Source organism: Acinetobacter terrestris (genome assembly GCF_004331155.1).
Classification (GTDB): Bacteria; Pseudomonadota; Gammaproteobacteria; order Pseudomonadales; family Moraxellaceae; genus Acinetobacter; species Acinetobacter terrestris.
The window spans coordinates 1-57,671 of sequence record NZ_SJNZ01000010.1 but is presented as its reverse complement, the minus strand read 5'-3'; the positions used below and the strand labels follow the sequence as shown (position 1 = coordinate 57,671).

55 protein-coding genes and 1 pseudogene (1 of these 56 running past the window's edge) are annotated in these 57,671 nt (G+C 41.7%); 39 read left to right on the top strand and 17 right to left on the bottom strand.

The genetic code is table 11. The features are described 5' to 3' along the window. Window positions 1-180: the 5' portion of a tetratricopeptide repeat protein gene (locus E0H81_RS07390; RefSeq protein ID WP_131317814.1), read on the bottom strand. It extends 627 nt beyond the left edge of the window; the window shows 180 of its 807 coding nt (coding positions 1-180); it begins with the start codon at window positions 178-180; the stop codon falls past the left edge of the window. Between the two features lie 350 nt (window positions 181-530). Here E0H81_RS07390 and E0H81_RS07385 point away from each other — a divergent pair, with 350 nt between their 5' ends. Then, the gene (locus E0H81_RS07385) at window positions 531-782 is read left to right on the top strand and encodes a hypothetical protein (RefSeq protein ID WP_131317812.1); all 252 of its coding nucleotides are present in this window, start codon (window positions 531-533) and stop codon (window positions 780-782) included. A gap of 67 nt (window positions 783-849) precedes the next feature. Here E0H81_RS07385 and ygfZ read toward each other — a convergent pair whose 3' ends face one another. Then, window positions 850-1,575: a CAF17-like 4Fe-4S cluster assembly/insertion protein YgfZ gene (gene ygfZ / locus E0H81_RS07380; protein WP_131317810.1), complete on the bottom strand. Its 726-nt coding sequence runs from the start codon at window positions 1,573-1,575 to the stop codon at window positions 850-852. Between the two features lie 132 nt (window positions 1,576-1,707). After that, window positions 1,708-3,804 (bottom strand): multicopper oxidase family protein, encoded by a 2,097-nt coding sequence (locus E0H81_RS07375; RefSeq protein ID WP_131317808.1) that lies wholly within the window; start codon window positions 3,802-3,804, stop codon window positions 1,708-1,710. Window positions 3,805-4,351: 547 nt separating this feature from the next. Between E0H81_RS07375 and acnD the strand changes: the two genes are divergently transcribed. The 18 genes from acnD (at window position 4,352) to E0H81_RS07285 (ending at window position 21,212) form a co-directional block, all read left to right on the top strand. Then, window positions 4,352-6,958, top strand: a complete 2,607-nt coding sequence (gene acnD, locus E0H81_RS07370) for a Fe/S-dependent 2-methylisocitrate dehydratase AcnD (RefSeq protein ID WP_131317806.1) — start codon at window positions 4,352-4,354, stop codon at window positions 6,956-6,958. A 167-nt stretch (window positions 6,959-7,125) separates the two neighbouring features. After that, window positions 7,126-8,511 carry an ATP-binding protein gene (locus E0H81_RS07365; RefSeq protein ID WP_131317804.1) on the top strand — a complete coding sequence of 462 codons (1,386 nt, stop codon included), beginning with the start codon at window positions 7,126-7,128 and terminating at the stop codon, window positions 8,509-8,511. Window positions 8,512-8,642: 131 nt separating this feature from the next. Continuing rightward, window positions 8,643-8,786: a zinc ribbon-containing protein gene (locus E0H81_RS07360; protein WP_131317802.1), complete on the top strand. Its 144-nt coding sequence runs from the start codon at window positions 8,643-8,645 to the stop codon at window positions 8,784-8,786. A gap of 165 nt (window positions 8,787-8,951) precedes the next feature. Next, window positions 8,952-9,173 (top strand): hypothetical protein, encoded by a 222-nt coding sequence (locus E0H81_RS07355; protein WP_067865056.1) that lies wholly within the window; start codon window positions 8,952-8,954, stop codon window positions 9,171-9,173. A 125-nt stretch (window positions 9,174-9,298) separates the two neighbouring features. Then, window positions 9,299-9,565: a hypothetical protein gene (locus E0H81_RS07350; protein WP_131317800.1), complete on the top strand. Its 267-nt coding sequence runs from the start codon at window positions 9,299-9,301 to the stop codon at window positions 9,563-9,565. Between the two features lie 636 nt (window positions 9,566-10,201). Further along, the gene (locus E0H81_RS07345; RefSeq protein ID WP_131317798.1) at window positions 10,202-10,450 is read left to right on the top strand and encodes a DUF6868 family protein; all 249 of its coding nucleotides are present in this window, start codon (window positions 10,202-10,204) and stop codon (window positions 10,448-10,450) included. 145 nt (window positions 10,451-10,595) lie between these two features. Further along, a complete protein-coding gene (locus E0H81_RS07340) occupies window positions 10,596-11,309 on the top strand; it encodes an SIMPL domain-containing protein (RefSeq protein WP_131317796.1) in 714 nt (237 codons plus the stop codon). A 278-nt stretch (window positions 11,310-11,587) separates the two neighbouring features. Next, window positions 11,588-11,959 (top strand): hypothetical protein, encoded by a 372-nt coding sequence (locus E0H81_RS07335; RefSeq protein ID WP_205677720.1) that lies wholly within the window; start codon window positions 11,588-11,590, stop codon window positions 11,957-11,959. A gap of 87 nt (window positions 11,960-12,046) precedes the next feature. Beyond that, on the top strand, window positions 12,047-12,712 hold the full coding sequence (locus E0H81_RS07330) for a pseudouridine synthase (protein WP_131317794.1): 666 nt from the start codon (window positions 12,047-12,049) through the stop codon (window positions 12,710-12,712). 354 nt (window positions 12,713-13,066) lie between these two features. After that, the gene (locus E0H81_RS07325; RefSeq protein ID WP_165492602.1) at window positions 13,067-13,954 is read left to right on the top strand and encodes an SNIPE associated domain-containing protein; all 888 of its coding nucleotides are present in this window, start codon (window positions 13,067-13,069) and stop codon (window positions 13,952-13,954) included. A gap of 151 nt (window positions 13,955-14,105) precedes the next feature. Continuing rightward, window positions 14,106-14,486 (top strand): ribonuclease E inhibitor RraB, encoded by a 381-nt coding sequence (locus E0H81_RS07320; RefSeq protein ID WP_131317790.1) that lies wholly within the window; start codon window positions 14,106-14,108, stop codon window positions 14,484-14,486. Window positions 14,487-14,735: 249 nt separating this feature from the next. Next, a complete protein-coding gene (locus tag E0H81_RS07315; RefSeq protein ID WP_378235471.1) occupies window positions 14,736-17,174 on the top strand; it encodes an AI-2E family transporter in 2,439 nt (812 codons plus the stop codon). Window positions 17,175-17,445: 271 nt separating this feature from the next. After that, window positions 17,446-18,543: a catalase family protein gene (locus E0H81_RS07310; RefSeq protein ID WP_131317788.1), complete on the top strand. Its 1,098-nt coding sequence runs from the start codon at window positions 17,446-17,448 to the stop codon at window positions 18,541-18,543. Window positions 18,544-18,755: 212 nt separating this feature from the next. Beyond that, a complete protein-coding gene (locus tag E0H81_RS07305) occupies window positions 18,756-19,202 on the top strand; it encodes an SRPBCC family protein (protein ID WP_131317786.1) in 447 nt (148 codons plus the stop codon). An 11-nt stretch (window positions 19,203-19,213) separates the two neighbouring features. After that, on the top strand, window positions 19,214-19,561 hold the full coding sequence (locus E0H81_RS07300; RefSeq protein WP_131317784.1) for a DUF488 domain-containing protein: 348 nt from the start codon (window positions 19,214-19,216) through the stop codon (window positions 19,559-19,561). 95 nt (window positions 19,562-19,656) lie between these two features. After that, a complete protein-coding gene (locus E0H81_RS07295) occupies window positions 19,657-19,998 on the top strand; it encodes a zinc ribbon domain-containing protein YjdM (protein ID WP_131317782.1) in 342 nt (113 codons plus the stop codon). Between the two features lie 271 nt (window positions 19,999-20,269). After that, window positions 20,270-20,629 carry a 5-carboxymethyl-2-hydroxymuconate Delta-isomerase gene (locus E0H81_RS07290; RefSeq protein WP_131317780.1) on the top strand — a complete coding sequence of 120 codons (360 nt, stop codon included), beginning with the start codon at window positions 20,270-20,272 and terminating at the stop codon, window positions 20,627-20,629. Between the two features lie 247 nt (window positions 20,630-20,876). After that, a complete protein-coding gene (locus E0H81_RS07285) occupies window positions 20,877-21,212 on the top strand; it encodes a YegP family protein (protein ID WP_131317778.1) in 336 nt (111 codons plus the stop codon). A gap of 156 nt (window positions 21,213-21,368) precedes the next feature. Here E0H81_RS07285 and E0H81_RS07280 read toward each other — a convergent pair whose 3' ends face one another. Then, window positions 21,369-22,136, bottom strand: coding sequence for a hydroxymethylpyrimidine/phosphomethylpyrimidine kinase (locus tag E0H81_RS07280; RefSeq protein WP_131317776.1), 768 nt, complete (start codon window positions 22,134-22,136; stop codon window positions 21,369-21,371). A gap of 101 nt (window positions 22,137-22,237) precedes the next feature. On the opposite strand from E0H81_RS07280, the gene E0H81_RS07275 reads away from it, so the two are divergent. Further along, a complete protein-coding gene (locus E0H81_RS07275; RefSeq protein ID WP_131317774.1) occupies window positions 22,238-22,885 on the top strand; it encodes an HAD-IA family hydrolase in 648 nt (215 codons plus the stop codon). Window positions 22,886-23,032: 147 nt separating this feature from the next. Here the strand turns inward: E0H81_RS07275 and E0H81_RS07270 are convergent, their stop codons facing one another. Beyond that, window positions 23,033-23,497: an Lrp/AsnC ligand binding domain-containing protein gene (locus E0H81_RS07270; protein WP_131268962.1), complete on the bottom strand. Its 465-nt coding sequence runs from the start codon at window positions 23,495-23,497 to the stop codon at window positions 23,033-23,035. 139 nt (window positions 23,498-23,636) lie between these two features. On the opposite strand from E0H81_RS07270, the gene E0H81_RS07265 reads away from it, so the two are divergent. The 4 genes from E0H81_RS07265 (at window position 23,637) to E0H81_RS07250 (ending at window position 28,040) form a co-directional block, all read left to right on the top strand. Continuing rightward, window positions 23,637-24,896, top strand: a complete 1,260-nt coding sequence (locus tag E0H81_RS07265) for a D-amino acid dehydrogenase (protein ID WP_131317772.1) — start codon at window positions 23,637-23,639, stop codon at window positions 24,894-24,896. A 32-nt stretch (window positions 24,897-24,928) separates the two neighbouring features. Beyond that, a complete protein-coding gene (alr, locus tag E0H81_RS07260) occupies window positions 24,929-26,032 on the top strand; it encodes an alanine racemase (RefSeq protein ID WP_131317770.1) in 1,104 nt (367 codons plus the stop codon). A gap of 52 nt (window positions 26,033-26,084) precedes the next feature. Next, window positions 26,085-26,444 (top strand): RidA family protein, encoded by a 360-nt coding sequence (locus E0H81_RS07255; protein ID WP_165492601.1) that lies wholly within the window; start codon window positions 26,085-26,087, stop codon window positions 26,442-26,444. 162 nt (window positions 26,445-26,606) lie between these two features. Then, complete coding sequence (locus E0H81_RS07250; protein WP_131317768.1) at window positions 26,607-28,040, top strand: amino acid permease; 1,434 nt, start codon at window positions 26,607-26,609, stop codon at window positions 28,038-28,040. Between the two features lie 143 nt (window positions 28,041-28,183). Here E0H81_RS07250 and E0H81_RS07245 read toward each other — a convergent pair whose 3' ends face one another. Then, window positions 28,184-28,636 carry a CopD family protein gene (locus tag E0H81_RS07245; RefSeq protein ID WP_131268958.1) on the bottom strand — a complete coding sequence of 151 codons (453 nt, stop codon included), beginning with the start codon at window positions 28,634-28,636 and terminating at the stop codon, window positions 28,184-28,186. Between the two features lie 67 nt (window positions 28,637-28,703). Beyond that, the gene (locus E0H81_RS07240) at window positions 28,704-29,933 is read right to left on the bottom strand and encodes a beta-ketoacyl-ACP synthase II (protein WP_131317766.1); all 1,230 of its coding nucleotides are present in this window, start codon (window positions 29,931-29,933) and stop codon (window positions 28,704-28,706) included. A gap of 279 nt (window positions 29,934-30,212) precedes the next feature. Here E0H81_RS07240 and E0H81_RS07235 point away from each other — a divergent pair, with 279 nt between their 5' ends. From E0H81_RS07235 to rimI, 7 genes are all read left to right on the top strand, one after another. Beyond that, window positions 30,213-31,664 carry an EcsC family protein gene (locus E0H81_RS07235; RefSeq protein ID WP_131317764.1) on the top strand — a complete coding sequence of 484 codons (1,452 nt, stop codon included), beginning with the start codon at window positions 30,213-30,215 and terminating at the stop codon, window positions 31,662-31,664. Between the two features lie 168 nt (window positions 31,665-31,832). Beyond that, entirely contained in the window at window positions 31,833-32,207 is a 375-nt protein-coding gene (gene rpsL / locus E0H81_RS07230; RefSeq protein WP_002050319.1) for a 30S ribosomal protein S12, read from the top strand. Window positions 32,208-32,384: 177 nt separating this feature from the next. Then, window positions 32,385-32,855 carry a 30S ribosomal protein S7 gene (gene rpsG, locus E0H81_RS07225; protein ID WP_131268955.1) on the top strand — a complete coding sequence of 157 codons (471 nt, stop codon included), beginning with the start codon at window positions 32,385-32,387 and terminating at the stop codon, window positions 32,853-32,855. 126 nt (window positions 32,856-32,981) lie between these two features. Continuing rightward, window positions 32,982-35,120 (top strand): elongation factor G, encoded by a 2,139-nt coding sequence (fusA, locus tag E0H81_RS07220; protein WP_131317762.1) that lies wholly within the window; start codon window positions 32,982-32,984, stop codon window positions 35,118-35,120. A 93-nt stretch (window positions 35,121-35,213) separates the two neighbouring features. Further along, the gene (gene tuf, locus E0H81_RS07215; RefSeq protein ID WP_131268953.1) at window positions 35,214-36,404 is read left to right on the top strand and encodes an elongation factor Tu; all 1,191 of its coding nucleotides are present in this window, start codon (window positions 35,214-35,216) and stop codon (window positions 36,402-36,404) included. Window positions 36,405-36,721: 317 nt separating this feature from the next. After that, entirely contained in the window at window positions 36,722-37,603 is an 882-nt protein-coding gene (locus E0H81_RS07210; protein ID WP_131317760.1) for a metal-dependent hydrolase, read from the top strand. 105 nt (window positions 37,604-37,708) lie between these two features. Continuing rightward, the gene (gene rimI / locus E0H81_RS07205) at window positions 37,709-38,170 is read left to right on the top strand and encodes a ribosomal protein S18-alanine N-acetyltransferase (protein ID WP_131268951.1); all 462 of its coding nucleotides are present in this window, start codon (window positions 37,709-37,711) and stop codon (window positions 38,168-38,170) included. 23 nt (window positions 38,171-38,193) lie between these two features. On the opposite strand, the gene E0H81_RS07200 is transcribed toward rimI, so the two are convergent. The 3 genes from E0H81_RS07200 to trxB form a co-directional block, all read right to left on the bottom strand. After that, window positions 38,194-39,009 carry an arginyltransferase gene (locus tag E0H81_RS07200; protein ID WP_131317758.1) on the bottom strand — a complete coding sequence of 272 codons (816 nt, stop codon included), beginning with the start codon at window positions 39,007-39,009 and terminating at the stop codon, window positions 38,194-38,196. A 19-nt stretch (window positions 39,010-39,028) separates the two neighbouring features. Beyond that, window positions 39,029-39,760: a leucyl/phenylalanyl-tRNA--protein transferase gene (gene aat, locus E0H81_RS07195; protein WP_131268949.1), complete on the bottom strand. Its 732-nt coding sequence runs from the start codon at window positions 39,758-39,760 to the stop codon at window positions 39,029-39,031. A gap of 118 nt (window positions 39,761-39,878) precedes the next feature. Further along, a complete protein-coding gene (trxB, locus tag E0H81_RS07190; RefSeq protein WP_131317756.1) occupies window positions 39,879-40,835 on the bottom strand; it encodes a thioredoxin-disulfide reductase in 957 nt (318 codons plus the stop codon). Between the two features lie 287 nt (window positions 40,836-41,122). Between trxB and E0H81_RS07185 the strand changes: the two genes are divergently transcribed. Continuing rightward, window positions 41,123-44,173, top strand: a complete 3,051-nt coding sequence (locus E0H81_RS07185; protein WP_131317754.1) for a DNA translocase FtsK — start codon at window positions 41,123-41,125, stop codon at window positions 44,171-44,173. A gap of 114 nt (window positions 44,174-44,287) precedes the next feature. Next, on the top strand, window positions 44,288-45,190 hold the full coding sequence (locus E0H81_RS07180) for an AEC family transporter (protein WP_131317752.1): 903 nt from the start codon (window positions 44,288-44,290) through the stop codon (window positions 45,188-45,190). A gap of 77 nt (window positions 45,191-45,267) precedes the next feature. Here E0H81_RS07180 and E0H81_RS07175 read toward each other — a convergent pair whose 3' ends face one another. The 6 genes from E0H81_RS07175 to E0H81_RS07150 all read right to left on the bottom strand — a co-directional run bounded on the left by E0H81_RS07175 (window position 45,268) and on the right by E0H81_RS07150 (window position 49,766). Further along, the gene (locus tag E0H81_RS07175) at window positions 45,268-45,555 is read right to left on the bottom strand and encodes a PA4642 family protein (RefSeq protein WP_131215144.1); all 288 of its coding nucleotides are present in this window, start codon (window positions 45,553-45,555) and stop codon (window positions 45,268-45,270) included. Window positions 45,556-45,759: 204 nt separating this feature from the next. Continuing rightward, on the bottom strand, window positions 45,760-46,032 hold the full coding sequence (gene minE / locus E0H81_RS07170) for a cell division topological specificity factor MinE (RefSeq protein ID WP_004648029.1): 273 nt from the start codon (window positions 46,030-46,032) through the stop codon (window positions 45,760-45,762). A gap of 3 nt (window positions 46,033-46,035) precedes the next feature. Next, window positions 46,036-46,848: a septum site-determining protein MinD gene (minD, locus tag E0H81_RS07165; protein ID WP_067862937.1), complete on the bottom strand. Its 813-nt coding sequence runs from the start codon at window positions 46,846-46,848 to the stop codon at window positions 46,036-46,038. A gap of 66 nt (window positions 46,849-46,914) precedes the next feature. Beyond that, the gene (gene minC, locus E0H81_RS07160; RefSeq protein WP_131317750.1) at window positions 46,915-47,649 is read right to left on the bottom strand and encodes a septum site-determining protein MinC; all 735 of its coding nucleotides are present in this window, start codon (window positions 47,647-47,649) and stop codon (window positions 46,915-46,917) included. A 121-nt stretch (window positions 47,650-47,770) separates the two neighbouring features. Continuing rightward, window positions 47,771-48,823: a preprotein translocase subunit SecA gene (locus E0H81_RS07155; protein ID WP_131317748.1), complete on the bottom strand. Its 1,053-nt coding sequence runs from the start codon at window positions 48,821-48,823 to the stop codon at window positions 47,771-47,773. Window positions 48,824-48,842: 19 nt separating this feature from the next. Next, complete coding sequence (locus E0H81_RS07150; RefSeq protein ID WP_131317746.1) at window positions 48,843-49,766, bottom strand: 1-acylglycerol-3-phosphate O-acyltransferase, YihG family; 924 nt, start codon at window positions 49,764-49,766, stop codon at window positions 48,843-48,845. 249 nt (window positions 49,767-50,015) lie between these two features. On the opposite strand from E0H81_RS07150, the gene E0H81_RS07145 reads away from it, so the two are divergent. The 6 genes from E0H81_RS07145 (at window position 50,016) to E0H81_RS07120 (ending at window position 57,140) form a co-directional block, all read left to right on the top strand. After that, window positions 50,016-50,648 carry a YiaD family glycine zipper/OmpA-like lipoprotein gene (locus E0H81_RS07145; protein WP_131268942.1) on the top strand — a complete coding sequence of 211 codons (633 nt, stop codon included), beginning with the start codon at window positions 50,016-50,018 and terminating at the stop codon, window positions 50,646-50,648. Between the two features lie 126 nt (window positions 50,649-50,774). Further along, complete coding sequence (gene rep, locus E0H81_RS07140) at window positions 50,775-52,814, top strand: DNA helicase Rep (RefSeq protein ID WP_131317744.1); 2,040 nt, start codon at window positions 50,775-50,777, stop codon at window positions 52,812-52,814. Window positions 52,815-52,849: 35 nt separating this feature from the next. Continuing rightward, window positions 52,850-53,302, top strand: a complete 453-nt coding sequence (gene dut, locus E0H81_RS07135; RefSeq protein WP_131268940.1) for a dUTP diphosphatase — start codon at window positions 52,850-52,852, stop codon at window positions 53,300-53,302. Between the two features lie 446 nt (window positions 53,303-53,748). Further along, window positions 53,749-55,173 carry a phosphomannomutase/phosphoglucomutase gene (locus tag E0H81_RS07130; RefSeq protein WP_131317742.1) on the top strand — a complete coding sequence of 475 codons (1,425 nt, stop codon included), beginning with the start codon at window positions 53,749-53,751 and terminating at the stop codon, window positions 55,171-55,173. Window positions 55,174-55,183: 10 nt separating this feature from the next. Next, entirely contained in the window at window positions 55,184-56,083 is a 900-nt protein-coding gene (argB, locus tag E0H81_RS07125) for an acetylglutamate kinase (RefSeq protein WP_131317740.1), read from the top strand. 208 nt (window positions 56,084-56,291) lie between these two features. Further along, a complete protein-coding gene (locus E0H81_RS07120; protein WP_131317739.1) occupies window positions 56,292-57,140 on the top strand; it encodes a class II glutamine amidotransferase in 849 nt (282 codons plus the stop codon). A 303-nt stretch (window positions 57,141-57,443) separates the two neighbouring features. Here E0H81_RS07120 and E0H81_RS07115 read toward each other — a convergent pair. Further along, window positions 57,444-57,671, bottom strand: a pseudogene (locus E0H81_RS07115) (IS982 family transposase); the annotation flags it as partial.

Here is a 57,671-nt window from a genome sequence, read left to right as displayed (position 1 = left end):
GGCTTGAGGGTTACCCGCTTTGGCCAATTTTTCCAATTCCTGGTATGCACCCTTCATATCGTTGGCTTTGACCAATGCTTCAATTTTGGCAAATGCAGGATCAACCGAATTTGTTGCCATTTCTGCCATTGCAAGATGTGAAGATAAGGTAATGATGCTGGCAAGTATAATTTTTTTCATAGTTTTATAACCTTTTTATAAACAATCACATAATTCCATTTATGTGTTTAAGAATGTATGTGGAAGACTCAATACAACATCATAAGTTTAATTATGTGAATGTAAATACATGATTTGTGTATTGCAATAAAATTTTGTTGATATCTGTCTCATCAGTGCTTCGATAAATCATGAGTCGCTTAAACCGGCTTTAAGCACTTTCCGTTTTAACATGAATTGTTTTTCTATAGTTAAAATTTTACTTCAAGTGAAATTTTGTGCCATAAAAAGGGCTTGGAGGAGGCAACTTCACTTTGCTTTTTTCTCAATGTTTGTTTAAATCGCAACTGAATAAAATTGTGAGTATATGAATGTTCATCAAAGCGATTAAACGGGCATATGATCAGATTAATCTGGATGAAAGCATTCCGGATGAAGACAAATTTGACGCATTGCTGATGAGATTAGGCAAAAACTTTTTGGTGAGCAAAGAAGACCGCGTTTATATCTTTGAATATGAGGGTAAGACTGCACGTATTGATGCAAAACATGCGCGTGCATTTCATTTTAAAGAGTATGTGATTAAAGACATGAACAAACTTTTTCACGATTTTAATTTGTGATTGAAAAAGCCTCCGATTTTGGAGGCTTTTTAATGATGTTTTAAAAATGATATTTTAAACTTGAAGATTATTGCGGACGTGCTACATCGCCATTTAAAGCTTCCGGTAGGTCTAAAACGTGTAATCCAAGCTCAGCAATCGCCGCAGGTTTTGCAACAACCAGTGCTTTATACCCCCCCTCAATAGCAATGCTATTCACCACTTCTACATCATTACTCAATTTGCTTGCAGCAGCAGGAGTTTCACCTGTGCCTTGAACCAGATGCAGCCAGTGTTTGGGTTTGGCTTTAAACCAGAGACGCGCAATAATTTCCTGACCCAAATAACAGCCTTTGTCGTAATGCACACCTTCACGCTGATGCAGGCGAAGTTCTTGCGGCTGGAATTCTTGTGAAGTGTTAGCATCAATCCAGGCTTGGCCTGCTTCAATCGCTTGAAGCTGCCATGCTGCAATATCGGTTTCAGTTGCAGCAAAGTCGGTAGTATCCCCATTGAGCGTAGGGAAAACTGGACCAACTTGTTCCAGTTTTATTTTTGAAAATGCACCAAATTTTTTAATGTGTTTGGAAAATTCTTCAGCCTGATCTTGAGTCGTCACAATTTCAAAACTTTCCGGATTGATTTTTTTGAGCCATAAACCAAACTGAATACGACCTTTTAAACTACAGATTGCTGTATAGCGAGTCAGGTTTTCTGCTAAGGCTTCGGTATTTAAAGTCACTTGACCTTGAAGGAATTTTTGCGCATCTACACCATTTAAAGTGAAGGATGTAAAAGCAGTAGACGTTGTCATGCTTGGCCTCAGTTTCAATACAACAAATCAATCAAGCTATTGTGCAGCAAGCACTAAATAGAGGCAAATAAAAAAGCCAACAATATAAATTGCTGGCCGTTCGTTGTGAAGCAGGAATGAAGCAGAAATGAATTAGTGATGAGAAGCCGGTAAAGACGAATCACAACGATATTTGTCCCCGCAGATTCGCACCGTTTGCATCATGCCTTGATCTTCATGGTCCAGAATATGACAGTGCTGGACAAAATCACCTTCAAACTTTTTGTACTTGCTTCTGGCAATGATGCGATAGCCCTGTTTCACAAAGATCGTATCTTTGAACAGTCCTTTTAAACCACGGTATTGCGAATCAACAGCGCCTTCCGGACCATCTTTCACGTCGTTATCTGCCACACTGACATCATTGCCTCTAGGATCTAAAATTTTGACAATCTGGAAAGGGTTGACATGAATATGGAAAGGATGGGTTGCATTGTCACTGGTAATTTCCCATTCATCGGTTTGCCCCAGTGCTAACTGACGGACATATTGACCCTCAATGGCTCCCGGTCCTTCAAACAGGTCTGCATAACTGATGATTGTTCTATCGCTTTCATCATGGCGCATACCGAATTTACCTGTCGCAAAGTTGATCGAAAAGGCATTGAACTGTTTGGGTTTTGCAGCAACAGCCTGATCTATTTCTGGCGTCATCAGTGACTCATGATCTGTAAATGCAGAAAGATTAAGTTGCGACAATTGAGTCTGAATTTCTTTGCTTAAACCTATTTTTTTCGCCTGATCTTTCAAGTACTCAGCAGCTGTTTTTAGCGGCAATTTGCTGGCATTTACATTGACCCATCCAATCAGCTGGGCATTTAAAGGATTAGTTGGCGCGATTTGTGGTTGTGGGTTGGGCAATGGTGCATTAATTTGATCATCCACATTTAACCGCATGTCATAAATACAGTATTTATTGGTGGTCGGGAAGGCGATCATTGCATCGTGACGATAACCGGGCTGGAATACAGAAAGCGTTCTGCTTTGTACGTGATTCATGGTTAAACCATCTTGAGCAATGGTATTCACGGTTAAACTTTTTAGCTGGTCAAACTGTGCCTTTTTATCAGCGGCTTGATATTCTGAACAGGCCTTAATGGTTTGTGCAGCAGTATACTTTTTAGAATTCGGCAGTTCTTTAATCATCAAGCCAATGGTATCCCGTATACCGCCATGAATCATGCGCCAGCGATTAAATTGGTTCTGATCTACCTTCATCTCACCTAAAATTTTGCCATTGATGGAGGTGTAGTAATTGTTGTCTCCCCAGGATGTGAATGCTCCCAGACCAGAATAATCTTCCAGAAGGCCGACACAATTTTTGGGATCTTTAGAAGAACTGTCAGGATTGGTGCATTGGTATTGAATTTGCTGGAACAGCAGGATATTTTCATTCTGATCGCTATTTTTGGCTTTATCTTTCCAAAGAATGTCTATATCGCCGGTTTCAGTGATTTTGCCATTTTTAATTTTCGGCACTCTGGAGCCTTCAACAATAAGTGGACCGGCCATACCACTGGACACCTGAATGGCAGTTGAGCCATGCAGATGTGCATGATACCAATAGGTTCCTGCCGGATGGTTTTTTTCAATCTTGAACTGATAATCAAATTTTTCTTGAGGTGCAAATTTCAGGAAAACATTATCACTGTTGCCTTGGGGACTTACCCACAAGCCATGCGTATGAAGATTGGTGGCATTAAAACAATGTGGTTCATTAACATTTTCCACATGATGTGGACAGGTATCTGCCGATTCGACAGGGAGCTGGTTATTGAGGTTGATTGCAAGCGTTTCACCTTGTTTTACACGAATTTGCGGACCCACCAGCAGGTCATTGACATAATCACCGGCTTTCTTTTTATCAAACAGACTGGGTTTGGTTAAATAACCACGCAGCAGCACCTGATCCCATAATCCGGTATTGGGGTTGTATAACTTGTTAGATTTATAGGCCACAATCAGTTCATATTTACCCTTGGTATTTTTTTGTAATAAGGGCGGGTTGCTAATCAGGGTATCCGATGCGGTTGGAAGCGGATGCGCCGGATGTGAAGGGTTGGATGGATTGGAAGGGTTAGATGGATGTGAAGGATTAGATGGATTAGATGGATTATTGCCACCTTTCCAACTCTGTACCAATAGTGCTAATACAGCAGCGATGACTCCAATAATGGCTATTTTTAACATTTGATCTCACCTTTATCTTTTTTTTGTACTTGGAATATTTCTTAAAGAGCAAATTTTTAATTGTTTAATGCTTCTTAACTATATTGAGAACCAGTTCACTAAAAAAGAGAAGGTTTAAAAGATACGACGAGTGACAAATAGGCCGAAAATGAAGTTCTAAAGGCTGGATCAAAATAATTTTATCAATATCATTCGATATTTTATAAAAACAAGTTTAGAAATACTAAACTATGCATATAAATAAGAAAATTTTAAGTAACATAATAAAGGGACGGCTTCAGGTTGTTTTTTATCCTAAAAAACGTATCTAATACTAAAGAATGAGGCTGATTTCCTGCTGTTTTTCCCAAAAATGCATATTTAGAGCAAATATTCCAAGGGTTGTGTAACCAAATATTTCTAAAAGTGGTGTTTTTTAGATTAAGTCAATGAAATATATAAGATTTGGGAAATGGCTTTTTCACAGCGTACAATGCCATCGAAGCGATTGTGACCGTCAACAACAATTACGTAGTAAAGAAAAAATGATTCAAGAGGCAGGTAAGCTATGAACAACAACTACCGTAAACCGCTGCAAGGCACCCAGCTCGAATATTTTGACGTGCGTCAAGCCGTAGAAGATATTCAGCCAGGCGCATATGTCAAACTTCCTTATACCTCCAAAGTACTTGCAGAACAGTTGGTGCGCCGTTGTGATCCAGCCATTTTAGAGCAGTCATTAAAACAACTGATTGAACGTAAACAAGATCACGATTTTCCTTGGTATCCGGCACGTGTAGTCTGCCATGACATTTTGGGCCAGACCGCGCTTGTAGACTTGGCAGGCTTACGTGATGCGATTGCCGACCAGGGTGGCGACCCGTCAAAAGTGAATCCGGTTGTGCCAACACAGCTCATCGTCGACCATTCATTGGCCGTGGAGTTCGGTGGTTCCGATCCTGAGGCTTTTGATAAAAACCGTGCCATTGAAGACCGTCGTAATGAAGACCGTTTCCACTTTATTGAATGGACCAAAACAGCCTTTGAAAATGTCGATGTGATCCCAGCCGGTAACGGCATCATGCACCAGATCAACCTGGAGAAAATGTCTCCGGTGATTCAAAACCGTGGTGGCGTGGCATATCCAGATACCTGTGTGGGTACAGACTCGCATACACCACATACCGATTCACTCGGGGTAATCTCGATTGGGGTAGGTGGCTTGGAAGCTGAGAATGTCATGCTCGGCCGTGCATCGTGGATGCGTCTACCGGATATTATTGGTGTAGAGCTGGTCGGACAGCGTCAAGCCGGCATTACTGCAACCGATATCGTGTTGGCACTAACTGAATTCTTGCGTAAAGAACGTGTCGTGGGTGCATATTTAGAATTCTTCGGTGAAGGTGCGGACAGCATGTCGGTGGGGGATCGTGCCACGATTTCCAACATGACCCCTGAATATGGCGCAACTGCAGCGATGTTCTACATCGACCAGAACACAATTGATTATCTGACTTTAACCGGCCGTGAAGCAGATCAGGTGAAACTGGTTGAGCAATATGCCAAAGAAATTGGTCTGTGGGCATCAGAGATGAAGCAGGCGGAATATCCGCGTGTACTGCGTTTTGACTTGTCGACTGTGACCCGTAACATTGCAGGGCCGTCAAATCCGCATGCGCGTGTATCAACGGCTGACCTGAAAGAAAAAGGCATTGCCGGTGTGGTTGAACAGCGTACCGATGGTTTAATGCCAGATGGTGCGGTGATTATCGCGGCCATTACCTCTTGTACCAATACTTCAAACCCGCGTAATACCGTTGCAGCCGGTTTGCTTGCACGTAAGGCCAATGAACTGGGCTTAACCCGTAAGCCTTGGGTGAAATCATCTTTTGCACCGGGTTCTAAAACCGCAGCACTTTACCTTGAAGAAGCAGGTGTATTGCAGGATTTGGAAAAACTTGGCTTTGGCATCGTGGCTTATGCCTGCACCACCTGTAACGGGATGTCTGGCGCACTAGATCCAAAAATTCAGCAAGAAATTATTAACCGTGACTTGTACGCGACTGCAGTACTGTCAGGGAATCGTAACTTCGATGGCCGTATCCATCCTTATGCAAAACAGGCATTCTTGGCATCTCCGCCATTAGTGGTTGCTTATGCGATTGCCGGTACAATTCGTTTTGACATCGAAAAAGATTCACTTGGCAACGATAAAGACGGTAATCCAATTTACCTGAAAGACATCTGGCCATCAGATGCTGAAATTGATGCATTGGTGAAAGAGTCAGTAAAACCTGAACAGTTCCGTAAAATCTACATTCCAATGTTTGATTTGGGCGAGCGAGTAAAATCGGTAAGTCCGCTATATGACTGGCGTCCGCAAAGTACCTATATCCGCCGTCCGCCATATTGGGAAGGCGCACTTGCTGCACCGCGTACTTTAAGCAATATGCGTCCGCTCGCTATTTTGGGTGACAACATCACCACCGATCATTTATCTCCATCGAATGCGATTGTATTAGACAGCGCGTCTGGTGAGTATTTGGCGAAAATGGGCGTGCCTGAGGAAGACTTTAACTCTTACGCAACCCACCGTGGTGACCACTTGACTGCACAGCGTGCAACTTTGGCAAACCCGAAACTGTTTAATGAAATGGTGGTCCGTTCAGACGGCACAATTAAGCAAGGTTCGAAAGCGCGTGTAGAGCCGGAAGGCGAAGTGATGCGCATGTGGGAAGCGATTGAAACCTACATGAACCGTAAACAGCCTTTGATTGTGATTGCAGGTAAGGATTATGGTCAGGGTTCAAGCCGTGACTGGGCTGCGAAAGGCGTTCGTCTTGCAGGTGTAGAAGCGATTGTAGCTGAAGGTTTCGAGCGTATTCACCGTACCAACTTAGTCGGTATGGGCGTATTACCGCTTGAGTTTAAAGCAGGTACAGACCGTAAAACCTTAGGTTTGGATGGCACTGAGTTGTATAGCGTGATTGGCAACATTGCCCCACGTTCGACTTTGACTTTGGTGGTTGAGCGTGCAACGGTTGATGGTAAGAGCGAAACGATTGAAGTGCCAGTCACTTGTCGTTTAGATACGGAAGAAGAAGTGCATGTGTATGAAGCGGGTGGTGTATTACAACGCTTTGCACAGGATTTCTTGGAAGGGAATGTGGCTTAACTTTATTTTTTAGAAAAATAAAATCTCCCCTAGCCCCTCTTTGAGAAAGAGGGGAACTCCCTCCTTAGGAAAAGGAGGGTTGGGGAGGATTATATTCGAAAGTTATTGATATTGTTGTAAAAAGACCCTACTGTTAAGTGGGGTTTTTATTTTGATTGAGCATAATGATGTTTGAAGTACGACCATTAGATGATTTAGATTTGCAAAAACTATTAATAACAAATGAAGACCATTTTTTTGATTTAAAAAGTAGAAATATAAAGCCCGCTAAGTTGCAAGAGTCATTTGTTGCATTTGCTAACGCTGATGGGGGAGAGCTATATATAGGTCTTGAAGATCTCAAATATAATGGTAATAGAATTAACCCTTTCAGTAATCCTGAAGAGGCTAATGCAATAGTTAATGTACTTTTAGAAGAGACCACCCCTACAGTAGAAGGTGTTGGTATTGAATTTTTAGCAATAGAAACAGGATTTATTTTATATATATCTGTACCTAAAAGTCCCAAAGTGCATTATACATCGAGTGGAGATTGTTATATTCGACTTAATGCTAATAAAAATAAGATAAAAGGCGATCGTATAACTTCACTTGCATATTCAAAAGGTATTATGGCCTATGAGCGTCAGGCTGTAGCTAATGCCAGTGTAGAAGATATAATAGATTCAAAAGTTTTAGCTGAATATATGCAAAGAATATCAACAACTCAAGAACCAGAAAGATTTTTAAAAAAACAACGTCTCATTTCTAATATGTCCGATAATTCCTATGCGCCAAATGTTGGATGTGTCATTTTGTTTGATGAAGATCCACAGGCAACTTTGGATACACGATGCGCAATTAAAGTTTATCGACTGTTAACAACAGAATCTAATTATAAAAGAGAACATTTATTAGAAATGCCAGCTACCATTAATGGTTCTTTAGAAGTACTAATTAATGGTGCAATCCAAAAAATAAAAGATTATTTAGACGGTGCTAAGCTATATGATGGTAGTCGAATGAAATATCCAGCAGAAGCAATTAAAGAAATCTTGGTCAATGCGGTTATACATCGTGACTATAGTTTAAATGATGACATACATATTAAAATATATGATGATCGTATTGAAGTGATAAGCCCTGGTAAACTACCAGGATATATGACAGTAAATAACTTATACGAAGAACGATTTTCTAGAAATCCTAATTTGGTTAGGATGTTGCATAATTTGCCGGAGCCATTAAATCATGATATTGGTGAAGGCTTAGATACAGTTAAAAATGAGTTGAGAAAAGCAGGTTTAGTTGAACCTAATTTTGAGGAAAAAGAAAATTCTTTTATGGTTACAATGAAACATAAAAGATTAGCTTCTATTGAGACCGTAATTATAGAATATTTAACTCAGAATCCGAATAAATATATTACAAACCTACTTGTGCGGCAATTAACTGGTGAAAATGATGTTAATAAAATTAAAGGCGTATTAAAGAAACTGCGGAATCAAAAGAAAATTGATGTAGTGGGTAACCCTTCAAGTGCATTTGAATATGAGTATAAGTTATTGGAATGATTTTAGATTGCCTCTCATCAGTCGATTTTCTTCGCCCAAACGCCACTATCAATTGGCGAAATGGACAATAGACAATCATCACAGTAGGGTTATACTAACTTTACCATTTCTAAAACACATGGAGAGCAAAGATGGTTACTGCTGGCGAAAAACCCGGAATAGGTTTCTATTTTTGTGTCCAATGCGGACATCGCGTTTACTTAGAAATTGGTACAGACCGTTTACCCCCGTGTACCAAATGCCTTGGCAATATATTTAACAACAAAATTGCCTAAGCAGCACACATAAAACAGTTATCCTCTGTTTTAAACAAAAGCCCTATACTCAATAGGGCTTTTTTATGACTTGAACATCGCCGTTTACACCCGATGTTTGTTTGAAAATTAATCAAATTATCCCCATATAAAAACAAGAAATTCATCGTTTTCAGGACTGCTCACTTGGAACATTATCTTGATCTCAATCACGACTCTGGTGTTGCCAACTATGAAATTGGCAATGAATTTATTCGGGTTCAATTCAAGAAAAAATCAAAAATTTATACCTACAGTTATGCCAGTGCCGGCTATCAACATGTCGAGAACATGAAACAACTGGCACAGTATGGCGACGGCTTAAATGCCTATATCAATAAAAACGTGTATCACCTGTATGTGAAATAGTAGAACAAACATTTCATGGCTTAAATATTGCTAGATCAATATTCACAAGTTGTGGGCATCTATTTTAGGATTAGTGCTCATAGCAAAGGGCGAGATATATTTAAAAAAGCACAAGGAAAATTAAAATGGAACACACCAGCGAAATAATGGAAACTGAAAAAACACCGAAATATGTGCATTTAATTGCAGGCTGGCCTTTTGTCCTAGTGCTATTTGGCGGCTTGATTGGCGGTGGATTGGGCGGACTGGCTTATCTGATTAATTTGAAAATTTATCATTCCCAGCTCAGCAAAATCAATAAAATACTGGCCAATATCATGTGTGGCATGGTCGCCATCAGCGCATGGTGGTGGATTGCCGGTGCAGTGCAAAACACCTTCTTTAAGGTTTAATGGTTATTTTCGTGCATATGGGAACATTCAGATTCTCATGTGCATCTATTACTAGACATAGCAATAAAGCGTAGGACGCAGCCAAATGCTTAGCATCAAAAAGGCAAAGCGAGAAAGTAAAAATTATCTAAAAAGATCAATAAAACGCAATAAAAAGCGGTAAATTATGCGCTTTTGATTAAATATTCCGTAAATATTAACTTTAAAGAAAATAATTTCCAAAAAATATTTAAATTGGCTTTTCTTAGGGAAATAATCCCGAGCCTAACTTGGTAAATTATATCTCAAGGGTGTGACGGGGATCGAAAAGAGTAGATTGCTACCAGTTGCGTATAACGTGAGTGTAGTACTTACCCAGAAGGTCTCGATTCGGCTTAGGACGCTATAGATCACGAGTTTATAGGCATAAGGTTATCGCTTACAAAGCTATAATTGTTGAAGTTAAACATTATGTTTTCCCTAACACCCTCAAAAATTCTCTACCGAATAAAAAATAATAAAAACATCAAAATGAATTAAAAATCATATTCTTAAAATAAAATTTCAACCACAAAATGTAGATACAAATCAGCCACTCGTTTCAGCATATCAAATCTGTTATTTTAGAAATCACAAGCTACCGCGTAGAGAATCAATATGAATCTCGATTTTTGGTGCCGTTTTTTACTTTCCTCCGTACTCATCAATTACATCATATTAATGATTTGGTTTTTGGCCATTATTTTTGCCCGTGACTGGATTAAACAAGTCCACGGAAAATGGTTCAATCTGTCAGATGAGACCTTTGATGCAATTCATTATGGCGGAATGGCGATCTATAAAATTGGTATTTTACTGTTTAATCTGGTGCCTTTAATTGCTATATATTTCATGGGTAAAAGTTGAAACTGACCCAAGCATTTTAAAAATCTTAAATGCAAAATAACCGTGCGGATGTCACATCAATTTAATCAATATTTTCATGCTGTTGTCTTAGACATAAAAACTGTAAAGTCTAAATTAGAATAATATTTAAAAGGAGTTTAGTCCGATGAATCAGCTCAAACCCGCACTTATTTTAGGCGTTTTCATTTGCTTGGGGATGATTGTTGCAGGATGGATTTTAGGCAGCAGCGCGCTGAAAATTAAACAATATGAACGTATTGTTTCAGTCAAGGGTTTGTCCGAACGCGAAGTCAAAGCCGATGTTGCAGTATGGCCGATTCGCTTTAGCGCTGCCAGCCAAGACCTGACCCAGTTGTACGACACCATGGAAATAAATACCCAACAAATTCAGGCATTTTTAAAAGGTGAAGGTTTTACTGCCGAGGAAATTACCACCGCTTCGCCAAGTACAACAGATAAATACGCCCAGCAATATGGCGGCAATGAAAATGTCGCGCTCCGCTATACCGCACATCAAACCATCACCGTATATACCCACAAAATAGATGCAGTACGTGCTGCACAAAGTCGTTTGGTGGCTTTAGGTAAAAAAGGTATTGCCTTTGGCGGAGATGATTCGGGACAGAGAACCGAATATATATTTACCAAACTCAATGACATCAAACCTGCCATGATTGAACAAGCTACTGAAAATGCACGCAGTGTGGCAGAAAAATTTGCTGCCGATTCTAAAAGCAGTTTGGGGAAAATCAAGTCGGCAAATCAGGGTCTGTTTAGTATAGAAGACCGGGACAGTAATACCCCGTATTTGAAAAAAGTACGCGTGGTTTCAACGGTTGATTATTATCTTGCAGATTAATGTCATGGAGGATGTGAACTAGAGTGTTAAAGATAAGCCTTAAAGATAAGGGTGGATAAATATTTCAATATTGATGCTTTTTGCGCGCTAAAAAAAGTTTATTTCATTCTTTAAAATTTGAAAATAAAAATATGCTTAAATCCTGTGTGTTTAGCTGCTAAAATATTTGATAAGTCATTGCATTGTAATAAAATTATATGAGTTATTTAGATACGCTTATTCAGCAGTGCTTTATGGCAAAAACCGCTCTGCCTGTTTAGGAATATATATTTTCAACCTTGGATGATTTACCCAAAATCTCTAAAGCAATTTATATTATTGAACAAGTGGAGGGTGACATTAACCAGACTTTTAATCATTTTCGTGCTTTTAAACAACAGGGAACCCATGCCTGTGCAAAATTAAATGCACCTTGCAGAGTCATGTATGTGGGTTCCTCTACCTCAGGAATCAGGAACCGGCTGAAACAGCATTTGGGGCTAGGTCATAAAGCGACTTATGCATTGCATTTAAATCAATGGTTTCAAGGCCAGTTTAAAATTACCATTAAGCACTATGAGGTAGAAAATCCGGTGCTGCAGTTGATTGAAGATGATCTTTCCGATCAGCTTAAACCTGCATTTGGAAAATTAGGTGCAAACAATAAATAATTCAATCTCATTGCTGTGTTTAGGATGCATTGACAGCATTATCTCGCCTTGTTATTTTTCGCCCATTCTCCGAAATGCTGTATGCACATGCCGATCGACAACAACTTTGTTTATATGCCACCCCAAGAACCGCTTGCTATCGTCTATGAAGATGATGATCTGGTGGTCATAGAAAAGCCTGCAGGCTTGTTGTCCGTACCGGGGCGTTTACCCGAGCATCATGACAGTGCCTATTTGCGTATTTTGGAAAAATATCCGCATGCCAAAATCACCCATCGTTTAGATATGGCAACTTCGGGCATCCTCATGTTTGCCAAACACCGCGATGTAGAAGTCGCGGTGAGTAAAATGTTTCAGGCACGCACAGTAAAGAAAAACTATATTGCGTTAATACAAGGCAAGCTTGAAGGTGAGGGATGTGTCGAGGTTCCTCTCATTACCGATTGGGAAAATCGTCCGCGTCAAATGGTGCATTTTGAATTGGGCAAAGCTGCCAAAACCGTGTATCAGGCTTTGGATTATTCGCAAGCTGAAGATATTAGTCGGGTACTGCTCACGCCTGTTACCGGACGTTCACATCAACTGAGGGTGCATATGCAATATATCGGACATCCGATTACTGGCGATAAGCTGTATCATCCAGAACCCTATCAAAGTCCATTAAAACGCATGGCTTTACACGCAAGTTATTTGGCATTTAAGCAGCCGTTAACGGGAACAGATGTTGAAATTAAAGGCCATGTGCCTTTCTGATTCAGGAATTAAAATTCAACTCGGTATTACAGGAATTGTATAGCAGGTCTAGGGTGCACCGGTTGGAGTGATAATTGTCAGTAAAAGCTGGAATTGAGGGTAATGAACAAGATCATTACAAATATTTTTAAATCATTAATAATTTGAAAAATATAGTTTTTTTATAATAGTTTAATAGTTGTGTACGATATAAATAGAAATAATATCCCTAGTTTTGGTGATTGAAAATTGATCAAAAAATAGCTAGTGTAAAGTGGGGTTTTTGAGATAATAACAATGATTTACCTATCCATCATAACAACGATTACAACAATAAGTATTTTAGCGCTCCTCCTTTATCGCGCAACAAAACGAGTGAAAAGTAAACAGGCTAATCTGGAGTCATTGCAAGCCAATCTGGATCGAACACGGGCAAATTTGGCTGCACATGAACAAAAGAATGATGAGCTGCATCATGAATTAAACATGTTTCGTGCAGAGACGGGAACTTTAAAAAATAAGCTTGAAAAACTCAGTCAGTATCAAGCTATTCTGGACATTGAACAATATGTAGCCGAGCGAAAAAATCAAGTTGAGAACTTTGTAGAAGTGACCAAAACTGAAGCAGAGTCACTGCTACAGAACATGAAGGCTTATATTGAAAAAGTGCGGCATTATCTGGACAGTTATGAAAAAAACAGCAAGCAGAAACTTGAAATAGAGGCCAGAGAAAAATTGCATGGTTTTTACAATCAGGCCACGCAACAGCAAAATTTAACGGACATTTCACGAGCTCTGGAAAATAAAATTAATGGTTATGGCACTGGGTATTTATTGCCGGCGCATACACTTCTGGATGAGTTGATCGATGGATATAAGCACATAGATGCCGCAATTCATTTAAAAGAAGTCCGGCACAAAATCAAAAATGCCATTGAATATAATTGTGTGGGCGATTGTGATTATGTGGAAGAAAAGCGCTGGCTTTCAGCCATTGCTCTGGTGACCCATGTTTTTAACAGCAAGGCTGACCTGTATTTATCACGCTTGCGTCATGACAATATGGGCGAGCTGATCCAGTCGCTACAGGATGACTTTATTCTGATCAATCATTACGGTGCAGCATTTAGTTATGCACGCATTCATGCGTCATTTTTAAGCTTGCGTCTGGAAGAGTTGAAGTTTGCAGCCTTGGTTCTAGCGTTCAAGGAAAAACAGCGAGAACAGCAAGCTCAAATGCAGCAACGGATGGTGGAAGGGTGATGGCGTGCAGACCATTTTGCACGGATAAAACAGAAAACAACTTGAATGGATCAGCAATAGAAAGAATCTTTTGAAGCGCTAAAATGAAACAAACTTGAGCTAATCTGGGTACAATGTTATAGATTTAAATGATTAAGATAAGGAAACGCCCATGACACGCGATTTTGAACAATTCCCAGATGACGAAAACGGTAACGTACTTTGGCAAATGGCTGAAGATGGTGACGATCTGACTGAAGCACATGAAATTGAATTTTCGATTGCTTTTCATACCCAAGAACAAGCCGAAAAATGTGCGCTTTATTTGCTGAAAGAAGAACAAAAAATCAGCCTGTTTGAAGATGAAGAAGCCGATACGCTAGAGTGGATTATCACTATTTATATGTATATGGAACCTGACTATTCAGACATTGTCGATATTGAAGAATGGTTCACTAAAATTGCTGAACAACACGGCGGCGAATATGATGGCTGGGGTTGCATGGCCTATGTCTATGATGACGAAGACATGGAAGATGAACTTAAAAGTTAATTCAAGTAATTGAATAATATTTAAAAATAGTGTCTGTTATTCATCAATGGCTTATTAAGAATTGCTCTTTTTGAATGAGATACCACAAAACCCTGGCAGTGCAAACGGTTAGGGTTTTTTAATGCCTAAATATTTGGCCAAGAATAAAAAATAAGGGGCTTGAACTGAAAGGGGAATCAGCAGAATAGGTATTACTTACAGTAACCCTCTAGAATTTCAGCACATAAAATTTTAAATATAGAAACAATCATCAAAAATAATAAGGATATTAACGTGAATAGGGAAAAAACGCTAAATTCACAATCTCCATTACCTCCTGTAAATGATGAAACTCAGACCCGGCATATTTTACGTGTGATGGCGGGGTTTGTGATTGCTGCGCTGATTATTTTAGCCCTGTATTTTGGAAAAGATATTCTGATTCCTTTGGCACTGTCGGTGTTATTGGCATTTTTACTTGAACCTTTAGTTTCACGCTTGAAAAAATGGGGTTTGCCGCAACTTCCATCGATTGCACTTGTGGTGCTGTTTGCTTTAAGTGTCATAGGGGGGGCTGCAACTTATCTCGGTTATCAACTGGGGAATTTAAGTCAGGAGTTGCCGCAATATCAGGACACGATTAAACAAAAACTCGATTCGGTGAAAAGCTATACTTCTGGGCCAAGTGTATGGGACGGTGCCATCAAGACCATTGACACGGTGGAAAGCTCGATACAGGACGTCACGCCAGTTGAACAAACCCAGGGGGTGCAGCAGGTGCAGGTGGTGGGGCAGCAAGCCAGTACCACTGAAACGGCAATGCAGTGGGGCGCGAGAATCTTTCATCCCTTGGCCACTGTCGGTATTGTTTTTCTGTTTGTGGTACTGATTTTACTCAGTCGCAAAGACTTGCATGACCGTTTGCTGAAATTGCTGGGTGGCAATTTAAACGTCGGTACAGATGCACTGGATGATGCAGCAGACCGGATTGGAACCTATTTGCGGATGCAGCTGTTGGTAAATGTCACTTTCGGCATTCCCATGGCCGTGGGCTTATGGCTGATTGGTGTGCCTGCTGCCATTATGTGGGGAATTGTCGCGATCGGAATGCGCTTTTTACCCTATGTCGGGCCCATGATCTCGGCCTTATTTCCCATTACCCTGGCATTTGCGGTTGATCCGGGCTGGAATATGGTGCTCTGGACTATTGGGCTGATTCTGTTACTCGAGCTGATTAGTAACAATGTGATTGAACCGTGGTTGTATGGTGAAAGTACCGGTCTTTCCACTTTGGCGATTATTCTTGCGGCGACATTCTGGACTACGCTATGGGGGCCTGCTGGACTGATTCTCTCGACGCCATTGACGGCGTGTTTATTGGTATTGGCTCACTATATTCCGGCATTGGGATTTATCAAAACCCTGATTGGTAGCGAACCGGTACTGACGCCACCGGAACGCTTTTACCAGCGCCTGGTTGCCGATGAAGTAGAGGATGCCCTTGAAGTTGCCCAGGATTATATTCAACAGAAATTGCCGAAAAAGCCCAGTGAGGAAGTCGTCGTTCGTAAGGTCAATGCCTTTTATGACGATGTTGCCATTCCCGCCATTCGTTTATTTTCACAAGGACATAGTACCGAAGCAAGTGCCGAGCACCGTTTAAGAATGCATCAGGGCTTGAAGCTGTTTAATCATGATTTCCAGCAAAAGTACCCGGCTCCAAATACCGCTGGTCCTGCGCAAGTGGTCTGCCTGGGGGCGCGTTGGGAAATTGATGTATGGGCATCTTCCATGTTGGCCCATGGTTTAAACTTAAGAAAAATTGCAGCGCAAAGCCATAATGAAGTACTGATTCAATCAAAAATGGATGTGCTTGAATCCTTGCCAGAAAATACCCAGATGCTTTGCATTTCCATGTTTCATCGGCAGCCTTTGGCACAAATTCGCTTGTTGAATCATCGCATCCGTAAACGCCTGCCGAATATTAAAATTATTTTTGCCACCTGGGGCAATGTCAGCGATGAATTGCGGGACGAGATTCAAAACCGTTTTCAACCGGATGCCGTAGTATCCACGGTCAATGAATTGATGCTGAGTATTGATGCGCTGATGCTACAACAGGGTAAAAATCCTGCACGTGAATTGCTTGCGGAAAATGAACCGGAACGTTTGGCGGCTTTGCATGAACTGCAATTGCTTCAACCTGAAACTTTACTGATTTATCAGCAGTATATTGAAGAAGCCTGCCAGGCATTTAATGTGAAATATGCGCAAATTTCCCTGGTCGATGAAAAATGGGTGAATACCCCAGCCAGTCCGCTGGCAGATGAAAATCAAAATCCGATAGAGGCACGCATTCCCCGGGAAGAATCTATTTGTACCCATCTGGTTCATCAGAATGAAGCACTGATCATTGAAGATATAGACCGAGATCCGCGGTTTACCCATAACCCGGAGTTAAACAGAAATAAGATCAAGTTTTATGCCGGTGTACCTTTACGTACTAAGCAAGGTGTGGTGTTAGGCAGCTTTTGTGTTCTGGATAAGCAGGTTCGGCAGATGAGTGAAGATGATCTGCTGTTATTAAACCAGCTTGCAGACGACTTAATTCAGACACTGACCAGTGACAAGGCACAAACCCAAAAGCTAGAGGAAATCGCCAAGTTGCAACAAGCCAAGGGCGACTCTCTTCAAGATGTTTTAAGCTAAAAGCTAAAACAAAACTCATCATTTTTGGAAAATGATTTGGACCTCTGAGCAAAGCATAAGCACGAAACTTGGAAAGTTAAATCACTTTTCAATTTTTTGACGTGCTCTATTTTTCACCTCATCGGTCTTTGACTCGGTCTGAATGTCGTATTTACCAAAGACCCTCAAAGCATTAACCAATGAATTAACTTGTAAAGCGAACTCCTTGTTAGATTAATACAAAAAATTCAGTGCAGTTGATCCATATTCAAAAAATCAGAAGGAAGCAAGTATGAGTGCGAATTACGTGAGCTATCGTCCCGAAGTCGAGCAAATACAGGAAAATGAAGAAGAGGATATTCTGCATATTACAGAACAGATGGCGCAGACCAATAACCAGGTTTTTGACCGGCACCGTCACGCGGTTCGTGATGCACATGCAAAATCCCATGGTTTCCTGAAAGGCATTTTGACTGTTCCTGAAAATTTGCCGGCTCATTTGGCTCAAGGGATTTTTGCTCATCCGGGCTATTATGACGTGATGGTACGTCTATCGGCTGCGCCGGGTGATCTGCATAGCGATAAAACTCCGGCTCCTCATGGTTTTGCCCTTAAAATTTTAAACGTGCCGGGGCAGCGCTTATTGCCGAATGATCCGAGTGATGGTCATCACCAGGATTTTCTGATGGTCAATATTCCGGTGCTGACTTTTGGGACAGTGCGTAAGTATAAGCAAATGCTGCCTTTTATTACGGAGGCAGAACAGGCGCCTGAACCGGTTATGCGCAGCTTGCGTCAGGTGATGCGTGGCGTAGATTATCTGGTAAATCGTGCAGGGTTTCCCGCACCTGCAAGCTTAAAAGGTCTGGCACGTAGCCAGCATCATGTGTTGGGCGAAACTTATCATAGTATGGCAGCGCTTCGTTATGGTGACTATATTGCCAAAATCAGTGTCGCACCCGAATCTGACTCCGTGAAGAAACTCACCGGCATCCAGATGCAAATCAATGATGATTCCGCTATTCGTGACATCGTCCGGGATTTCTTTCAGAAGAATGCAGCAGATTATGTGATTCGTGCACAGCTATGTACCGATCTGAGGACTATGCCTGTCGAGGATGCGGCTGTGCTGTGGAAAGAGCAGGAATCACCGCATCAGGTCATTGGCCATTTGCACTTTCCCCAGCAGGATACTTTTAGTCCGGCACGTCGGGTTTATTCCGATGATGTGCTGTCTTTTAACCCTTGGCATGGCGTGAAAGAACATCAGCCATTGGGTTCCATTATGAGGGTGCGTATGCAGGCATATGAACGTTCATCGTCTTTTAGGCATCACATGAATAGCCAGCCGCGTACAGAACCCCATCAGATTGATGACATGCCGGATTAAGCTATTTATGTTTGGAAGCTAGAATTAAATTAAACCTATCTGCTTGAGCAGGGCTGTTGTAAATGTAGAAATATTCTGGAAGCGGTTGAGCATTTTTCAGTAGAGGAAAATGCAGTAAAAATCTGCTCTGAATGTCATACCAAAGCCATACATAGCCAGGAATCAACCGCAGTAGACTAAACACACAAAACAACAAAAAGTGAGAAAAAACAATGCCCAGTACTGTCAAACTTCACCGTGTATTCACCGCACCGCCAGAACGGGTGTTTAGAGCCTTTATCGATCCTGATGCCTTGGTTAAATGGATGGCGCCGCATGGTTTTACCGCCAAAGTCCATCATCTTGATGCGAAAGTGGGAGGCAGCTATAAAATGTCTTTTAGCAATTTTACCACCGGTACCAGCCAGTCTTTTGGTGGAACCTATCATGAAATTATGCCTAACCAGTTGTTGCGTTATACCGACCAGTTCGATGACCCAAACTTACCCGGTCAAATTGAAGTCACGATTCAGTTCCACCCAGTTTCTGTGGGCACGGAAGTTCATATTACCCAATCGGGTATTCCAGATGTAATTCCGGCAGAAGCCTGTTATCTGGGATGGCAGGAATCCTTGCAATTGCTGACTTTATTGGTGAATGCCGAAATTCCGGATCAATAAATAGATGACCCATGCAAATTCAAATCAAGCGTGCCTATGCCGAAGTTTTAGCGTCAGATGGTAAACGGATTTTGGTCGATCGACTTTGGCCCAGAGGCATCAAAAAGCAGGATGCTCAAATTGATATGTGGCCCAAGGAAATCACGCCCTCGACTGAACTGCGCAAATGGTACGCGCACGATCCTGAATATTGGGAGATCTTTCAACAGCGCTATACAGCGGAACTTGTTCAACAGGCAAAGACATTGCAGCAAATTCGGAAGATTGCTGAGCAGGAACAAGTCACTTTAATTACCGCAGCCAAGAGTAAAGATTATAACCATGTGATTGTACTGAAACAGCTTTTGGAACAAGGCTGATCTTTATCTTGCCTGCTTTTATTCCATGAAATAAGTAGGGTTTTAAGCAAGAGACTGACTTATAAAATGCTATAGTAGAGTTTTTGAGGTTTTTTATGTCTTTGCCAAATTGCCCCAAATGTAATTCAGAATATGCGTATGAAGATGGCGATTTACTGATTTGCCCGGAATGTTCTCATGAATGGAAAGAGGGTGAAAGCAGCGCTGAACAGGCGACGGTTATTAAAGACTCAAATGGCAATATCCTTGCCGATGGCGATACAGTTACCGTAATCAAGGACTTGAAAATTAAAGGTTCTTCATCGGTCATTAAAGTCGGAACCAAAGCGAAAAACATTCGTTTATTACCCGACTCAAGCGATGGTCATGACATTGATTGTAAAGTTGATGGGGTGGGTGCAATGAAATTGAAATCTGAATTTGTGAAAAAAGCTTAATTCACCCAGATTGAAATGTAAAAGCTCTAGCAGGGATGTTGGGGCTTTTTTTTATGAGGCCGTTTGATCAGGCAGCAATCATGCACTTGAGAATTTATGATCTGTCCAAAAAATTTGAAAGACTGGAAGGATCAGCTTTCCAAAAGGATATACACAGGTTGTGAATGTTTGATCTATAAAACAGCACTGGGCTTAAATATGGCTTGATTGCGCTTATGATTGGGCAAATGAAATGGTATAACAACAGCAAACCTTTAAAGAATATTTTGTTATGCCCCATATCCATGTTGAATATTCAGACAATATTGAAAACCTTGATCCAAAACCACTCTTACTTGCCTTAAACCAAGCCATGCTTGATGGTGCATATGTTAAGGCTGCCAATGAAGTGAAAAGCCGTGCCATTTGCCAGCAAGATTATGTCATTGGCTTGGGAGACGCTTCGCAAGCATATTTACATGCCAAAGTTTCTTTATTAACCGGACGCAGTGTGGAATTACAACAGGAAATTTCCCAAGCATTATTAACTACAATCGAACAGCATTTACCACCGCAGAGCCAAGTCAACGTACAGATTTGCGTGGAAATTTTAGAAATGCAGAAAGCCACTTATTCCAAGAAAATTGTCTAGGCTTGAATGATGATCAAGAGGCTAGATTTGCTTTTATTCTCTTGATCTTTATTTTTTTATTGAATCAATTTAAGTCAAATTTAACCGGCTAAAATGCACTTTTATAAAACCAAGGCTCAGATATTTTTGATTACAAAATAACCACATTTAAAAACCGAAAATTATTTATATTCTATAAAACAGCATGTTTTGAACAATAAAAAATAATCAAATTCTTATAAATTTTAAAATAATAAAGGGGATTGAAATGGCTGGATGGTATGAAATCAGTCAAGTCGACGATGGACAATATCGTTTTGTGTTAAAAGCTGGAAATGGAGAAGTCATCTTAACCAGTGAACTCTATAAGGCAAAGGCCTCTGTACAGGTGGGCATTGAATCAGTTCAGAGAAATAGCATAGATAATAGTCGTTATGAACGTCTAGACGGGAAAAATGGTAAGCCTTATTTTAACCTGAAAGCGGTGAATCATCAGATTATTGGTCGTAGCCACTTCTATTCAAGTGAGCAATCACGTGAGAAAGGCATAGAATCAGTCAAAAACAATGGATCAACCACCAAGATTAAAGAACTCATTGCCTAGCTTTAGTTGATGGATATGATAAGGCATGTATTTATACATGCCTTATTTTTTGAGTGGTGCAATAAAATTCAGATTTGAGCGACTAAAAATCAGTATAAAAAATCTGATCTCAAACAACATAAAGCTATTGATGATCAGCTTGATCCATCCTGTTTTTTAGAAACGCTTAGGAATTTTCTGGCCATTGGGTACCGGAGTTTCCGCTTTTTTAAGCACGCCAAATAACCAGGTTTCAGCATGATTTACCGCTTGTTTTAAATCATCCCCTTGTGCTAAACGGCCGGCAATGAAGCTTGCCAATGAGCAACCTGAACCATGATATTCGCCCTCAAGACGAGGGCATCGAGTTTCAGAAACCAGCTCGCCATTGATATATAACGCATTGCGAATATAGTCCGGCGTATCTTCATGGCCGCCTTTGACCAGCACGGCTTGGGCTCCCATTGCAAAGAGTTTTGTCGTGGCTTGGTCGATATCTTCAATCCCGGTTAATGCCCGAAGCTCTACCGTATTCGGCGTTAGCACTGTAGCCAGTGGAATTAGTTCTGCAAACGCCTTTACCAGTGTTTCCTGATTGCCCAGTGAACCACCGCTATTGGCAACCAGGACAGGATCAAGCACATATAGGTATTCAGGATGCTCACGTAAAAATTCGGCCAGCGCTGCAATATTGTCCGTGGTGCCTAACATGCCGGATTTAACACATTTAATCGGTAGATCACCTACCACTGCATGTGCTTGAGCGAGCAGTAATTCTTTCGATGTTGCTTCAAAGCCAAAGACTTGTTGGGAATTTTGGATGGTCAGGGCAGTACAGGCAATTGCCGCATGGGCACCACTTTGGCCAATTGCTTCAATATCTGCCTGCAAGCCAGCGCCACCCGAGGGATCTAAACCAGAAAAGCAAAGTACAGTAGGGCGCACAATGATGTCCTTCTTCACAAAATTTGCGTTAGTATAGGCAACTTTGAGCCAAGTCTCGATAGTATTTGTGAAGTAAAAATTTAAGATGAAAGGGTCAGTCTGTGATTAAAAATATTTTGATTGATTTGGATGGAACATTAACTGATCCAAAAGTGGGAATTACCACCAGCGCACGTTATGGCTTGAATAAAATTGGCCATCCTATTGCAGATGACGTCAATATTGACTGGATTATTGGTCCGCCCTTACAGGCTTCGCTGGCAAAAATTTTAAATGTGGCAACAGATGATATTTTGGCTGAACAGGCGTTAATGGGCTACCGCGAACGATTTGTGGTCACCGGCTTATATGAAAACCATGTTTTCCCTGAAGTGTCTGAAACTTTAAAAACATTGCAAGCACAAGGCTACCGTTTGTTTTTGGCCACGGCGAAACCTGAAATTTATGCCAAGCAAATTCTAGAGCATTTTGATTTATTGCAATATTTTGTATATGCCTATGGCAGTGAACTCAACGGCGAGCGCACCAATAAAGCTGATTTGATTGCTTATATCATTGAAAAAGAGCAGTTAAACCCTGCCGAATGTTTGATGGTGGGTGATCGTGAGCATGACATTTTCGGGGCGCGCCGTAATGGAATTGAAACCATTGCGGTGGAATATGGCTATGGTGCAGATGAAGAGTTAACCGCAGCGAATCCTAAAGCCAGAATCGAGAGTTTTGCCGAGTTATTGGATCATTTAAATTAGTATTTAAATGAGCATTTAAATGAGTGCGTGCGCTAAAGTAAAACCTGTTTTCAAATGCATAAAAAGGATCGGGTGATCCTTTTTTAATGTCTAGTGTTTAAAGCCAGCCCAAAACACATCTGCGCTAATGAAAACAATACACGCCCCTTAACCCAGGTCTAAATAGAAACTTTCTTTGACTTCTTCCATAACGATATAACTGTGTGAGGAAGCAGAAGAGGGCAGTTTTTTTAACAGATCCCCTAATAATCGTCTATAGGCGCTCATTTCTTTCAGGCGCGCTTTTACCAGATAATCAAACTCGCCTGAAATGAGATGGCATTCTAAAACTTCCGGAATTTCGACCAGGTCACGGGCCACTTGGTCAAAGACATCTCCCGATTTGGCAGACAGTTTGATTTCTAAAAATACCAGTAAATTCCGATCGACCAGTTCCGGGTTTAAACGTGCGTAATAGCCCATGATAATGCCGTCGCGTTCCAAGCGTTTTACCCGTTCTGAACAGGGTGTAGTTGATAAATTTACCCGAGCCGCCAGTTCGCTAATCGCAATCCGTCCATCCTTTTGCAAGATGTCTAAAATCTGATGATCGATACGGTCTAATTTACGCATCAGTTTTTCCCTTTTTTTAGATTTTTTTCACGATAAATCCATCGAATTACCTGGATTATAGTCAATAAAACAGTGAAAAAAACTATCAAAGCAAAAATATACTAGGTAAATAAACTAGATGTTGCTCGAGGGATTGAAAATGCGCGTAATTGTATTGGGTAGTGGTGTTATTGGTGTTGCAAGTGCGTATTACCTCGCGCAGCAAGGCGCAAGCGTGACTGTATTAGACCGTCAGGCAGGCCCGGCGGAAGAAACCAGTTTCGGTAATGCAGGTCAAATCTCTCCCGGTTATTCAACCCCATGGGCAGCACCTGGTATACCGTTTAAAGCAGTGAAATGGATGTTTCAACATCATGCACCGCTGGCGATCAATATGGATGGCAGCATGTGGCAATTACAGTGGATGGCACAAATGCTGAAAAACTGTAATCCACAAAGTTATGCCATTAACAAGGAACGCATGACCCGCGTGGCCGAATATAGCCGCGACTGCTTAAGAGATTTGCGTAAAGCCACCGGTATTCACTACGAAAACCGTTCAAAGGGCACCTTGCAGGTGTTTCGTAATGAAGCGCAGCTTGAAGCGGTACAGCGTGATATTCAAGTCCTGAAAGAATGCGGCGTGGATTATGAATTATTGCTTAAACAAGACCTGGCGAAAGTTGAGCCGGCCTTAGCCTTTACCCAAGATAAGCTGGTCGGTGGCTTGCATTTGCCGAATGATGAAACAGGGGATTGTTATCTGTTTACCAATGCCTTAGCCAATCTTGCCAAAGACATGGGCGTCGATTTCAAATTTAACCAGAGCGTTGAAAAACTGGTGGTTGAAGGCAATGAAATCAAAGGTGTGGTGGTGGATGGAAAAGTGCTTACCGCAGACCGTTATGTGCTGGCTTTTGGCAGTTATTCACGTGATTTCCTCAAACCGCTGAATCTGGATTTACCTGTTTATCCGGTCAAGGGCTACTCGCTCACCATTCCCATTGTAGATCCTGCTTTTGCCCCGCAATCTACGGTACTGGATGAAACCTATAAAATTGCAATTACCCGTTTTGACGAGCGTATTCGTGTCGGCGGTATGGCGGAACTGAGTGGCTTCAATCATGGCTTGAATGAAAATCGCCGTGCCACCTTGCAAATGGTGACTCAGGATTTATTTCCGGGTGGCGACATGCAACAGGCGACATTCTGGACCGGCCTGCGTCCAATGACACCGGACAGCACGCCAATTATTGGTGCGACCCGTTTCAGTAACCTGTTTTTAAATACCGGTCATGGCACCTTGGGTTGGACCATGGCCTGTGGTTCAGGCAAATTGATCAGCGATTTGGTACTCAATCATAAAACCGACATTAATACTGAAGGTTTATCGATTCAGCGTTATCCCAACGCGGCTTAATTTACCCTAAATCACTATTCAAGGATGAATATATGTCACGTCCCATTAAGGCTGTGATCCATCAGGCGGCTTTAGGCAATAATTTGGCGGTTGCACGTGGCATGATGCCTGACAGCCAGGTTTTTGCCGTGGTCAAAGCCAATGCCTATGGTCACGGCATTGAACGTGTCTATGAGGCTCTTCAACAGGCCGATGGTTTTGCCTTGCTCGATATTGCGGAAGCGAAACTTGTTCGCGCACTCGGTTGGCCGGGTCAAATTCTGCTTCTTGAAGGTTTGTTCGAGGTTCATGATTTACAGGATTGTGTTGAATTGGATCTTAGTTTTACTGTCCACAGCCAGTACCAACTTGAGTGGCTGCAGCAGTTTGAAGGTTCTGCGCAATTCGACGTGTTTTTAAAAATGAACAGCGGGATGAATCGTTTAGGCTTTAGTCCAGACGCATACCGAACTGCCTGGCACAGTTTGAAACAACTCGGATGTGTGAAATCGATTGTTCATATGACGCATTTTTCCGATGCGGATGGTGAACGCCTGGGGAAGCCCGGCATTGGCTATCAACAACAAATCTTTGAAGAAACCATCAAAGATTTACCGGGAAAATGCTCGATCAGTAATAGTGCCGCTATCCTGCGTTATCCCCAACAACTACATTCTGATTATATCCGTAGCGGCATTATGCTCTACGGCAGTTCTCCAGATTATCCAGCGCATAACATTCAGGACTGGCAGCTGCAACCGACCATGTCACTGCGCAGTAAGATCATTGCTGTGCAAGAAGTCAAAGCCAGTGAAAGTATTGGTTATGGTTCACATTTTATTGCCTCCGAACCTTTAAAGGTTGGCATTGTTGCCTGTGGTTATGCCGATGGTTATCAGCGCATATCGAAAACCGGCACGCCTGTGCTGGTCAATTCAGTTCGCACTCAAATCCTGGGTCGGGTCAGTATGGATATGCTGGCCGTTGATCTGACCCATATTCCCGATGCTGAAATTGGCAGTGAAGTGGTGCTTTGGGGCACATCATCAACAGGTACGGTTTTAGCTATCGATGATGTGGCAGCAAGTTCGGGAACGGTCGGCTACGAGCTTATGTGCGCAGTCACGGCTCGGGTGCAATTTGAAATTGAACAGTAGAATTTAACGTTTATTTACTCCAGATCCAGTTATCCAGAATAGGGAAATTAATATGTCACATGTAGATATCCAGAACATCAACACCACAGAAGTCATGAGTGCAGTCACTATTTTTAATCAGGTGGTGTATTTGTCAGGTCAGGTGCCCAAAACCACAGCACAGGATGTTGAACTGCAAACTCGCGACATTCTTGCCACCATCGACAGTTTATTGGCGCAGGCCAATAGCGATAAGTCACGACTATTATCGGCACAGCTGTATATCAAAAATCTTGAAGATTTTAAAACAATGAATGCAATTTGGGTCGATTGGTTACAAGGCTGCGTTGCACCATCACGCGCCACTATTCAGGCGAATCTGGTGAACCCGGATTGGTTGATTGAAATTGCTGTGACGGCAGCACAAAAGTAATTTTTAGCTTTTATTTTTTTAAATACTCTCCCGCAACTAGATAAGGAATAGTGCAACTGTCTTGATTAAAGCAGAAATTTTCAAGAGGCACGATTGAGCGATCAGGAAGCTTTGGCTCAATTCAAATGTCTGGTTTATACAGTGCTATAAGGATGTTGAAATATGACAACGAATCAATTGGATGATTCATCTTCTCCGCATGAATTACAAAGGAAACTCTCCAACCGTCATTTACAGCTGATTGCAATTGGCGGCGCCATTGGTACGGGTTTGTTTATGGGTTCAGGGAAAACCATTTCCCTGGCTGGGCCATCCATCCTAATTATTTACATGATTATTGGTGCGATGTTCTTTTTCCTGATGCGTGCATTAGGTGAAATCTTGCTTTCCAATCTGCATTACAAATCTTTTATCGATATGGCGCATGATCTGATTGGCCCGGCTGCGGGCTATTATATCGGCTGGTCGTATTGGTTGGGCTGGGTGTTGGTCGGTATTGCAGATTTGGCTGCTATTATCAATTATCTCGGTTTTTGGCTGCCGGCTGGAGAAGCTTTTACCCCTATGGGGCAGGCCGCCATCAGTGCAGGCTGTGTACTGTTGGTGTTAGGTATTAATCTGCTTACTGTAAAACTGTTTGGTGAAATTGAATTCTGGTTTGCGCTGATTAAAATTTTAGCCATTTTGGGTTTGATTGGTATTGGCGGATATATGGTGTTTATGCAGTTCCAGCCGCCGCAAGGTGCTGTGGCAAGCTTTAGTCATGTCTGGTCACATGGCGGCATGTTCCCGAAAGGTGCAAGCGGGTTTTTGGCCGGCTTCCAGATTGCACTGTTTGCCTTTGTTGGGGTAGAGCTGATTGGAACCATGGCAGCTGAAACCAAAGATCCTGAGAAAAATCTGCCCAAAGCCATCAATGCAATTCCGACGCGAATTATTCTATTTTATGTGCTGTCTCTCTTTGTGGTGATGTCAGTTACGCCATGGAACCAGATCCCGGGAGATCAGAGTCCATTTGTGACTTTATTCCTGCATGCCGGAATTCCAACCTCTGCCATTATTATGAATCTGGTGGTTTTATCTTCAGTGATGTCCTCCATGAATAGTGGCGTCTTCTCTACCAGCCGGATGTTGTTTGGTTTGGCTAAAGATGGTCAGGCACCGCAAACCCTAAGCCAGTTGTCCAAACGTGCAGTTCCGGCCAAAGGACTTATTTTTTCTTGCTGCTTTATTATGGCGGGCGCAGCATTGCAGTATTTCGTGCCGAATACCATTGAAGCGTTTACTTTGGCCAGTTCATTGTGCGTCATCCTGTTCCTTAGTATCTGGAGCCTGATTATGGTTTGCTACATTCGCTACAGAAAACGTAGTCCTGAATTGCATGCCAAATCGACCTTTAAAATGCCAGGTGGGGTATGGATGTCCTATGTCATTCTAGCTTTCATGCTGTTTGCTTTAATTATTTTGAGTTTGGAACCGGATACTTTAAAAGCCCTGATGATTAGTCCGCTTTGGCTGGTGATTCTGGGAGTGACGTATCGTATCTTGTACTTGCCACGGATGAAAAAGCGTATTCAGTCTTTGGAATTAAAGTAATCATTGATTCAGACAATTAAAAAGAGAGTGGTTCAAGCCACTCTCTTTTTTATCCGGATTATTTTCAGGAAAGATTGAAGATTTAGTCCTTAAGCAAACATATAAAAAAAGCCTCTATTAAGAGGCTTTTTAAATCTTCTGGATTAAAACTGCGGTTTAACCACCACTAAAATCACCACTGCAAATAGAATCAGTGTGGGCATTTCATTGAAGAAGCGCCAAAACTTGTGTGACTTGTAATGTGCATCGACCAGCAGTTTTTTGCGGTAATAACCACAGACCAAATGATAGATCACCAATAAACCGACCAAGCCAACTTTCAGGTAAAACCAGAGCGCTTCATGGTAATGCCGCGTTGCATCACCCCAATCAACTAGAAAGTGCGCCGTGATGAGGGTGGCAAGCATTGCCGGCCACATGATGCCGCGGTACAACTTGCGTTCCATAATCTGGAAACGCTGATGACTCGTGGCATCCTCACTCATCGCATGATAAACATATAAACGTGGCAAGTAGAACAAAGCTGCAAACCAGCAAACCACAGCAATAATATGTAATGCTTTTACCCACAAGAAAGCATCAGAAGGAGCATCCATCTATTCACCCTTTTAAGGGCAGTGTAGACGTTGATCACCCATTGCCGGATGATCAACAATTCTTAGCTTAGCCTTCCCATTTTTTGAAAACAAGACAGGCATTTACACCGCCAAAACCGAAACTGTTACTCATCACAGTATTCAGTTTTGCGTCACGTTTTTCAAGTACGATATCAAATGGTTTTGCGCCTTCATCCAGTTCCGTCACGTTGATGTTTGGCGCAATGAAGTCATTTTGCATCATCAGAACCGAATAAATCGCTTCTTGTACGCCGGCAGCACCCAAGCTGTGACCGGTCATGGACTTGGTTGAGCTTAGTGGAGGAACCTGACCTTCACCAAATGCACGTTCCATGGCTTTAAGTTCTGTGATGTCACCCGCTGGAGTAGAAGTACCGTGGGTATTCACATAGTCAATTTTATCTACGCCGTGCTGTTTGGCTTCTTCTAAAGCCATAAGCACACAACGCGTTGCACCTTCACCGCTTGGCGCAACCATGTCTGCACCATCACTGTTTGCAGCGTAGCCGACCACTTCAGCAAGAATTTTTGCACCACGCGCTTGTGCATGTTCAAGTGATTCAAGCACCACGAAACCGCCACCACCGGCAATCACAAAACCGTCACGGTCAGCAGAGTATGGACGGGAAGCTTTTTCTGGCGTGTCATTGTATTTAGAGCAAAGCGCGCCCATTGCATCAAACAACAAGCTTTGTGACCAATGATCTTCTTCACCGCCACCCGCAAGCATTAAATCCTGTTTGCCCAATTGAATCAGGTTATAAGCATAACCAATGGCATCAGCAGAAGTCGCACATGCGCTGGTAATGGTATGCGCCACACCTTGTAATTTGAATGCCACGCCCACGTTTGCGGTAATGGTGTTGGTCATGTTACGCGGAACAAAGAAAGGGCCAACTTTACGCGCACCTTTGGTTTGCAATAATTCGTTCATTTCAATGACAGATGCAGTTGAACCACCACCTGAACCACCGGTAATACCATAACGCGGGTTACCTGCCAATTCTTCAACCTGTAAACCGGAATGTTCGACTGCAGCAAGGGCAGAGTTGTAGGCATACATCGAACAAACGCCCATAAAGCGTTTTAGTTTACGGTCGATATTGTCAAAGTTTTGTTCTGCTGCTGCACTCACGTGGCTTTTAAAATTGAGTTCAGCATAAGTCGGGTTAAAACGTGTTCCAGAAATCCCGTTTTGCAAAGAATTTGTTACTTCTTCTAAAGAATTACCGATACATGAGTTGATCCCCATGCCAGTGATTACAACACGTTTCATCTACAGATCCCTTATATGGTAGTAATGTGAGCAAATGCAGCTGAATGAATCTTTTGCCTCAGGCAAAACCCAGCGCGTTACTCATGTATTTCAATTACATTTATAATAGCAGAAAGATTTTTGAATTCTTATGGCAAATATTATGCCTATTTCCCTGTGTGTCTATTTGTGAAAATTACCCGGTTTAATTAACCAAAAGATACACATTAAAATTGAGATAAACTTAGACTATACCTAGTATTTATCAATAATTGTAATAAGTGAAAACGAGGATAAAGAATGACTGATATCAATAATAAACATTCACATGGATTCCTATCAAATGCCTTTGGAGTGGCTAAAAAGATCAGTGCAGCTGGAATGGGTGTACTGAATCATGCCGCTCCGAGTGCAGTGACCAAGGTCCTGCAACCATCAAAAAATGGTCAGGTGATTGATGGAAGTGCCCGTCAAACGAATGCCTTTGAAGTCCAAAAATATGATAATCCTCAACAAATGCTGCGCGAGTATTTACCCAATGTATCGAGACAATTGCTCGGTCGTCAGTATGGAAAGGTAACGCGCGTCGCCAATTTTGTTTCCCCACAATTTTCAGATAAATTATCGGATTATTTTTTTGAACAGCTCAATCAGTTTACTTCAAATCTCAGTTCAGTCGATGCCGTGCTTGATCAGGCTGGAGCAAAAGATTTACAGGAACTGACCCAAGATGTAGACCGTTCAAAGCGAATTAGCCAAGCCTTGGCAGAGCAGAATAAATGGATTGCCTCTATGCAAGGCGCCGTGACCGGAGCCACAGGTGTGGTCGGTTCAGCAGTTGATGTGCCGTTGTCTTTAATCATGTCTTTGCGCATGATTTATCAGGTTGGACGTGCCTATGGTTTTGAGCTGAATAAAGAAACAGAACAGGACATTGTTCAGTTCGTGTTTAAACAAATTGATTTAGGCCAGATTGCGGAAAAGCAAAGTGTATTGATGGCGCTAAAAGCTATATCAGGGATGTTGAGAACCCATGATGTTTCTCAATTCCAGCAAATGTTGGGCTCAAGCAATGATGCGGCAGCACTGAAAAAATGGTTAAGCAATGAAAATGGTGAAATGAAATGGGAGTGGTTGAATCATATTCCCAAAATTTCAATCATCAGCAAATTGACACCGGTCGCAGGAGCGGGCATTGGTGCAGCGTATAGCTGGAAGCTGGTTGAAGACGTAAACCAGAAAGCACAACAAATCTTTTCTCACGCCCGAAGTTACTTGCAACAACATCAAGGGGTAGAGATCTCGCCAATTGCGGCTTATGAAAAATCTTTGGCCTTGTTGGCTCAGGCAACACCCAAATTATTGGAGCATTTACCTGAAGTTAATGTGAAGCCAAGTGAACTTAAATTGGATCAGGATATTCAAATACCTGACAATAATGCCATTTCGAATGTCACCATCAAAAAGAAAACAGAAGTTGTTAAAGCCGATGAAGACCACCAGGATGAACAGGTTGAGCAGGGTCTGGAATCTTTAGCGGAGCAAATGGTTGAACCGCACGAACAGGTTGAACCGCAGAAACCTGCCGTTCCTGTAGAAGAGCCTGAATCGGATGAGGCTAAACAGAACTATGATTCAGAAGATCAGGGAGAAGAAAGTGCAGAGAAATCAGCGCAATCTTCTAGCGAAACATCTGAACAAAAGGATGAAACTGCTCCAGCAAAGAGTAAAGTTACAAAAAAGAAATCTTAAAAGCTAAGCCCAAGCCTAGTAAATCCTTTCAAACGCCCTAATTATAAGGAAATGGTTGATATTTGATATGGCCTCGAATATTGACCATTTTTCTATCTTCGCTTACAATTGTCTGCCCTCGAAAAGTAGTATTTTTTTGAGGCTTTTTATTAACGGGAGAATTGCCAAATGGCAACAACAAATCAGTTGATCCGTAAGGGTCGTACTACTTTGGTTGAAAAATCAAAAGTTCCTGCGTTGAAGGCTTGTCCACAACGTCGTGGTGTTTGTACACGTGTTTACACTACTACACCTAAAAAACCTAACTCAGCAATGCGTAAAGTTTGCCGTGTTCGCTTAACTTCAGGTTTTGAAGTATCAAGCTACATCGGTGGTGAAGGCCATAACCTACAAGAGCACAGTGTTGTTCTTATCCGTGGTGGTCGTGTTAAAGACTTACCAGGTGTACGTTACCATACCGTTCGTGGTTCTTTAGACTGCGCTGGTGTTAAAGATCGTAACCAGTCTCGTTCTAAATACGGTACTAAACGTCCTAAGAAATAATCTTTCGAGATTCGTTTCTTAAGAACGTAGAACCGCAATCCTTTATCGTCTCGCTTGTCTGATTTCTGCATTTAATTTTGTGAAATTCAAGCGACGTGTAGTAAGGCCAGCGAACAGTACATGACACTTTGTACTCATGCTGGATAAACCTGAAGTGTCATATTTATAGGTGTTAAAATGCCAAGACGTCGCGTAGTTGCTGCCCGTGAAATCCTTCCGGATCCTAAGTTCGGCAGCCAAACAATCGCTAAATTCATGAACCACGTAATGCAAGATGGTAAAAAATCTATTGCTGAAAGTATCGTTTACGGTGCTTTAGACCGCGTTCAAGAAAAATCTAAAGTAGACCCAGTTGAATTTTTCGAGACTACTCTTGAAAAAGTTCGTCCTATGGTCGAAGTAAAAGCACGCCGTGTTGGTGGTGCTACTTATCAAGTGCCTATGGAAGTACGCCCATCCCGTCGTACTGCCTTAGCTATGCGCTGGTTAGTAGAAGCTGCTGCTAAGCGTTCTGAAAAAACTATGGCTTTACGTCTTGCTGGTGAGTTGCTTGATGCAGCTGAAGGTAAGGGTTCAGCAGTTAAGAAACGTGAAGACGTGCATCGTATGGCTGAAGCCAACAAAGCATTCTCTCACTACCGTTTCTAATAGGTTTAAAGACCTTAATCAGGATGAGGATAGTTCAGTTTTACTGAACTGTTATCAAAACGCTTTAAGTTGCTAGCAACTTAAAGCGTCCTGTTTTAAACAACAAATTTAGGAATGCAAGAAATCATGGCTCGTCAAACCCCAATTTCTCGTTACCGTAACATTGGTATTTCTGCTCATATTGATGCTGGTAAAACCACTACTTCAGAACGTATTTTGTTCTACACAGGTGTATCTCACAAAATTGGTGAAGTACATGATGGTGCAGCAACAATGGACTGGATGGAACAAGAGCAAGAACGTGGTATTACAATCACTTCAGCTGCTACAACTTGTTTCTGGTCTGGTATGGCTAAGCAATACCCAGAACACCGTATCAACGTAATTGACACCCCGGGACACGTTGACTTCACAATTGAAGTTGAGCGTTCTATGCGTGTTCTTGACGGTGCATGTATGGTTTACTGTGCTGTAGGTGGTGTACAACCTCAGTCAGAAACTGTATGGCGTCAAGCAAACAAATATAAAGTGCCTCGTTTAGCATTCGTGAACAAGATGGACCGTACTGGTGCAAACTTCTTCCGTGTTGTTGAACAAATGAAAACACGTCTTGGTGCACATCCTGTACCAGTTGTAATCCCTGTTGGCGCTGAAGAAAACTTCAAAGGCGTTATCGACTTGATCGAAATGAAACAGATCATTTGGGATGAAGCTTCACAAGGTATGCAATTCGAGTACGGTGAAATCCCTGCTGAACTTCTAGCTTCTGCTGAAGAATGGCGTACAAACATGGTTGAAGCTGCGGCTGAAGCTTCTGAAGAATTGATGGATGAATACCTAAACAATGGCGACTTGTCGAAAGAACAAATCGTTGCTGGTATTCGTGCTCAAACTTTGGCTTGTGAAATCCAACCAATGCTTTGTGGTACAGCATTCAAAAACAAAGGTGTTCAACGTATGTTGGATGCTGTTATTGATTTCTTACCATCACCGACTGAAGTTAAGCCTATCGAAGGTATTCTTGACGACAAAGCTGAAACTAAAGCGATTCGTGAAGCATCTGACGAAGCACCGTTCTCTGCGCTTGCATTCAAAATCATGAATGATAAGTTCGTAGGTAACTTAACTTTCGTACGTGTTTATTCTGGTGTGCTTAAACAAGGCGACCCAGTATACAACCCAGTTAAATCTAAACGTGAACGTATTGGTCGTATCGTGCAAATGCACGCGAACGAACGTCAAGACGTTGAAGAAATCCGCGCTGGTGATATCGCTGCATGTGTAGGTCTTAAAGACGTTACCACTGGTGATACACTTTGTGATGAGAAACACGTCATTACACTTGAGCGTATGGAATTCCCTGAGCCAGTAATTTCTTTAGCTGTAGAGCCTAAGACAAAAGCTGACCAAGAGAAAATGTCTATTGCGCTTGGTCGTTTGGCGAAAGAAGATCCATCGTTCCGTGTTCGCACTGACGAAGAATCTGGTCAAACCATCATCGCAGGTATGGGTGAGCTTCACCTTGACATTCTTGTCGACCGTATGAAACGTGAATTTAACGTTGAAGCGAACATTGGTAAACCAATGGTTGCTTACCGCGAAACAATCAAAAAGACTGTTGAGCAAGAAGGTAAATTCGTACGTCAAACAGGTGGTAAAGGTAAATTCGGTCATGTATATGTTCGTTTAGAACCTATGAATGTCGAAGAAGCTGGTAAAGAATACGTGTTCGCTGAAGAAGTTGTCGGCGGTACTGTACCTAAAGAATTCTTTGGTGCGGTCGACAAAGGTATTCAAGAACGTATGAAGAATGGTGTATTGGCTGGTTATCCTGTTGTGGGTATCAAAGCGACATTATTTGATGGTTCTTACCATGATGTCGATTCTGATGAATTATCGTTCAAAATGGCAGGTTCTTACGCGTTCCGTGATGGTTTCATGAAAGCAGATCCTATCCTTCTTGAACCGATCATGAAAGTTGAAGTAGAAACTCCAGAAGACTACATGGGCGATATCATGGGTGACTTAAACCGTCGTCGTGGTATGGTTCAGGGTATGGAAGATTTACCTGGTGGTACTAAAGCAATTAAAGCTGAAGTTCCATTGGCTGAGATGTTTGGTTACGCAACTTCTATGCGTTCTATGTCTCAAGGTCGTGCGACTTATTCTATGGAATTTGCTAAATATGCTGAAACTCCACGTAACGTGGCTGAAGGCATCATTACTAAGTTCCAATCTGGCGGTAAAAAAGGTGACGACGAGTAATCTTTCGATTACTATAAGCCCAAACTAATTCATAGTTAAAAACCAAGTGCTCATGCAGTAACCCTGCATGAGTAGTTATAAAAGGAAGCTCTCATGGCTAAGGCTAAGTTTGAACGTAATAAGCCACACGTAAACGTGGGTACAATTGGTCACGTCGACCATGGTAAAACAACTTTAACTGCTGCAATTGCAACAATCTGTGCAAAAACTTACGGCGGTGAAGCGAAAGATTACGCAGCAATTGACTCTGCACCAGAAGAAAAAGCACGTGGTATTACCATTAATACTTCACACGTAGAATACGATTCTCCGATTCGTCACTACGCACACGTAGACTGTCCAGGTCACGCCGATTATGTTAAAAACATGATCACTGGTGCTGCTCAAATGGACGGCGCGATCCTTGTATGTGCTGCGACTGATGGCCCTATGCCACAGACTCGTGAACACATCCTTCTTTCTCGTCAGGTTGGTGTACCTTACATTCTTGTATTCCTTAACAAGTGTGACCTTGTTGATGACGAAGAATTGCTTGAATTGGTAGAAATGGAAGTTCGTGAACTTCTTTCTACTTATGACTTCCCAGGTGATGATACTCCAATCATTCGTGGTTCAGCGCTTCAAGCATTGAATGGTAATGATGGTCCATATGGCGAATCTGCTGTAATCGAATTGGTTGCTGCGCTTGATTCTTACATTCCTGAACCAGAACGCGCAATCGACAAAGCATTCTTGATGCCAATCGAAGACGTATTCTCAATTTCAGGTCGTGGTACTGTAGTCACAGGCCGTGTTGAATCTGGTATCGTTAAAGTTGGCGAATCAGTTGAAATCGTTGGTATTAAAGATACAGTTGTAACGACTGTAACTGGCGTGGAAATGTTCCGTAAATTGCTTGACGAAGGTCGTGCTGGCGAGAACTGTGGTGTTCTTCTACGTGGTACTAAACGTGAAGACGTGCAACGTGGTCAAGTACTTGCTAAACCAGGTACAATCAAACCGCATACTAAATTCGACGCAGAAGTATACGTACTTTCTAAAGAAGAGGGTGGTCGTCATACACCATTCCTTAACGGTTACCGTCCACAATTCTATTTCCGTACAACTGACGTAACTGGCGCAATCCAATTACAAGAAGGCGTGGAAATGGTAATGCCGGGTGACAACGTTGAAATGTCAGTAGAATTGATCCACCCAATCGCAATGGACCCAGGTCTACGTTTTGCGATCCGTGAAGGTGGTCGTACAGTTGGTGCTGGTGTAGTTGCTAAAGTAACTCTATAATCAGTATTGATTGTATAAAAAAGCGCTCCTTTGGGGCGCTTTTTTTATGCATGATGATTTCTTATTGAGAGTGTCTTGTGTCGTAATGATTTTAATCCTTCTTCTTTTCCCTTGCATCGAAATGAAGCAGCGCTTTATTCCCTTGCGTCGAAAAAATAATTTCATTTATCATTATTTTCTCTCCTCATGTCCTTAACTGATATTTTCCTGACCTTATCTGCACTTATCGCAATTTTTTAAATACGTAATATAAGAATGAAGAAAAACAAACATAAGTGTATTAAGCAAAATCATTTTGCTAGATAGGAGTAAGCGTCATGAATGCAAAAGTCAATATTACTAACCGTGCGGGTGCAAGCTTTCCTGTACGACGTATGAATTTTGATTTTGATAAGGTGCCTGAATATTGGATGAATGGTTCTGCAGGTCTGACTCATTTTATGACTGCATTATCTGCCTTGTTCCCAGCCGGTGAGAAATTCTTTATTGATAGCGTACGTGCAGTGCGTCAACATCCAGCCATTAAAGACAATGAAACTTTGCAAAAAGAAATCTCTGCATTTATTGGTCAAGAAGCCATGCATACGCATGAGCATGTTGGTTTTAATGCTTCCGCACAAAAATTTGGGCATGATGTCGATACACTCGATCGTTATACCGATAAAGTCATTCAAACCACACGTAAGTTTATGGCAAAAGTAGGAAAGCCCGTCGGTATTACCCAAGAAATGGTCGATTTGACTGCAACAACTGCACTTGAGCATTTTACTGCGACCATCGCTTCAGAATTACTACGTAATCCGCATATTCAAGCGCTAATGACTGACCAGACGATGGCAACCATGTGGGCATGGCATGCGATTGAAGAAAATGAACATAAAGCCGTGGCTTATGATGTTTTTGAAGGTGTATTTGGCCGGGGTTATAAAGCCTATGCTTTGCGAACTGGTTCTCTAACCATTGCAATGGTGATCCTGTTTATTACCCAATCTTATTTTCTTGCACGTTTGCTCAAAGAGGACAAACAGTTAAATCTAAAATCTTTAAAAGAAATTTATGCTTATGCCTATAGTCCATCGAAAGGCATTATTACGGGTATGGGTAAGGAAATGTTGGCTTATTTTAAACCAGGTTTTCATCCGAATGATTTGGATACTGTGGGTTTATTGACGACTTGGAAAGCTAAATTAGGTTTTTAAGAGCTGTTAATACTTGGGGCAATTGATATTGCCCTTTTTTTTACTCGATTTTTTATCCAAAGTTCCTATAATGCCAAGCTTCTGTTATTTAAAAGATGAACGAAGATGATTCGTTTAATGCAAAAAGCGGATGTCAGCCGCATTACGCAAATTGAGCAATTGGTACAAAGCCATCCGTGGACCGCAAAACAGTTTGAAGAATCAATGGATTCTTATATTTGTACCGTGATTGAACAGCAGGGGCAGGTGGTCGGTTTTTGTATCTTGCAACCGGTGCTGGATGAAGCCAATCTGTTACTGATGGCTATTCATCCGAGTCAGCAAGGCAAAGGGCTAGGCTTTCAATTACTTGAAGCTTCAATTGCACAGTTGAAAAATAATCCGCTGCAAATTTTCTTGGAAGTGCGGGAAAGTAATTTAGCTGCGATTGCGCTGTATGAAAAAGCCGGTTTTCATCAAATTGATTTACGTAAAAACTATTATCCAAAACCAGACGGCTCTCGCGAGCATGCCATTATTATGGTGAAATCATGCAGTGATGATTTTTCACAACTTTTTAAATCGTAAATTTTTTTAAATCATCAATAATATTATTTAATAATTGGGTTATTCCATCCAGAGGGCAAGGTGGTCATCAGGGAGTTTCCCAATTGTTGAATTTCTTCTTGATTGAGCAAACGGTTTAATCGGCGCCATTGTCCATCAATCAGTAGCTCCAAAGGTACATATTGAGATTTGTAATTCATTTTATTGGAATGCGGCACCCAATAGCCCAAATAAACATAAGGCAAAGCTAAAGCTTTGGCATGTTCAATCTGTTTAAGCACTGCAAATACACCCAGTGAACGTCGATTTTCATCAGGATCAAAAAACGTATAGACCGCAGAAACCCCGTCATCCAAGGGATCACAACTCGAAACACTAATCAGCTTGTCGTCTTTCCAGAATTCCAGGAAAAAACTGTCCGTGCAGCTATGCACTAGAAATTTTTCGAATTGATCTAAGCTAGGTGGGAACATATCGCCATCGGCATGACGCTCATTAATATAGCGTTCATATAAAGCATAATGAATTTCAGAGGCATCCGCAGTGCGCGTGATTTTAACCGTCAGGTCTTGATTGCGTTTCCATGCCTTTTTCTGGGTACTGTTCATGTGAAATTCAGTGACAGGGACACGACTGGACAGGCATTGGCGGCATAAGTGACATTCTGGACGATAGACAAAATCGCCACTGCGACGAAATCCCAAACGGGAAAGTTCAGATAAACTGACCACATCAATTCGATGTGCAGGATCTAAAAAGACCATCCGCGCTGATTTATTTTCCAGGTAGCTGCAGCTATGCGGTGGCGTAATATAATACTGTAAATCATTCAATAGGGATTTTGGGTGATACGAATTCATGGCAATCCCTCTGTTATTTTCATTCAATTAATCGCGCGTGTTGCGCTATTGTTTTACTTGAAAATACACCCTCTTGATATTTTTTCCAATCTATAGATGGCTGTTTAACAACATCTTGTAACGAATTAAGATACGCTTGGCGAGAAATTGTACAAGCACCCAGGCTTAAAAGATGATCATTGACCAGTTGACAGTCAATCCAGGGCAGATGATTTTCCTGACCCAGCAGCATTAATGTATAAAAAGCCATTTTTGAAACATCGGTTTGGGTGCTAAACATCGACTCACCAAAACAGCCATGCCCAATGGTCACACCATATAAACCACCGACAATTTTGCCTTCATCCCAAACTTCAATGCTATAGCCATAACCGGCATCAAATAACTGGCAATATCCATCAATAATATCTTCAGAAATCCAGGTATCTTCTGCATAACTACGAGGTAAGGAGCAGGAACGAATCACCTGTTCAAAAGCATGATTAATCGTAATTTTATAATCAAACTTTTTCATGTTGCGGACTAAAGATTTACTCGGGTGGTAATCGTTGGGGCGAATAATGCAACGCGGTTCAGGGCTCCACCAACAAATTGGTTCACCCTCGCTAAACCAGGGAAACAGACCATGGGTATAAGCTTCAAAAAGCGTAGCAGGGGAGAGGTCGGCACCTATGCAAATAAGTCCTTGATCATCGGGATCGGCTTCGATGGGATCGGGGAAAATGAATTCTGAGGGTGCTAATGGATGCATGGGATTTGGCCTGAACGAGAACAGTAACGTGCAATAAGCATTTATGGTTTTTATCATACAAAAAAAACCGCCCAAAGAAGGACGGTTTTTTTTGTTTAGTGGAATTAATTTACTTGAATCATTCACCTAAAGCATCAAGATATTTTTCAGCATCCAGGGCTGCCATACAGCCTGAACCTGCTGAGGTAATCGCTTGACGGTAAACGCTGTCTGCAATATCGCCCGCAGCAAATACACCCGGAACAGATGCAGCAGTTGCATTGCCGGCAGTGCCACTTTGAACCTGAATATAGCCATCACGCAGGTTCAACTGACCTTCAAACATGCTGCTATTCGGTTTGTGGCCAATGGCAACAAATAGGCCGGTCACTTCTACATCTTGTTTAGAGCCATCTTGGGTTGATTGCAGACGAACTGCAGTAACACCTGACTTGCTGTCACCGAGGACTTCATCCACTTGATGATTCCAGATGATGCTAATTTTGCCTTCTTTCTGTTTTTCAAAAAGATGATCTTGAAGAATTTTTTCTGAACGCAAAGAGTCACGGCGGTGAACCAGAGTCACGTGTGAAGCAATGTTGGAAAGATAAAGCGCTTCTTCAACCGCAGTATTACCACCACCCACAACCATCACTTTTTGGTTTTTGTAGAAGAAACCGTCACAGGTTGCACAGGCACTTACACCTTGACCCATAAATGCAGCTTCAGATTCAAGGCCTAAATATTGCGCTGTAGCACCCGTTGCAATAATCAGGGCATCACAAGTGAACTCTTCCGTATCGCCTTTTAAAACGAATGGACGAACGCTTAAATCAACTTCATTGATATGGTCATAGACAATGTCCGTACCAAAGCGTTCAGCATGCGCTTGCATACGTTCCATGAGTGCAGGACCTGTTAGACCTTCAGGGTCACCCGGCCAGTTGTCGACTTCAGTGGTGGTGGTCAATTGACCGCCCAATTGTAAGCCTGCAATCAGCGTTGGCTTCAAGTTGGCACGTGCAGCATATACAGCTGCGCTATAACCAGCAGGGCCTGAACCTAGAATAATCAAACGTGAGTGACGAGCGCTCATTCGCGGCATCCTTTTTTTATTTAGAAATTTGTGAAATTATACGTGAAACTCGATAACAGTTGTGTGCGTTCGATGTCGATATTATTGATCATTGAAATCGATTTGAGCTATATACAACATGAGCGCTGTGCTAGATACTTAATTCATAGGATTTGTATCAACAGCCTCTACATAATATTGCATCTTTTTCCTTGGAACAGGTGCATAATATCGAGTTTAATTGCGAAACTATTTTGTCTTAGTTTCTTACAAAAAACATGAATGAAAAATTGGTTACAGGACAGTATATGACTGCGGTGTCGAGTGCTTATGCACAGCGCTTAATAATGACATTATTTTTGGTCTCTTTTGGAATTTATTTATTCCTTGCAACAGTGACTTATACGCCTTTTGATCCAGGCTGGATGCATATTTCCAGTGATACACAGCAGGTGTCGAATGCCAGCGGTGTGGCAGGTGCTTGGATCGCAGATTTACTGTTCGGTTTCTTGGGCTGGGCAAGTTTACTGATTCCGATCTTTTTATTCGTCGAGGCGATTCAGGTCTGGTGGCCGTATAGCTTTTTGAATAAACCTTTTCGATATTCTGCACAGTTCTTTATTTTACTGGCGACAGCAAGTTTATTGTATTTGTATTGGCAAGTACCTGCCGACACTTTAGACAATTCATCCGGCGGGATCATCGGTTATGAGCTGGGTGAAAGCCTGTCGCAAATTTTAACCATATATGGTGCAACCATTTTTCTTGTGGTGTTTTGGGTGGTTTTATTTACCCTGTCATTTGGCGTGAAATGGAATAAAACCTGGGTCACGCTCAAAGCCACACCTGCTTATTTACAAGATCTATTTTATAAAAATGTTCCGGAAACCGAGTCTGCATTTGACCGCACCACGCCTGAAATCAAAAAATCGGTGGCGATTGCCAAGCAGAAAACTGCAGTAGAGAGTGTAACGCCTGCTCCAGAACATCGTGAAGTTCAAGAAACATCCCCTATGGTGCGTGATCAGGCTGCAGAGCGCCTGTTCAATGACATGGTGGAAAAAGAACACTATGCACAGCAACAGCTGATCGATGCCGAGGATGAAGCTGAACTTGAACAAGTCCTGGAAAAAGCCCATCGTCTGGAAGAAAATACGCGACGAGTCGTTGCGACGGGCGAAGTTTGGCGTGCATTAAACTCAGATGAAAACCAAAAACATAAACAAGATATTGACGCTTTATTAAAAGCAGCTGAAGAATCTGAACTGCATACTCCGCATGAACATTTTAAAGCCTTTGTTGATGAGCAACCTGTAGCAACGACACCCCAGACCTCTAAACAAAATCTGGATTGGGATGACGATGAAATCTTTGATGAACTGCTTGCCGCAGTTCCACATGGCAAAACAGCGACAGATGTGCATACACCATTTAATCATGTAGAAACTGAACAAGCGCCATCAGCTGTTGAAGAAAAGATTGTGATCACCTCATCTCCAGTGACAGTTTCACCCTCGATCCATACAACACCTAAGAATTCGGCTTTAGATGACGAGTTTGATGGACTTGATGATTTGCTGGTGGATGACTTGTTAATTGATGATATTGAAGAGCCTGCTCCCGTGCGTACAACCAGCAGCTATGCACAATCATCCGCATTTGTCAGCAGCGCAATAAAAACCCAGATTCAGCAACCCATTATTTCAGAAGATGAAAAAGCTTTAATTTCATCAAATAAAGATGTGTTCCGCGAAGTTTGGCAGGAAACTGCAGGCAAACCTGTCGAGGAAGACGAATTTGATTTTGATGCACCGTTAACCGATGCCTCAGGTCGTCCGATGTCCCTTGCAATGCAGGTAGCGGCACGTCGAAAAGATTTGCCCCCACTACCGGGACTGGATTTACTGGATAAAGTCGATCCGAATAAAAAAGTCAATTTTACTGCGGAACAGTTAGCGCGTTTATCTGAGTTACTTGAAATTAAACTACAAGAGTTTAATGTCAAAGCCAAAGTGGTTGAAGCACAACCGGGGCCGGTAGTGACGCGTTTTGAGCTAGATCTGGCACCGGGTGTGAAAGCTTCTAAAGTGACCAATATTTCACGTGACTTGGCGCGTTCAATGTCAATGGCATCGGTGCGTGTGGTCGAAGTGATTCCGGGTAAACCGTATATCGGAATTGAAGTACCGAATAGCACACGTGAAATGGTACGCCTGATCGAGTTGTTGACCATCCCTGCCTTTACCGATCCAAACAGCATTCTTTCGGTGGCGATGGGTAAAGATATTTCGGGTAATCCGGTCATTGCTGACTTGGGTAAAGCGCCGCATATGCTGGTCGCAGGTACAACCGGTTCTGGTAAGTCAGTGGCAGTAAACTCGATGATTTTATCGATGCTGTTGAAATATACACCGGATCAATTGCGTTTAATCTTGATTGACCCGAAACAGCTGGAACTTGCCAACTATAACGATATTCCACATCTGCTTACGCCAGTTGTGACTGACATGAAAGATGCAGTCAATGCATTGAACTGGTGTGTTAATGAAATGGAACGTCGCTATAAGCTGATGTCTTATTTAAAAATCCGTAAATTAAGCGACTATAACCGCAAGGTTGATGAAGCGATTGCCAATGGTGAAGACCTGATTGATCCAACGTGGAAAGCGAGTGACTCGGTTGTAGGAGAGCGTGCGCCACGTTTAACGCCATTGCCATCCATTGTGATTGTTGCCGACGAATTTGCCGACATGATTATGCAGGTGGGTAAAAAAGCTGAAGAAATGATTACCCGTTTGGCACAAAAATCACGTGCTGCGGGTATTCATTTACTGCTTGCGACACAACGTCCATCGGTCGACGTGATTACCGGTTTGATCAAGGCCAATATTCCAACCCGCGTGGCTTTACGTGTAAACAGTAAAATTGACTCGCGTACCATTTTGGATGCCAGTGGTGCAGAAGACCTGTTGGGTCATGGTGACATGCTGTTCTTGGGGCCTGGTAAAATTGAGCCGGAACGTGTGCATGGTGCGTTTATTTCCGATGATGAAGTGAACAATATTTGTGATGCATGGCGTGAACGTGCGGCTCCGAATTATGTCGATGAAATTCTAACGCCTTATGATGAAGAACCCACTTCGCGTGGTTTTGAAGATGGTGATGGTGGTTCGGATCGTGATGCCCTGTATGACCAATGTGTGTCCTTTGTTCTGGAAACACGTAAGGCTTCAACTTCATCGTTACAGCGTAAGTTTAGTCTCGGTTATAACCGTGCGGCACGTATCATCGACCAGATGGAAGAAAACGGGATTGTCAGTGGCATGGGTGCCAACGGTAAACGTGACATTTTGGTCTAAATTTTCATACTGAGTTCAAGGCCTGCATAAGCAGGCCTTTTTCTGGACATTAAAAATGATCAAGGTTATTCACGTCATAGAGCGGAAATATAATTTAGGGACGAAGGGTAGAGAATGAATGTTGTGATGGCGTTGTTTCCATTAATTATGTTAATTGCCATGGGTTATATATTTAAACGGACACAGTTTCTAACAGATGAATTTTGGCGTGGCGCTGAAAAACTGAATTATTTGATTTTATTTCCGGTATTACTTTTTAATAATCTCGCTTATATAAAATTGGAACTCGCAACGATTACTCAGGTGTTATTGGCCCTGTTTATCATCATCATAATTACTGCGCTCACGTTGTGGGTGGCAAAGGCATTTTTTCATATTCCGATCGCGCGTTTTGGCGTATATGTGCAAAGCCAGATTCGTTTCAATACCTATATTGGTTTATCCATTATGTCTTTGCTGTTTGGCGCTCAGGGCATGCAAATGTTTGCCATGATGATTGCACTGGCGATTCCTTTGGTAAATGTAATTTCAGTACTGGCTTTTTCACAAGGGCAGGGTTTAAAACCGGCTCAGATTCTATTTTCTCTGATCAAAAATCCCTTGATCTTGGGCTGTCTGGTTGGAATCATTTTTAATCTGCTACAGCTCTCGTTATTTTCCGGTTTGGAACAACTGTTTAAAATTTTAGCCAGTATGAGTCTGCCATTGGGATTGATTTGCGTCGGGGCGGCTTTGCAGTTTGCAGACCTGAAACATGACTATTCGCGCTTATTATTGAATACTCTGGGGCGTTTAATTGTGGTGCCAGGTTTGGCTTATCTGATTTGTTATGCGCTGAATTTGAATCAGTTTGAAACGATTGTTTTAGTCGTGTTCTTTGCCTTACCTACGGCATCGGCATCCTATATTTTAACGCGTTATTTTAATGGTGATAGCCAACTCATGGCAGGGATAATTAGCTTGCAAACACTATGCTTTGCAGTGACTTTTCCTGTACTGATGTTGCTGCTGTCTTAATGTGATTGTTTATCTTCAGCATAAAAAAAGCCTGCTCGTTTTATTTAAACGGGCAGGCTTTTTTTATAGAAATTCGATTAAGCAAACTTAGCCAAAACTTCCAAGAACCCTTCGCTTTGACGAGGATATTCAGCAATCACATCATGAATGCGTTGACCTTCAGGATTGGTTGCATTGACATCACGGCCATCGGCAACGAATTGCGTCAACAAGCGTTCATAGTCATTTGGACGCATATGTTTGAATGCATGATAAAGCACGTGAAAATCGGCATTCACGCCTGCAGGAGGAAGCTGTGTTAAATAGGCAAATACACGCTCGTCTGACCATTCTTCATTGAACGTTGCTGGCTGAGATAATGCCATCGCAAACTCCTTGGTATACTGGATAAAATAAAAAAAGGCAAAATATGAAGGACAAGCAAAAGCAGTGCTTGGATTGACCCTGCCAACTCAAAGCACAGCTTCTCATCTTGCGGCTGGGCAAAGCCTTAAAGCAGCGCTTTAAGTTTGCTGATCCAGTCTCATATTTTGCCTTGATTCAATTTGCTTGACTAATCAGAATTCAGATTATCGCTCTTCAGGCAAATTGATATTCATTTCTAACATTTCAATGTTTGCTTCAGAACGAACCGACATTTGAATATGCTGCTCATCCACACCACGAACATAACGGTTGACCACCTGCATGATTTCTTTTTTCATTTGGTCAATTTTGTCTTGGCTTAAGCGTTTACCTAAACCTTGCTCAGAGGCAACAATTACTTTTAAGCGGTCTTTAGCAGTTTGTGCGCTTGAAGGTTTATCATCGTTGCTGAATAATTTACTCCAGAATCCTGCCATTTGTTAAGCTCCAAATAATCGTGCTAACCAACCTTTAGGTTTTACCGAGATATGACGGTAAGGACGTTCTTCACCCAAGAAGCGTGCTACAAGGTCATCATAAGCCTGACCTGCTGCATCTTCAGTAAAGAGAATTACCGGCTTCCCTTCGTTTGATGCTTGTAAAACACTTGGACACTCTGGAATTACACCGAGTGTAGGAACACGTAAAATATCTTTAGAAATGTCATCAATCGTTAACATTTCCTGTTTATCAGCACGTTCTGGATTGAATCGTGTAATACACAGATGTTTACGGATACGACCTTCGTTTTGTTCTACTTTTTTGGTCTTGCTGTCAAGCATGCCAATAATACGGTCAGAGTCACGTACTGAAGAAATTTCAGGATTGGTCACAATGATCGCTTCATCCGCATGGTACATGGCCATGATTGCACCGCGCTCGATCCCCGCAGGCGAATCACAGATAATGTAATCGAATTCTTGCGAAAGTTCATCCATTACACGTGCTACGCCTTCATCGGTCAAGGCGTCTTTATCACGGGTTTGTGATGCAGGAAGGATATATAGGTTTTCAATATCTTTATCGCGAATAAGCGCTTGTTGAAGTCGAGCTTCGTTATTTAATACATTCACAAAATCATAAACAACGCGACGTTCACAGCCCATGATTAAATCTAGGTTACGTAAACCCACGTCAAAATCGATCACAACAGTTTTGTGACCGCGAAGGGCTAAACCTGTTGCAAAAGATGCACTAGTCGTAGTTTTACCTACACCACCTTTGCCTGATGTTACGACAACAATTTTCGCCACCGAATCCACTCCTGTTATGGTTCAAATCCCCTTTTAGATATGGGGCTTTTGGTGTTTATTTATACATTAAAATTCGAGAACTTCAAAGACAAGTTCTTGTTGATCATTCAAGTAAATATGTACAGCTTTTTTGAGGACATGCTGGGGAATGTCATCTGCTACACAATATGTACCTGCAATCGAGACCAGTTCTGCTTCTAGGGAATGGCAGAAAATACGTGCTGCACCGTTTCCGCCTACGCCGGCGATGACTCTACCACGCGCGCTACCATAAATATGTATATTTCCTGAAGCAATGACTTCAGAACCACTGTTAATTCCGGCATTGAGAATAATATCGCCATGATTTTGTACCAGGCATTGACCGGTGCGCAAAATTTCATCGTGATAAGAAGTCACATGACGAATCACTGGCGCTGGAATGTCTTCCGCTACCGTTTCTGCAGCAGGCGCGGCTTGTTCTTTTGCAGGCGCAACTTTGCTTTCAACAACCTGTTCCTTTGTCGGTTTGACTTGCTGCATTGGACGGTCTGCAGAAATCACCGGGAATTGAATTGCGCGAGCCTGATCCGCAAGTAGACCCTCAGTCACAGCCATAGGTTGTACTTCTAGGCTGATCAATAATTGAATTAAGGCAATAAGTTCTTGTTCAACTGAACTTTCAATCACAACTAATGTACCCGGTGGAAATGCTTTTTGCAGCATTGGCGCGAGTTGCTGGCGGATTGCATCATGATCATTGGTGTCTAAGCTAATGCGAATCGCATTGACCATTCTGCCTTTTATCCGTATATCAGCCATAATTATTCCTTAATACTTCTGACTCATTCATTTTATGTCGAAGTGATGTTGTAAATAGAGCAAATCCTAGAACAAATTGAATGATTTCTCTAGCGACGTTTTAAATATTTTTATCTGATGATCATTCTTTAACTTGATCATGTTGTTCCAGCATTTGTTGCCATTGTTTTACTTTGACCTGTTGGCGAATCGCCTCTAAGCTTTCAAAAACCGCAGACTCCACCAGTCTTTCAACATGGCTATTATTTTCAAATTGTATTTGACTGATTTTATTTGAAATTTCTAAATAAGCCAGGTTTTCTTTATTTTTATTATTCTGAGCGAACGGTTCAATCAGACCTTGGGTAATATTTTCACCCAAACGTTGCCCAATACTTTGGATCTGTTGTTCGATACGTCCACCGACAATCGGAATTAAACGTAATAATTGAGTGAGTTCGGGCGTATCTTCAATCGCTTGATTGACAATACTTCCGACGTTTTTTGCAATGGTGACTCTTTGCGCTTGCAACTCTTTGCCCAAAGATTCTTGCAAAATGTCGGCCAGGGCAGTGGCAAACATTTCACGGTGATGCGCAACTAAATCTTCAATCAGTTTTTTATGCGTGGTACTGGTGGAAAGTTCGTGCTTGATACTGTCTAAAACAGTAATCACAATACGGCTGGTGAGTTCTTCGAGTACCAGATGATAATAAAATTTGGCGCGCTTATACCAGCTGTCCGGAATCACTTTATAGCCATGTTCATGCAGGTTATAGGCGATTGAACCGGCACGTAATAAACGCAAAAAACGCAGTTGCGGAATAATCGACAGAATTTCATACCAATGAATAAAAGGAAAGAAAAACCAGCGTTTATGATGTTGCCCGATGATAGCAATTCCCCAACGGATCAGTAGTTCAATCACGAGAAAACTGGTAAACCAGCTTTCTGTAATAATCACCCAAGGACGTAATTCTGTCCGATAAAACTGCAACAGTTCAGGAAGATGAATGAAGCCAAATAACCAGCCACCAAAATCACTCATCAGGATGGCATTGGCACTCAAGCAGAACAGGTTAATGATGATCAGAACCATCATAAAAATGTCATAGCCCAGTGCAACTTTCCAACCCCAAGAGTCTTTCTTCACGAAATGAAAGGTGGGCTTGGCTATCGTGTCATCTTGCTTCATTGTCTTCCTTAAATACTATTTATGCTTTTGCAGCCAAGCCTTGTTTCATGCGCTCAATCAGTTGATCTTTCTCAGTCCATAATTCATGAACCCATTGCTGAAAGTGTTCACGATATTCAGCATCATCTTCATAATTACCGCCGAGTACCCAGCCTGGAATCTCAATTTTACGCAGATTGACCGCAATACGATTAACATCACCCAACCAAAAATCACCATAACCCGGCGCGCCATCCGGATAAACAATGGTCATATCCACCAAGGCATCAATTTTATCCCCTAAAATATTCAGGGCCAAAGCTAAACCGCCCGCCTTAGGTTTGAGTAGGTTTTTATACGGTGATTGCTGTGCCGCATGCTTCTCTGGGGTGAAGCGCGTACCTTCCAAATAGTTTAGCAGGGTAAAAGGCTGACTTAACAACTGTTCACAGGCTTTGCGTGATTCTTCCATATCACGTTTTTTAAGTTCCGGATTTTTAGCAATCTGTTCCTTGCTATGACGTTTCATCATCGGAAAGCCTAAAATTTTAAAGGCTTGTCCAACGAATGGAATAAAGATCAGTTCCCATTTGGTAAAGAAACGGGTCAGGGGCATACGGGTTAAGCCAAAATATTGATTTACAGTGGTATCGACCCAGCTTTGATGATTACAGGTCATCAGGTAACGACCCTGCATGCTCAAGTCTAAATCATCATCAATACTGATATCCCATTTTAAATGCGGTAACACGTGATCAATCAGCCAATTATTGACACTGAGCCAGCTGTTAGTAATCTGAATATTCGTTTCATCAATTTTATGTGATTTTTTGACTAGTTTGGTCAAGCCCAATGCCAGAACGGGTGGACCATGAAAAAAAGTACTTCCGGTAATGACCGAGCCTACAGTTAGTCCGCGAGATAATTTTTTTAATATAGGTTGCTTCTTGATTTGCGATGACATAGTTAAGAACAGTCCTAAGATGAAGTCGTCTAATGTTTTTTTTCAGCATTTAATATAATTGTAGAATTTGAAATAAAAAAGTCTATTCATGCAACTATGTAGAAATTGTGTCCAAGATAGCTTGCTCATCAGCATAAAGTATTACAAAATGTAACTAAAGCTTTAATTATTTACAAAAAATCAATGGTATGCCCATTTTTTTTAATCCATCATTCCACTATACAACAAAACACAAGAAGGAGGCATGCGATGCGTGCACTAGTAATTACAGCTGTAGTTGGGGCTTTGGCACTTTCGGGTTGTCAAAATATGGAATATGACAAAGCCGCAATTGGTACCGGTCTAGGTGCTTTATTGGGTGCTGGTATTGCATACTCTAACGCTGACAAAGATAAAATGGGTCAAGCTGCAGCGATTGGTGCAGTTGTTGGCGGTGGTGCAGGTCTACTTCTTGATAAGAAAGAAAAACGTCTTCGTCAAGAATTGGCAGGTACTGGTGTAGATGTAGGCCGTAACCAAGATGGTTCGATTAATCTTGTTATGCCAAGCGTAACATTTGCGACCAATTCTTCTACTATTCAATCACAGTTCCAATCAGCGTTAAATGACGTTGCTAAAGTTCTTCGTGAAGATGGTACCGCAAGCAAATTAGCCTTGGTTATTCATGGTCACACCGACAATACCGGTACTGATGCAATCAATAACCCATTGTCTCAAAACCGTGCGAACTCTGTGAAAAACTACTTGGCTTCACAAGGTATTTCAAGCTCGCGTATGACATCGAAAGGTTATGGTTCAACTTCTCCAATTGCTGACAATTCAACAGCTGCGGGTCGTGAACAAAACCGTCGTGTAGAAATTTCTGTTTACGAAACTAAATAAGTTTAGTTTTGTCATAAAAAAGCCACCTTCGGGTGGTTTTTTTATGAATGTCAAATCTGTATTTTAGGTTATGCAAGTTTGGCTTTGGCGACTATAATCTAGCTCGAATCAAAATGAGGAAATACTATGTCGTCGGCAAGTCAACTCAATGACAAGCAACTTGAAGCCATGAAATACACTCAAGGACCCTTGTTAGTACTTGCAGGGGCAGGTTCAGGTAAAACATCCGTTATTACGCGAAAAGTCGCACATTTGGTGCAGAACTGCGGGATTCCTGCACATCGCATTACGGCCATGACCTTTACCAATAAAGCTGCACGTGAAATGAAAGAGCGTGTCGGAAAACTATTATCTCGTGAAGAGGCTAAAGGGCTTTCTGTTTCGACCTTCCATACTTTTGGTTTGAATTTACTTCGTTTAGAAATTAAACATACCCCATTAAAAAATAATTTTTCGATTTTAGATGCCGATGATTGCAAGCGCATTCTGATGGACTTGATGCATCGTGATAATTTGTCCGGAGCAGAAAGTAAAGAGCTGATTGCCAAAGCAATGAGAATGATTTCGGAGTGGAAAAATGACCTGATTCCGCCCGAGCAAGCACATACTACTTGCGAGACAGCAGAAGACGTGCAATTTGCGCATTTATATCAACTGTATGAGCGTAATTTGCGTGCCTATAACGCGGTAGATTTCGATGACTTGATCGTGATGCCAACCCGTTTATTACAGGAAAATGCTGAAGTCCGCGATAAATGGCAGAACCGTGTGCGTTATCTGTTGGTCGATGAATATCAGGATACCAATACTGCGCAGTATATTTTGGTGAAATTGCTAGTTGGAGTGATGGGACAATTCACCGCTGTAGGCGATGATGATCAGTCGATCTACGCATGGCGTGGTGCCAAGCCAGAAAACATGGCCTTATTGAAAGAAGATTTTCCGAATCTAAAAGTAATTAAACTCGAACAAAATTATCGTTCGACCAGCCGTATTTTGAAAGCAGCCAATACTGTCATTGGTAACAACCCACATATTTTTGATAAAAAGCTCTGGTCAGATAAAGGTCATGGTGACGTGATTCGGGTCATTACCTGCCGTAATGATGATGATGAAGCAGAACGCGTGGTCAAAGACGTGATCACACATAAACTGATGAACGGAAAAAACTGGAAAGATTATGCGATTTTATATCGTGGTAATTTTCAGGCACGGGTTTTAGAAACCCAGTTACGCCAAATGCAAATTCCGTATAAATTGTCGGGTGGTCAGTCGTTCTTTGGCCGTGCTGAAATCAAAGACATCATGAGCTATTTACGTATCATCATTAATCCAGAAGATGACAGTGCATTCTTGCGGATTATTAATACGCCTAAACGTGCGATTGGTCCGGTGACATTAGAGAAGTTGGGCCTGTTTGCACAGGAAAATCATTTGTCGTTACTCACCGCGGCAGGTGATCAGCGTTTGACGATGGTGATGCCAAGAAAAGCCACGACACAATTGGCAGAATTTGCCGATTTTATTGGTAATTTTACCCGTAACTTACTCGAAGATGACGAGCCTGTACCAATCATTCGCCAGATGATGCTTGAAGCCGGGTATATCGATTACATCAAAGAGCAAGCGGCAACACCTGCGCAAGAAAAAACCAAGATCGACAATATTGAAATCTTGTACAGCAGCATTCAAAGCCTGATTAATCGTGCGGAAGATGTCGATGAGAAAAATATTGAAAGCGTGATCCGTAAAATGGTGTTGCTGGATATGCTCGAGCAGCAGAAGGAAGAAGAAGATACTGATAAGGTCAATTTATTGACTCTGCATGCTTCAAAAGGTCTTGAATTTCCTTATGTGTATTTGATTGGCTTGGAAGAAGAATTATTACCGCATAAAAATTCCATTGCTGCAGAAACCGTTGAGGAAGAGCGCCGTTTGATGTACGTGGGAATTACTCGTGCACGTCAAGGTTTAACCATTACCTTGGCTGAGCAGCGTAAAAATGGCGGTCAAATGAAGCAAATGACCCCAAGCCGGTTCCTTGATGAATTGCCGCAAGATGATTTGGACTGGCTCGGCCGCAAGAAAAAATTGGCCGGCAATATTGATCCAAAATTGCAAGCGCAGCATTATCTCGAAAATTTACGTGCGCTGATTAAGCGCTAATCCACCATTTAAACCATGCAATTAGGAAAGAACAGATGAAAGTTCAAGTGAAAGTACTCGATACACGTTTAGGCACGCAATGGCCTATGCCCACCTATGCGACTTCGGGTTCAGCAGGTTTAGACTTACGTGCTTGTGTAGAAGAAGCGACTGTCATTGAACCTGGTCAAACTGTACTGGTTAAAACAGGTTTGGCGATTTATATTGAAGATACAAACTTTGCCGGTCTAATTTTACCGCGTTCTGGTCTAGGCCATAAACACGGGATTGTTCTAGGAAACTTAGTGGGTTTAATCGATTCAGATTACCAGGGTGAATTGATGGTATCGGTTTGGAACCGTAGTCAAACCGCATTTACTTTAGAGCCAGGTGAACGTTTGGCTCAATATGTACTCGTTCCTGTGGTGCACGCTGAATTTGAACAAGTGGAAGAGTTTGTGGCTACAGAACGTGGTGCAGGCGGTTTTGGTCATACCGGCAAAGGCTAAACTGTAGATTTAGTTTAAAAGAATTTAAAACCTGATAAATAAGCAGCAATCACTGTTTGTTATCAGGTTTTATTCTTTATTTCATTGTTTTTCTAATTAAAGCATTCGTAAACAAGGATTTACAACATTGGAATGAACACACCTATTTCAATGTATTCTTAAATCTTTGGGTGATTTTTGTTTTTGTTTTGTAAATTATTGTTTTGTAAGTAAAAATTTTATTGCTAAGTTGGGTTGTTAAATGGAATAAATGCTCTGTTTTTCAATTGTGTATTGTATCTCTTAAAAAATACTTGTAAGACTTTTTACCATTGATTAAAAATATGAAATGCTTTTAAAATGCTCATCTTCTCCCTTAAGATGATGTACGGCTTATGAAGTCTAGCCTAATCAAGCATTCCCTGAAATTTTCACTTTATGGGTTACTTTAACTAGAAGAAATCATCATGAATTTTAAGAATAAAAAATTCCCGGCACAAATTTTTCGTGCTTATGATATTCGTGGAAAAATATCATTTTTAACTCCTGAAATTGTAAAAGCGATTGCCTATGGATTGGTTGCCCAATATCAGAAGGTTGGACAGACTCAACTTGCCATTGGTTATGACGCGCGTTTAACCAGTCCAGAATATGCAGAAATCATTAGACAGGTATGTGAAGAGAAAGGCTTGAATGCGACCATCATCGGTTGCTGTTCAACACCATTATTATATTTTATTGCCCGTCAATTTGAGGGTAACGGGATCATGCTTACAGCAAGCCATAATCCCAAAACCGATAATGGAATTAAATGGATTGTTCAGGGCGAACCTCCTTGTCCTGACATGATTCAACAAGTCGGTATAAGTGCAAGTAGCACTTTTGATTCATCAGAAAAACTAGTGATTAAACCGGTTCAGCATGAAGTTGTCGTTGAATATTGTCTCGAATATCAGCAAGCACTTTTACAAGATATCCAGTTAAAGCGTCCTTTTAAAGTGGTTCTCGATGGTCTGAATGGTTCGGCAGGGCGCTGTGCGGCATTGGTGTTAAAAAAGTTAGGCTGTGAGATCACTACTATCCGCTGTGAAGCGAATGGCAATTTTCCCGATCATGCACCAGATCCTTCACAAGAAAAACATCTTGTTGAATTACGAAAAACCGTACTTGAGCAGCAAGCCGATATGGGGATTGCACTGGATGGCGATGGTGATCGACTGGTATTAATTGATGAACATGGTTTGATTATTTCAGCAGATCGATTACTGGCCTTATTTTCTGAGATGTGTTTGAAAACGCATCCCGGTCATGAAGTGGTTTACGATGTAAAATGTTCGACCATGGTGAGAAATACAGTGCATCGCCTAGGCGGGCAGGCGAAAATGATTCGTACGGGCAGTTCTTTCTTGCGGACGTATATGTTGCAATCTCAAGGAAAAGCAGTTTTTGGCGGAGAATACGCAGGTCATTATGTGTTTAATGATAGACGTGGTTTTGGCTATGATGATGGTCTATATGCGGCTTTGCGTGTGCTCGAATATTTGGATCAAAAACCGGATTTAACTCTATCCAGAGCCTTGTTGGCTTATCCTGAACGCAGTTGTACTGAAGATCTTTACATTAGTACCCATAGTGAAGAACCGATAGCGGTATTACATGATGTTGAAATTAAAAGTCACGATTTGGGCGCACAATTAAGTAAAATTGATGGCGTACGACTTGATTTTAAAGATGGATTTGGCATTATTCGAGCATCGAATACCGGTGAATACTTTACAGTACGCTTTGATGCGGACAATCCTGTAAGATTAAACGCGATTCGACACACATTTGTTTCCATGTTAAGTGAACGATATCCTAAAATCGCACAAGACATTTTAGATGCTCAATAAGGAGAGGCGAATGCCACATCAGCATACTGGCATCGACAAAGCACAAATTTTGACTGAAGCTTTGCCGTACATTCAACGTTTTGCGGGTAAGACGCTAGTAGTGAAATATGGTGGCAACGCAATGACCGATCCAGAGCTGGAAAGCTCGTTCGCACGTGATATTGTATTGTTAAAAACTGTCGGTTTAAATCCAATTGTGGTGCACGGTGGTGGTCCGCAAGTAGACTCATTCCTGAAGCAACTCGGCCGTGAATCTGAACGTATTGATGGCATGCGTGTAACTGATCCTGCAACCATGGAAGTGGTTGAAATGGTTTTGGGCGGCAGCGTGAACAAATCTATCGTTAACCTCATCAACCAACATGGCGGACGTGCCATTGGTTTAACAGGTAAAGATGGCAATTTGCTGCGTGCACAAAAGCTGTTGATGGAAAAGACCGCTGAAGATGGCACAGTACAACAGATTGATCTTGGCTTGGTCGGTGAAGTTGTGGGTGTGAAGACTGACGTATTGGAAATGTTCACCAACAGTGATTTCATTCCTGTAATTGCACCGCTTGGCGTAGATGATGCAGGCAATACTTACAACATCAATGCCGATTTAGTCGCGGGTAAAGTGGCTGAAGCTTTAGGTGCAGAAAAACTTATACTTCTGACCAATATTTCTGGCGTTCTAGACGAAAATAAAAACTTGCTCACAGGTTTAACCACTCAAGAAGTCGACCGCTTGATTGAAACTGGCGTGATTTATGGCGGCATGATTCCTAAAGTGGGTTGTGCACTGGATGCGGTGAAAGGCGGTGTAGTCAGTGCGCATATCGTAGATGGCCGTGTTCCACATGCAACCTTGCTGGAAATCTTTACCGATCATGGGGTAGGGACTTTAATTACCAACCGTGCCAAGCATTAAAACAGTCATTTTAAAAAGCCTCCTTGTGAGGCTTTTTTTATTGCCTTGTTTAGATTGTCTCAACTGAATTTTAAATAAAATGAAGTATTTGACTGGTATTAATGAGCTAATGCATAAAATAGTGGACGCTATGCTAAATTGAGATTTGCAACGCTTTCCCCAGTCATGCAAAATAGAAAAATCCTGTATTTGCTGTTTGATCAAGACTATGTGCCAGTTGCTCGGAATGAATTGTGCTACGCCAACGGATGTGACTTTCTCATTTCGTGGTTTTTCTCAACGCGCGGGCATTACATCCGACCATTGTGATGGTTTTGGCATTGCTTTTTTTGAAGATAAAGCCTGCCGGCTTTTTGTCGACAACCAATCAGCAGTTGAGTCTCCGATTGCCGAACTGGTGCGTAACTATCCCATCAAATCACGCAATGTGATTGCCCATATTCGTAAAGCGACCCAAGGTAAAATTACTCTGGAAAACTCGCATCCATTTAGTCGTGAACTGTGGGGACGGCAGTGGATTTTTGCCCATAATGGCGATTTACATGGTTTTAATCCCGCTTTATCCGGTCGTTTTACCCCGGTGGGAAATACGGATAGTGAACGGGCATTTTGTTTTTTACTCGATCAGCTGGTGCTCAAGTTTGGTTATCATGAACCGAAGCTGGATCAAATTTTTGATCTGTTGGCTGAAGTCTCGCCCAAAATTGCCGAACATGGCACCTTTAATTTTTGCTTATCCAATGGGCAGGCTCTGTTTACTTATGCCATTACCAAACTGCATTGGCTGGTCAGAGAATACCCATTTAAACCGGCACAATTGATTGATCTTGATGTAGAAGTTGATTTCAGTCAGGTGACAACACCTGAAGATCGAGTTGCGGTGATTACGACAGAGCCTTTAACGCAAAATGAAGTCTGGACAGCCTTTGAGCCTGGAGAGATGATTTTATTTCAGGATGGACGTCCAATTCGAAATCAACTGACCCAGATCGAACGTCTTGAGCGTGAAAGATTAAATCCGGAATTAAAAAGAATAACCAGAGCGGATCAATACTAATCCATAAAAGATTGATCCATAAAAGATTAGTCCATAAAAGTTAAATAGAGGTAAATCTATAAAGGTGTGGCATCAAATATCTTTATAGGTTTTTTTATGATTGAAATATTCTAAAAATATTAATTTTTTCAACTCATATGATAATAAAATCTTTTATTTTATATTTTGGTCATACTAAAAAATTAATTGTTTTATTCTAATAATAAAAATATATTGAGTCTGAGAAATTAAATCATATTAATCTGGCCTAGCTTATTTTTAATTATGTTTTTATCTATAAATTTAATTTAACCCGAATCCTGTTTAAGCCAACGATTCCATAATTTGAATTGTTGGCTTATTCTGATGACATAATTGATATGCACATAACGATGCATAAATACCACTAAGAAATCCATGCATACTACGTGCTCTACTCGTCAATAAATTGTATTGTCCTTTCAGTAAACTGAATAACGTTTCTATCTTATTACGCTGTTTTAAGTGATATCCATTTGATGCAGATAGTTGAATAGCCTGCATATTTTTCCG

Excerpts from the sequence above, each read along its gene's own strand:
- minC (WP_131317750.1), bottom strand. The coding sequence starts at position 47,649 with ATGGCTGATATACGGATAAAAGGCAGAATGGTCAATGCGATTCGCATT.
- E0H81_RS07210 (WP_131317760.1), top strand. The coding sequence starts at position 36,722 with ATGAATGCAAAAGTCAATATTACTAACCGTGCGGGTGCAAGCTTTCCT.
- E0H81_RS07245 (WP_131268958.1), bottom strand. The coding sequence starts at position 28,636 with ATGGATGCTCCTTCTGATGCTTTCTTGTGGGTAAAAGCATTACATATT.
- E0H81_RS07330 (WP_131317794.1), top strand. The coding sequence starts at position 12,047 with ATGCCGATCGACAACAACTTTGTTTATATGCCACCCCAAGAACCGCTT.
- rpsG (WP_131268955.1), top strand. The coding sequence starts at position 32,385 with ATGCCAAGACGTCGCGTAGTTGCTGCCCGTGAAATCCTTCCGGATCCT.
- E0H81_RS07185 (WP_131317754.1), top strand. The coding sequence starts at position 41,123 with ATGACTGCGGTGTCGAGTGCTTATGCACAGCGCTTAATAATGACATTA.
- E0H81_RS07320 (WP_131317790.1), top strand. The coding sequence starts at position 14,106 with ATGACACGCGATTTTGAACAATTCCCAGATGACGAAAACGGTAACGTA.
- E0H81_RS07300 (WP_131317784.1), top strand. The coding sequence starts at position 19,214 with ATGCAAATTCAAATCAAGCGTGCCTATGCCGAAGTTTTAGCGTCAGAT.
- E0H81_RS07155 (WP_131317748.1), bottom strand. The coding sequence starts at position 48,823 with ATGAAGCAAGATGACACGATAGCCAAGCCCACCTTTCATTTCGTGAAG.
- E0H81_RS07350 (WP_131317800.1), top strand. The coding sequence starts at position 9,299 with ATGGAACACACCAGCGAAATAATGGAAACTGAAAAAACACCGAAATAT.
- E0H81_RS07270 (WP_131268962.1), bottom strand. The coding sequence starts at position 23,497 with ATGCGTAAATTAGACCGTATCGATCATCAGATTTTAGACATCTTGCAA.
- E0H81_RS07340 (WP_131317796.1), top strand. The coding sequence starts at position 10,596 with ATGAATCAGCTCAAACCCGCACTTATTTTAGGCGTTTTCATTTGCTTG.
- E0H81_RS07290 (WP_131317780.1), top strand. The coding sequence starts at position 20,270 with ATGCCCCATATCCATGTTGAATATTCAGACAATATTGAAAACCTTGAT.
- E0H81_RS07145 (WP_131268942.1), top strand. The coding sequence starts at position 50,016 with ATGCGTGCACTAGTAATTACAGCTGTAGTTGGGGCTTTGGCACTTTCG.
- argB (WP_131317740.1), top strand. The coding sequence starts at position 55,184 with ATGCCACATCAGCATACTGGCATCGACAAAGCACAAATTTTGACTGAA.
- minE (WP_004648029.1), bottom strand. The coding sequence starts at position 46,032 with ATGGCAGGATTCTGGAGTAAATTATTCAGCAACGATGATAAACCTTCA.
- E0H81_RS07285 (WP_131317778.1), top strand. The coding sequence starts at position 20,877 with ATGGCTGGATGGTATGAAATCAGTCAAGTCGACGATGGACAATATCGT.
- E0H81_RS07250 (WP_131317768.1), top strand. The coding sequence starts at position 26,607 with ATGACAACGAATCAATTGGATGATTCATCTTCTCCGCATGAATTACAA.
- E0H81_RS07240 (WP_131317766.1), bottom strand. The coding sequence starts at position 29,933 with ATGAAACGTGTTGTAATCACTGGCATGGGGATCAACTCATGTATCGGT.
- ygfZ (WP_131317810.1), bottom strand. The coding sequence starts at position 1,575 with ATGACAACGTCTACTGCTTTTACATCCTTCACTTTAAATGGTGTAGAT.
- E0H81_RS07130 (WP_131317742.1), top strand. The coding sequence starts at position 53,749 with ATGAATTTTAAGAATAAAAAATTCCCGGCACAAATTTTTCGTGCTTAT.
- E0H81_RS07200 (WP_131317758.1), bottom strand. The coding sequence starts at position 39,009 with ATGAATTCGTATCACCCAAAATCCCTATTGAATGATTTACAGTATTAT.
- fusA (WP_131317762.1), top strand. The coding sequence starts at position 32,982 with ATGGCTCGTCAAACCCCAATTTCTCGTTACCGTAACATTGGTATTTCT.
- rimI (WP_131268951.1), top strand. The coding sequence starts at position 37,709 with ATGATTCGTTTAATGCAAAAAGCGGATGTCAGCCGCATTACGCAAATT.
- tuf (WP_131268953.1), top strand. The coding sequence starts at position 35,214 with ATGGCTAAGGCTAAGTTTGAACGTAATAAGCCACACGTAAACGTGGGT.
- E0H81_RS07235 (WP_131317764.1), top strand. The coding sequence starts at position 30,213 with ATGACTGATATCAATAATAAACATTCACATGGATTCCTATCAAATGCC.
- E0H81_RS07385 (WP_131317812.1), top strand. The coding sequence starts at position 531 with ATGTTCATCAAAGCGATTAAACGGGCATATGATCAGATTAATCTGGAT.
- E0H81_RS07345 (WP_131317798.1), top strand. The coding sequence starts at position 10,202 with ATGAATCTCGATTTTTGGTGCCGTTTTTTACTTTCCTCCGTACTCATC.
- alr (WP_131317770.1), top strand. The coding sequence starts at position 24,929 with ATGTCACGTCCCATTAAGGCTGTGATCCATCAGGCGGCTTTAGGCAAT.
- E0H81_RS07255 (WP_165492601.1), top strand. The coding sequence starts at position 26,085 with ATGTCACATGTAGATATCCAGAACATCAACACCACAGAAGTCATGAGT.
- rep (WP_131317744.1), top strand. The coding sequence starts at position 50,775 with ATGTCGTCGGCAAGTCAACTCAATGACAAGCAACTTGAAGCCATGAAA.
- E0H81_RS07360 (WP_131317802.1), top strand. The coding sequence starts at position 8,643 with ATGGTTACTGCTGGCGAAAAACCCGGAATAGGTTTCTATTTTTGTGTC.
- E0H81_RS07120 (WP_131317739.1), top strand. The coding sequence starts at position 56,292 with ATGTGCCAGTTGCTCGGAATGAATTGTGCTACGCCAACGGATGTGACT.
- dut (WP_131268940.1), top strand. The coding sequence starts at position 52,850 with ATGAAAGTTCAAGTGAAAGTACTCGATACACGTTTAGGCACGCAATGG.
- E0H81_RS07175 (WP_131215144.1), bottom strand. The coding sequence starts at position 45,555 with ATGGCATTATCTCAGCCAGCAACGTTCAATGAAGAATGGTCAGACGAG.
- E0H81_RS07305 (WP_131317786.1), top strand. The coding sequence starts at position 18,756 with ATGCCCAGTACTGTCAAACTTCACCGTGTATTCACCGCACCGCCAGAA.
- acnD (WP_131317806.1), top strand. The coding sequence starts at position 4,352 with ATGAACAACAACTACCGTAAACCGCTGCAAGGCACCCAGCTCGAATAT.
- E0H81_RS07295 (WP_131317782.1), top strand. The coding sequence starts at position 19,657 with ATGTCTTTGCCAAATTGCCCCAAATGTAATTCAGAATATGCGTATGAA.
- E0H81_RS07150 (WP_131317746.1), bottom strand. The coding sequence starts at position 49,766 with ATGTCATCGCAAATCAAGAAGCAACCTATATTAAAAAAATTATCTCGC.
- E0H81_RS07375 (WP_131317808.1), bottom strand. The coding sequence starts at position 3,804 with ATGTTAAAAATAGCCATTATTGGAGTCATCGCTGCTGTATTAGCACTA.
- aat (WP_131268949.1), bottom strand. The coding sequence starts at position 39,760 with ATGCATCCATTAGCACCCTCAGAATTCATTTTCCCCGATCCCATCGAA.
- E0H81_RS07310 (WP_131317788.1), top strand. The coding sequence starts at position 17,446 with ATGAGTGCGAATTACGTGAGCTATCGTCCCGAAGTCGAGCAAATACAG.
- rpsL (WP_002050319.1), top strand. The coding sequence starts at position 31,833 with ATGGCAACAACAAATCAGTTGATCCGTAAGGGTCGTACTACTTTGGTT.
- E0H81_RS07365 (WP_131317804.1), top strand. The coding sequence starts at position 7,126 with ATGTTTGAAGTACGACCATTAGATGATTTAGATTTGCAAAAACTATTA.
- E0H81_RS07265 (WP_131317772.1), top strand. The coding sequence starts at position 23,637 with ATGCGCGTAATTGTATTGGGTAGTGGTGTTATTGGTGTTGCAAGTGCG.
- E0H81_RS07180 (WP_131317752.1), top strand. The coding sequence starts at position 44,288 with ATGAATGTTGTGATGGCGTTGTTTCCATTAATTATGTTAATTGCCATG.
- trxB (WP_131317756.1), bottom strand. The coding sequence starts at position 40,835 with ATGAGCGCTCGTCACTCACGTTTGATTATTCTAGGTTCAGGCCCTGCT.